This window comes from Sphingomonas sp. PSPC2-2 (genome assembly GCF_049897725.1).
In the GTDB taxonomy this organism is placed as follows: domain Bacteria; phylum Pseudomonadota; class Alphaproteobacteria; order Sphingomonadales; family Sphingomonadaceae; genus Sphingomonas.
Genome location: NZ_JAFCWU010000015.1, coordinates 1 through 55,941, shown reverse-complemented (window position 1 = coordinate 55,941; position 55,941 = coordinate 1). Strand labels below are relative to the sequence as shown.

54 protein-coding genes and 5 pseudogenes (1 of these 59 only partly in view) are annotated in these 55,941 nt (G+C 63.9%); 39 read left to right on the top strand and 20 right to left on the bottom strand.

Features of this window, described 5'->3' with window-relative positions; genetic code table 11:
• The 19 genes from traC to ACP7BY_RS19605 all read left to right on the top strand — a co-directional run.
• Positions 1 to 2,072, top strand: partial view of a type IV secretion system protein TraC gene (gene traC / locus ACP7BY_RS19695; RefSeq protein WP_007406319.1) — the 3' portion only. The gene continues 493 nt to the left of window position 1, outside the view; 2,072 of the gene's 2,565 nt are visible here — the last part of the coding sequence; its start codon lies off the left edge, out of view; it ends in the stop codon at positions 2,070 to 2,072.
• Positions 2,069 to 2,443: a hypothetical protein gene (locus tag ACP7BY_RS19690; RefSeq protein WP_024310622.1), complete on the top strand. Its 375-nt coding sequence runs from the start codon at positions 2,069 to 2,071 to the stop codon at positions 2,441 to 2,443. The genes traC and ACP7BY_RS19690 overlap by 4 nt, the downstream gene beginning before the upstream one ends.
• The gene (locus tag ACP7BY_RS19685; RefSeq protein ID WP_024310621.1) at positions 2,436 to 3,116 is read left to right on the top strand and encodes a TrbI F-type domain-containing protein; all 681 of its coding nucleotides are present in this window, start codon (positions 2,436 to 2,438) and stop codon (positions 3,114 to 3,116) included. The genes ACP7BY_RS19690 and ACP7BY_RS19685 overlap by 8 nt, the downstream gene beginning before the upstream one ends.
• Complete coding sequence (locus ACP7BY_RS19680; protein WP_024310620.1) at positions 3,100 to 3,693, top strand: S26 family signal peptidase; 594 nt, start codon at positions 3,100 to 3,102, stop codon at positions 3,691 to 3,693. The genes ACP7BY_RS19685 and ACP7BY_RS19680 overlap by 17 nt, the downstream gene beginning before the upstream one ends.
• Positions 3,690 to 4,349, top strand: a complete 660-nt coding sequence (gene traW, locus ACP7BY_RS19675) for a type-F conjugative transfer system protein TraW (RefSeq protein ID WP_024310619.1) — start codon at positions 3,690 to 3,692, stop codon at positions 4,347 to 4,349. Before ACP7BY_RS19680 ends, traW begins: the two co-directional genes overlap by 4 nt.
• Entirely contained in the window at positions 4,346 to 4,633 is a 288-nt protein-coding gene (locus tag ACP7BY_RS19670; protein ID WP_007406328.1) for a hypothetical protein, read from the top strand. The genes traW and ACP7BY_RS19670 overlap by 4 nt, the downstream gene beginning before the upstream one ends.
• Positions 4,630 to 5,076, top strand: a complete 447-nt coding sequence (locus tag ACP7BY_RS19665; RefSeq protein WP_007406338.1) for a hypothetical protein — start codon at positions 4,630 to 4,632, stop codon at positions 5,074 to 5,076. The genes ACP7BY_RS19670 and ACP7BY_RS19665 overlap by 4 nt, the downstream gene beginning before the upstream one ends.
• Positions 5,073 to 6,086: a conjugal transfer pilus assembly protein TraU gene (traU, locus tag ACP7BY_RS19660; RefSeq protein ID WP_066282719.1), complete on the top strand. Its 1,014-nt coding sequence runs from the start codon at positions 5,073 to 5,075 to the stop codon at positions 6,084 to 6,086. The genes ACP7BY_RS19665 and traU overlap by 4 nt, the downstream gene beginning before the upstream one ends.
• Positions 6,087 to 6,095: 9 nt before the next feature.
• On the top strand, positions 6,096 to 6,839 hold the full coding sequence (gene trbC, locus ACP7BY_RS19655; protein WP_066674860.1) for a type-F conjugative transfer system pilin assembly protein TrbC: 744 nt from the start codon (positions 6,096 to 6,098) through the stop codon (positions 6,837 to 6,839).
• A 3-nt stretch (positions 6,840 to 6,842) separates the two neighbouring features.
• Positions 6,843 to 8,978: a conjugal transfer protein TraN gene (locus tag ACP7BY_RS19650; protein ID WP_426288308.1), complete on the top strand. Its 2,136-nt coding sequence runs from the start codon at positions 6,843 to 6,845 to the stop codon at positions 8,976 to 8,978.
• A complete protein-coding gene (locus tag ACP7BY_RS19645; RefSeq protein ID WP_007406345.1) occupies positions 8,975 to 9,382 on the top strand; it encodes a hypothetical protein in 408 nt (135 codons plus the stop codon). The genes ACP7BY_RS19650 and ACP7BY_RS19645 overlap by 4 nt, the downstream gene beginning before the upstream one ends.
• 1 nt (position 9,383) lies before the next feature.
• A complete protein-coding gene (gene traF / locus ACP7BY_RS19640; protein ID WP_066282994.1) occupies positions 9,384 to 10,292 on the top strand; it encodes a conjugal transfer protein TraF in 909 nt (302 codons plus the stop codon).
• A complete protein-coding gene (locus ACP7BY_RS19635; protein WP_007406347.1) occupies positions 10,292 to 11,734 on the top strand; it encodes a conjugal transfer protein TraH in 1,443 nt (480 codons plus the stop codon). Before traF ends, ACP7BY_RS19635 begins: the two co-directional genes overlap by 1 nt.
• A 24-nt stretch (positions 11,735 to 11,758) precedes the next feature.
• Positions 11,759 to 15,007: a conjugal transfer protein TraG N-terminal domain-containing protein gene (locus tag ACP7BY_RS19630; protein WP_007406358.1), complete on the top strand. Its 3,249-nt coding sequence runs from the start codon at positions 11,759 to 11,761 to the stop codon at positions 15,005 to 15,007.
• Positions 15,008 to 15,355: 348 nt separating this feature from the next.
• A complete protein-coding gene (locus ACP7BY_RS19625; protein WP_007406320.1) occupies positions 15,356 to 15,712 on the top strand; it encodes a hypothetical protein in 357 nt (118 codons plus the stop codon).
• A 27-nt stretch (positions 15,713 to 15,739) separates the two neighbouring features.
• Entirely contained in the window at positions 15,740 to 16,405 is a 666-nt protein-coding gene (locus ACP7BY_RS19620) for an SOS response-associated peptidase family protein (protein WP_283214574.1), read from the top strand.
• Positions 16,406 to 16,449: 44 nt separating this feature from the next.
• Entirely contained in the window at positions 16,450 to 16,731 is a 282-nt protein-coding gene (locus ACP7BY_RS19615) for an HU family DNA-binding protein (RefSeq protein ID WP_010409234.1), read from the top strand.
• Positions 16,732 to 16,778: 47 nt separating this feature from the next.
• Complete coding sequence (locus ACP7BY_RS19610; RefSeq protein WP_007406311.1) at positions 16,779 to 16,931, top strand: hypothetical protein; 153 nt, start codon at positions 16,779 to 16,781, stop codon at positions 16,929 to 16,931.
• Complete coding sequence (locus ACP7BY_RS19605; RefSeq protein ID WP_007406362.1) at positions 16,906 to 17,100, top strand: hypothetical protein; 195 nt, start codon at positions 16,906 to 16,908, stop codon at positions 17,098 to 17,100. The genes ACP7BY_RS19610 and ACP7BY_RS19605 overlap by 26 nt, the downstream gene beginning before the upstream one ends.
• A gap of 229 nt (positions 17,101 to 17,329) precedes the next feature.
• Here ACP7BY_RS19605 and ACP7BY_RS19600 read toward each other — a convergent pair whose 3' ends face one another.
• On the bottom strand, positions 17,330 to 17,728 hold the full coding sequence (locus ACP7BY_RS19600; RefSeq protein WP_206378521.1) for a hypothetical protein: 399 nt from the start codon (positions 17,726 to 17,728) through the stop codon (positions 17,330 to 17,332).
• 91 nt (positions 17,729 to 17,819) lie between these two features.
• Here ACP7BY_RS19600 and istA (ACP7BY_RS19595) point away from each other — a divergent pair, with 91 nt between their 5' ends.
• Both istA (ACP7BY_RS19595) and istB (ACP7BY_RS19590) read left to right on the top strand, forming a co-directional pair.
• Positions 17,820 to 19,313, top strand: a complete 1,494-nt coding sequence (gene istA / locus ACP7BY_RS19595) for an IS21 family transposase (RefSeq protein ID WP_170170676.1) — start codon at positions 17,820 to 17,822, stop codon at positions 19,311 to 19,313.
• A complete protein-coding gene (istB, locus tag ACP7BY_RS19590) occupies positions 19,310 to 20,077 on the top strand; it encodes an IS21-like element ISSsp5 family helper ATPase IstB (RefSeq protein WP_170170677.1) in 768 nt (255 codons plus the stop codon). Before istA (ACP7BY_RS19595) ends, istB (ACP7BY_RS19590) begins: the two co-directional genes overlap by 4 nt.
• A 201-nt stretch (positions 20,078 to 20,278) precedes the next feature.
• Here the strand turns inward: istB (ACP7BY_RS19590) and ACP7BY_RS19585 are convergent, their stop codons facing one another.
• From ACP7BY_RS19585 to ACP7BY_RS19575, 3 genes are all read right to left on the bottom strand, one after another.
• Positions 20,279 to 21,544, bottom strand: coding sequence for an MFS transporter (locus ACP7BY_RS19585; protein ID WP_170170678.1), 1,266 nt, complete (start codon positions 21,542 to 21,544; stop codon positions 20,279 to 20,281).
• Positions 21,545 to 21,664: 120 nt separating this feature from the next.
• Entirely contained in the window at positions 21,665 to 22,819 is a 1,155-nt protein-coding gene (locus ACP7BY_RS19580) for an acyl-CoA dehydrogenase family protein (protein ID WP_170170679.1), read from the bottom strand.
• Positions 22,820 to 22,876: 57 nt separating this feature from the next.
• Complete coding sequence (locus ACP7BY_RS19575) at positions 22,877 to 23,944, bottom strand: IclR family transcriptional regulator (RefSeq protein WP_426288303.1); 1,068 nt, start codon at positions 23,942 to 23,944, stop codon at positions 22,877 to 22,879.
• Between ACP7BY_RS19575 and ACP7BY_RS19570 the strand changes: the two genes are divergently transcribed.
• From ACP7BY_RS19570 to ACP7BY_RS19515, 12 genes and pseudogenes are all read left to right on the top strand, one after another.
• Positions 23,943 to 24,758: an enoyl-CoA hydratase gene (locus ACP7BY_RS19570; RefSeq protein ID WP_206378523.1), complete on the top strand. Its 816-nt coding sequence runs from the start codon at positions 23,943 to 23,945 to the stop codon at positions 24,756 to 24,758. The genes ACP7BY_RS19575 and ACP7BY_RS19570 overlap by 2 nt on opposite strands.
• A gap of 2 nt (positions 24,759 to 24,760) precedes the next feature.
• The gene (locus ACP7BY_RS19565; RefSeq protein WP_170170680.1) at positions 24,761 to 26,284 is read left to right on the top strand and encodes a 3-hydroxyacyl-CoA dehydrogenase; all 1,524 of its coding nucleotides are present in this window, start codon (positions 24,761 to 24,763) and stop codon (positions 26,282 to 26,284) included.
• A 15-nt stretch (positions 26,285 to 26,299) separates the two neighbouring features.
• On the top strand, positions 26,300 to 27,538 hold the full coding sequence (locus tag ACP7BY_RS19560; RefSeq protein ID WP_426288301.1) for a CaiB/BaiF CoA transferase family protein: 1,239 nt from the start codon (positions 26,300 to 26,302) through the stop codon (positions 27,536 to 27,538).
• Positions 27,447 to 27,929, top strand: a pseudogene (locus tag ACP7BY_RS19555) (hypothetical protein); the annotation flags it as partial. The gene ACP7BY_RS19560 and the pseudogene ACP7BY_RS19555, both read left to right, overlap by 92 nt.
• A 102-nt stretch (positions 27,930 to 28,031) precedes the next feature.
• On the top strand, positions 28,032 to 28,796 hold the full coding sequence (locus ACP7BY_RS19550) for an IS6 family transposase (RefSeq protein WP_026109285.1): 765 nt from the start codon (positions 28,032 to 28,034) through the stop codon (positions 28,794 to 28,796).
• A gap of 16 nt (positions 28,797 to 28,812) precedes the next feature.
• Positions 28,813 to 29,172, top strand: a complete 360-nt coding sequence (locus ACP7BY_RS19545) for a hypothetical protein (RefSeq protein WP_426288299.1) — start codon at positions 28,813 to 28,815, stop codon at positions 29,170 to 29,172.
• Positions 29,169 to 30,050, top strand: coding sequence for a hypothetical protein (locus ACP7BY_RS19540; RefSeq protein WP_426288297.1), 882 nt, complete (start codon positions 29,169 to 29,171; stop codon positions 30,048 to 30,050). Before ACP7BY_RS19545 ends, ACP7BY_RS19540 begins: the two co-directional genes overlap by 4 nt.
• On the top strand, positions 29,998 to 30,774 hold the full coding sequence (locus ACP7BY_RS19535) for a hypothetical protein (protein WP_426288295.1): 777 nt from the start codon (positions 29,998 to 30,000) through the stop codon (positions 30,772 to 30,774). Before ACP7BY_RS19540 ends, ACP7BY_RS19535 begins: the two co-directional genes overlap by 53 nt.
• 76 nt (positions 30,775 to 30,850) lie before the next feature.
• On the top strand, positions 30,851 to 32,362 hold the full coding sequence (istA, locus tag ACP7BY_RS19530) for an IS21 family transposase (protein WP_083199003.1): 1,512 nt from the start codon (positions 30,851 to 30,853) through the stop codon (positions 32,360 to 32,362).
• Entirely contained in the window at positions 32,349 to 33,077 is a 729-nt protein-coding gene (gene istB, locus ACP7BY_RS19525; protein ID WP_065846282.1) for an IS21-like element helper ATPase IstB, read from the top strand. Before istA (ACP7BY_RS19530) ends, istB (ACP7BY_RS19525) begins: the two co-directional genes overlap by 14 nt.
• 337 nt (positions 33,078 to 33,414) lie before the next feature.
• Complete coding sequence (locus ACP7BY_RS19520; RefSeq protein ID WP_426288292.1) at positions 33,415 to 34,860, top strand: hypothetical protein; 1,446 nt, start codon at positions 33,415 to 33,417, stop codon at positions 34,858 to 34,860.
• Positions 34,861 to 35,226: 366 nt separating this feature from the next.
• A complete protein-coding gene (locus ACP7BY_RS19515; RefSeq protein WP_231565356.1) occupies positions 35,227 to 35,394 on the top strand; it encodes a hypothetical protein in 168 nt (55 codons plus the stop codon).
• A 109-nt stretch (positions 35,395 to 35,503) separates the two neighbouring features.
• On the opposite strand, the pseudogene ACP7BY_RS19510 reads toward ACP7BY_RS19515, so the two are convergent.
• From ACP7BY_RS19510 to ACP7BY_RS19465, 10 genes and pseudogenes are all read right to left on the bottom strand, one after another.
• Positions 35,504 to 35,942: pseudogene (locus ACP7BY_RS19510) on the bottom strand (hypothetical protein); the annotation flags it as partial.
• Positions 35,870 to 36,259 (bottom strand): hypothetical protein, encoded by a 390-nt coding sequence (locus tag ACP7BY_RS19505; protein WP_426288291.1) that lies wholly within the window; start codon positions 36,257 to 36,259, stop codon positions 35,870 to 35,872. The pseudogene ACP7BY_RS19510 and the gene ACP7BY_RS19505, both read right to left, overlap by 73 nt.
• Before the next feature lie 125 nt (positions 36,260 to 36,384).
• Entirely contained in the window at positions 36,385 to 37,698 is a 1,314-nt protein-coding gene (gene gabT, locus ACP7BY_RS19500; RefSeq protein WP_033967260.1) for a 4-aminobutyrate--2-oxoglutarate transaminase, read from the bottom strand.
• Positions 37,698 to 39,155: an NAD-dependent succinate-semialdehyde dehydrogenase gene (locus tag ACP7BY_RS19495; RefSeq protein ID WP_052192551.1), complete on the bottom strand. Its 1,458-nt coding sequence runs from the start codon at positions 39,153 to 39,155 to the stop codon at positions 37,698 to 37,700. The genes gabT and ACP7BY_RS19495 overlap by 1 nt, the downstream gene beginning before the upstream one ends.
• Before the next feature lie 7 nt (positions 39,156 to 39,162).
• Positions 39,163 to 40,539: an aspartate aminotransferase family protein gene (locus ACP7BY_RS19490; RefSeq protein WP_033967262.1), complete on the bottom strand. Its 1,377-nt coding sequence runs from the start codon at positions 40,537 to 40,539 to the stop codon at positions 39,163 to 39,165.
• Positions 40,532 to 41,446 (bottom strand): serine hydrolase domain-containing protein, encoded by a 915-nt coding sequence (locus ACP7BY_RS19485; RefSeq protein WP_425262598.1) that lies wholly within the window; start codon positions 41,444 to 41,446, stop codon positions 40,532 to 40,534. Before ACP7BY_RS19485 ends, ACP7BY_RS19490 begins: the two co-directional genes overlap by 8 nt.
• Positions 41,447 to 41,868: 422 nt before the next feature.
• Entirely contained in the window at positions 41,869 to 42,927 is a 1,059-nt protein-coding gene (locus ACP7BY_RS19480) for a LysR substrate-binding domain-containing protein (protein WP_052192550.1), read from the bottom strand.
• On the bottom strand, positions 42,866 to 44,299 hold the full coding sequence (locus ACP7BY_RS19475; protein ID WP_081988852.1) for a peptide MFS transporter: 1,434 nt from the start codon (positions 44,297 to 44,299) through the stop codon (positions 42,866 to 42,868). Before ACP7BY_RS19475 ends, ACP7BY_RS19480 begins: the two co-directional genes overlap by 62 nt.
• A gap of 63 nt (positions 44,300 to 44,362) precedes the next feature.
• Positions 44,363 to 46,504, bottom strand: a complete 2,142-nt coding sequence (locus tag ACP7BY_RS19470) for a TonB-dependent receptor (protein ID WP_426288289.1) — start codon at positions 46,502 to 46,504, stop codon at positions 44,363 to 44,365.
• A gap of 122 nt (positions 46,505 to 46,626) precedes the next feature.
• The gene (locus ACP7BY_RS19465; RefSeq protein WP_033967264.1) at positions 46,627 to 48,027 is read right to left on the bottom strand and encodes a P1 family peptidase; all 1,401 of its coding nucleotides are present in this window, start codon (positions 48,025 to 48,027) and stop codon (positions 46,627 to 46,629) included.
• 212 nt (positions 48,028 to 48,239) lie between these two features.
• Between ACP7BY_RS19465 and ACP7BY_RS19460 the strand changes: the two genes are divergently transcribed.
• Both ACP7BY_RS19460 and ACP7BY_RS19455 read left to right on the top strand, forming a co-directional pair.
• The gene (locus ACP7BY_RS19460) at positions 48,240 to 48,491 is read left to right on the top strand and encodes an FMN-binding negative transcriptional regulator (RefSeq protein ID WP_033967265.1); all 252 of its coding nucleotides are present in this window, start codon (positions 48,240 to 48,242) and stop codon (positions 48,489 to 48,491) included.
• Between the two features lie 44 nt (positions 48,492 to 48,535).
• Complete coding sequence (locus ACP7BY_RS19455; protein ID WP_026109285.1) at positions 48,536 to 49,300, top strand: IS6 family transposase; 765 nt, start codon at positions 48,536 to 48,538, stop codon at positions 49,298 to 49,300.
• On the opposite strand, the gene ACP7BY_RS19450 is transcribed toward ACP7BY_RS19455, so the two are convergent.
• The 4 genes from ACP7BY_RS19450 to ACP7BY_RS19435 are packed head-to-tail and all read right to left on the bottom strand — an operon-like array spanning position 49,284 to position 52,136.
• On the bottom strand, positions 49,284 to 49,544 hold the full coding sequence (locus ACP7BY_RS19450; protein WP_426288287.1) for a hypothetical protein: 261 nt from the start codon (positions 49,542 to 49,544) through the stop codon (positions 49,284 to 49,286). The two genes, ACP7BY_RS19455 and ACP7BY_RS19450, sit on opposite strands and share 17 nt — an antisense overlap.
• Complete coding sequence (locus ACP7BY_RS19445) at positions 49,541 to 50,194, bottom strand: PIG-L deacetylase family protein (RefSeq protein ID WP_084401577.1); 654 nt, start codon at positions 50,192 to 50,194, stop codon at positions 49,541 to 49,543. Before ACP7BY_RS19445 ends, ACP7BY_RS19450 begins: the two co-directional genes overlap by 4 nt.
• Positions 50,191 to 51,177 carry an acyl-CoA dehydrogenase gene (locus tag ACP7BY_RS19440; RefSeq protein WP_170170547.1) on the bottom strand — a complete coding sequence of 329 codons (987 nt, stop codon included), beginning with the start codon at positions 51,175 to 51,177 and terminating at the stop codon, positions 50,191 to 50,193. Before ACP7BY_RS19440 ends, ACP7BY_RS19445 begins: the two co-directional genes overlap by 4 nt.
• On the bottom strand, positions 51,174 to 52,136 hold the full coding sequence (locus ACP7BY_RS19435; protein ID WP_206378455.1) for a glycosyltransferase: 963 nt from the start codon (positions 52,134 to 52,136) through the stop codon (positions 51,174 to 51,176). The genes ACP7BY_RS19440 and ACP7BY_RS19435 overlap by 4 nt, the downstream gene beginning before the upstream one ends.
• A 248-nt stretch (positions 52,137 to 52,384) precedes the next feature.
• Between ACP7BY_RS19435 and ACP7BY_RS19430 the strand changes: the two are divergent.
• The 4 genes and pseudogenes from ACP7BY_RS19430 to ACP7BY_RS19415 all read left to right on the top strand — a co-directional run.
• Positions 52,385 to 52,510: pseudogene (locus ACP7BY_RS19430) on the top strand (hydroxyisourate hydrolase); the annotation flags it as partial.
• Positions 52,511 to 52,630: 120 nt separating this feature from the next.
• Positions 52,631 to 52,789 (top strand): annotated as a pseudogene (locus ACP7BY_RS19425) (IS3 family transposase); the annotation flags it as partial.
• Between the two features lie 67 nt (positions 52,790 to 52,856).
• A complete protein-coding gene (locus ACP7BY_RS19420) occupies positions 52,857 to 53,885 on the top strand; it encodes an IS110 family transposase (RefSeq protein WP_020493465.1) in 1,029 nt (342 codons plus the stop codon).
• Between the two features lie 204 nt (positions 53,886 to 54,089).
• Positions 54,090 to 54,755 (top strand): annotated as a pseudogene (locus ACP7BY_RS19415) (IS3 family transposase); the annotation flags it as partial.
• Between the two features lie 126 nt (positions 54,756 to 54,881).
• On the opposite strand, the gene ACP7BY_RS19410 reads toward ACP7BY_RS19415, so the two are convergent.
• Complete coding sequence (locus tag ACP7BY_RS19410; protein WP_018250464.1) at positions 54,882 to 55,253, bottom strand: response regulator; 372 nt, start codon at positions 55,251 to 55,253, stop codon at positions 54,882 to 54,884.
• On the bottom strand, positions 55,253 to 55,941 hold a 689-nt coding region (locus ACP7BY_RS19405; protein ID WP_426288286.1), incomplete at its 5' end, for a sensor histidine kinase. The genes ACP7BY_RS19405 and ACP7BY_RS19410, both read right to left, overlap by 1 nt.

Genomic DNA, 55,941 nt, shown 5'->3' with positions numbered 1-55,941 from the left:
GCGACAGCATCGTCTCGACGCTGCAGTCGATCGACATGCCGGCAACCCGGCTGAAGCCGGTCGATCTGATCGCGCTGATCGACGACATCACCGCGCCGGCGTTCGACGTCTCCGACCACGTCTCGGAATATTCAGAACTCGATCCGATCGCCGACCAATGCGTGCGGCGCGACGTCCAGACCGTCGTCCAGGCCGACCGCCTGCTGGTATCGGTCGAGCCGCTGCGCGCGGTGACGAACCTGTCGGGCGAGACGCAGTATCAGGAGATCCGGCCCGACACGTTCGACTATCGCTTCTTCTCGGTCAGGAACCTGCCGAACCGCTGGGCGCCGTGGGACGTGCAGAAGCTGATCGGCGACATGTTCTCCGACAAGCTGCGCCCGGGGTGCCCGACTCTCACGTCGCTATGCCTGTGCTACCAGGACGAACAGGCCGCCTCGTCTAAGGCCGGTTACAAGTTCATGCGTACGTCGAGCCTGGCGGACTCGAAGTCGGCGCGGCTGCTCCCGCAGCTGAAGGACCAGAGCCGCGAATGGGAGCATGTCACCCAGGAGCTGCGTCTCGGCAAGAAGCTGGTGCAGGCCTATTATGCGGTAGGCATCATCAGCCCGAAGGGGCAGGGGGACGCTAACGAGCGCACCGTCAAGTCGATGTACAAGGCGGCCGGGTGGGACCTGCTCGACGAGCGGTTCCTCCAGATCATGGCGTTCATGTCGTGTCTGCCGATGACGCTCGGCAACGGGCTCGACAGCGACCTGAAGCGCATGAAGCGGCTGCGCACGATGCTGACCTCGACCGCGGCGAATATGCTGCCGATCCAGGGCGAGTATCTCGGCGGGCATCTGCCGCACCTGATGTTCATCGGGCGGCGCGGCCAGCCCTTCTTCTGGTCGCCGTTCGAGAACAAGGCCGGCAACCACAATGTCGCGGTGTTCGGCAAGTCCGGCTCGGGCAAGTCGGTCGCGCTGCAAGAGCTGTGCGCGGCGTTCGCCGGCGTGGGCGCCAAGATCATCGTGATCGATGACGGCCGCTCGTTCGAGCATATGGCCAAGAGCCTGGGCGGCAACTTCGTCGAGTTTCGCCTGCGCGACGGGTTCAGCCTCAATCCGTTCTCGATGATCGACGAGACGCTGGTGGCGCAGGACGAGGATTATCTCGTCGACGCGCTGGCGATGCTCAAGTCGATCATCGGGCAGATGGGCCGTCACATCGACAAGCTCAACGACACCGAGCGCGGTCTGATCGATCGTGCGGTCAACCAGGTGTGGGAGGCCAAGGGCAGGGGAGGGTGCGTCGACGACGTGATCGAGGCGCTCGGCTCCGACGGCTCTGTGCAGGGGACGGATCTCGCGATCGCGATGTTCCCGTTCTCGGGAAAGGGCACCTACGGCAGCTTCTTCACCGGTGAGGCGTCGGTGGACATGTCGAACGCGCTAACGGTGTTCGAACTCTCGGACCTGTCGAGCCGCGAGGAACTGCGCTCGGTCGTGCTGACCGCGATCATGTTCATGTCGTCGCAGACGATGCGCCGGATGGACCGCCAGATCCCCAAGGCGCTGCTGATCGACGAGGCGTGGCAGATGCTGCGCGGTGGGTCGATGGCCGATTTCGTCGAGACCTACAGCCGAACCTGCCGCAAATATGGCGCCTCGCTCATCACCGCGACGCAGAGCCTCAACGACTATTACAAGTCGGAAGGGAGCCTCGCGGCGCTGGAGAACTCCGACTGGTCGGTCATCCTGATGCAGAAGCCCGACACGATCTCGGACTTCCAGAAGCACGGCCGCTTCGACATGGACCCCTACACCGAAAGCCTGCTGCGTTCGCTGAAGCGCAACGGCGCGGAATATTCCGACATCCTCATCAAGGGGCCGGAATCGATGGCGGTCGGGCGGCTCGTCCTCGATAAATATTCGGCGACGCTCTATTCCTCCAGCCCGCAGACCTTCGCCGATATCGAGCATCTGATCGACCTCGGCTGTTCGATGGACGAGGCGATCGAACGCGTCGCCTTCCCCGAGGAATATCGCGACAATCCTCCGGGCGAGCCCTGGGTGGAGGCGGCGGAATGAACGCCTTCACGCACGAGCGCGACTGGCGTACGCCGACCGCGACCGACTGGAAACGCACGGGCACGCGCGCGATCGGCGACGCCTGCTACATCCTGTTGCGGGTGTCGGGCTGGATGGCGATGACGCTGCTCGCGACCTTCGGCGTCGCGATCCTGTTCTTCCTGATGCTAGGCGACTTCACCGCGCTCGGCTTCTTCTCGCAGGTCGCCAACCTCGGCACGCGCTTCGTCGCGGCCGACCAGGCACGCCGCGCGGCGTTCGGCGACCAGCTGTTCGTCGTGTGGCTGGTCGCGTTCGGCATCGTCGCCGTGACCCGCGTGCGCCTGCTCGGCGCGATCATCACTTCCACGAAAGGCCCCCGTCATGGTTGATGTTCTCGATCGTCCCGAGGTCGCGTCCGCGGCGGTGCAACCGTCCGCTCCGGCCCCGGCACCCCGTGATGACGCTGCCGGTGCGGCACCGCGCCGTCCGGTCGCGGACAAGGTGGATCGCCGCAAGCCGCAGGGCCTGCCCGTCATCGCCTATGTCGCGGTCGCGCTGGCGGTCGCGGTACTGCTCTGGGGGGCGTGGGTGACCAAGCATCTCCTTGCCCCGCCCGCGACCGTGCCGATGGCGAGCGTCCGGCTCGAAGGCATCGTCTCGGAATATGTCCAGGCGCAGAGCCACAGTAACGGCCAGCCCCAACAGGTGGCCGCGCAGACCCAGGCCTTCATGTCCGCGCTCGACGACGAGATGAAGAAGGTCGGCGCGAGCGGCACCACCGTCCTCGTCGGCGAGGCGGTCCTCTCGAAGAACGTCCCCGATATCACCGACCAGATCCGCCGCGCGGTCTTCGCGCGCGTGCCGCTCCCCGCGGCCGCGCCGAACACCCCGGCCGGTCCCGCGGTCGGTGCGATGCTTCCCCAAGCCTCCGGGAACGTCGCGCCGGCCGCGCCAGGGGCGGCGGTCCCGACCGCTTCGCCGTTCGGGCCTGCGCCGGTCTCGCCGGTCGAGGCGACGGTCACCCAGTCCGCGCCGGGAGGGGTCGATGGCAGCGGCAACTGAGGCGCTGGCGCGGGTCGGTCATGCGGCTCCCACGGCGGTTGACGTCGCCGGGGACCGCGCGGCCCGCAAGGCGCTGATCGTCAAGCGGGTCCGCCAGTGGAGCGCGGTCGCGCTGCTCGGGATCGTGTGGGGCGGCTACAACTCGATCGCCGCGTGGCGCGAGACGCACGCCTTCATGATAAACGCGAGCGAGAGCCTCCCCAACTGGGCGTTCTTCATCCAGCGCGGCCGCGTGCCCGCCAAGGGCGACTATGTGTTCTTCGCGCCGCCCGAGGGCGAGCTGGTGCGCCGCCACTTCGGACCGGATTCGGGACCGTTCGGCAAGCGCGTGATCGGCGAGGCCGGGGCGCTGGTCGAGCATCGCGGGAAATGGGTCTATGTCGACGGCGTCCGCGTCGCGCACATGAAGCCGCGCTCGCGCTTCGGCGAGGTGCTGACGCCGGGACCGGTCGGGCGCGTTCCCGAGGGCTGCTATTATGTCGGCACCGCACACCCCGACGGGTTCGACAGCCGCTACGGCGAGATCGGCTTTGCCTGCGCGAAGCAGATCATCGGCACCGGGACGCCGATCCTGTGATCCGGCGCGCGGGCCTTTTCGGCGGAACCCTGGGCGTGGCGCTGGTCGCCTCGTCGTCCTGGCCGATCGTGCAGGGCGCGCTCGCAAAGGATCACGGCGTGATGGGCCAGACCTGGGCGATCGCCGAGCCGGATCTGCTGGCGACGATCGATACCCGGCTGAAGACGCTGCAGGCCAATGGCGGCATCGAGCGCATGCAGACGGCGCTGCGTGAAAAAACCGAGGAACGTGTCCGCAACCCGATCCCCGTCGCCGGCATCGGCGCGGTGCGCGAGAGCCGCAGCTGGACGTTCGACCCGACGATCGTGCTCGATCAGGACATCCAGGACCAGAAGGGCCGGCTCGTCGCGCGCGCCGGGCAGCGGGTCAATCCGCTGTCGTTCGTCGCGATGAAGACCGACCTCGTGTTTATCGACGGCCGCGACGATGCGCAGGTCGACTGGGCGCTGAAGCGGTGGACCGCGCAGAATGCCAAGATCATCTTCGTCGCCGGCTCGCCGTTCAACCGCATGGGCGAGAAGAAGCGCCGCTTCTTCTTCGACCAGCAGGGCAAGCTCACCAGCCATTTCGGGATCGCGCGCGTCCCCGCCGTGGTCGAACCGGCGGGCCAGGTGCTCAAGATCAGCGAGATCGAGATGTCGGGAGCGGGCGCATGATGTGGCTCGATATTCTCAGGACGCCGATGGCCGCGCCCGAGACGCCGGCCCTCAAGGCGATGCGGCTCGCGATCCTGTGGTCGGCGATCGGGCTGGCGATCGCCATCTGCGCGTTGCAGCCGCTGCGCGCGGTGCTCGGCGCCGGGGCAGGGGGCGCGCTTGCCGGACTGGTGCTGGCGCTGGTCGTGCTGGTGCCGGTGTATGTGATCGCCAAGAACCGGGCCGATAACGCTTTCCTTGACGCAAGCCTCGCGGCGCAGCCGGACGGGGAGGGCAGGGCATGACGACTGAGCGCATCAGCCTGATCGCGCGCTACGCGCTTCTGTGTGTCGCGGCAGTCGGCTTCGGGTGGACATATGTTCTCGCCATATTCGCGCTGTTCCCGGCCTGGATGTTCTTTCCCGTCGTCGCCTTGTCGATGGTCGTATCGATCGCGACCGTGGCGTTGCTCTCGAGCGTCCCTGCGCTGCTGTTCCTGTCCCGCGTGCATTGCGAGATCGAGTCCCTCGTACGAAGGCTTCTCGGGGGCCGTGCCGATCCGGTGACCGCCGCGTCGATCGGAAACGAAATCGATGTCGTCCTTGCCGAAAGCGGGCGGACGATATCGGTTGGCAAACGCCGTGCGCTGGTGCGCGCGCTGGCCGATCAGTCGATAAGCTTCGATGGACGCGACCGCGCCCGGATGGTGCCCCTGGTCATCGCTTTCTCCGAGGAGCCCGGCGCATGATCCGCCGCCTGCTCACCCTGCTCGGCATGATCGCCGCGTTCGCGCTGCTGCCGGCGCCGGCGAGCGCGCTCCCGGCCAACTGCACCGGCAAGTTCGTCAACCCGATCACCGACGTCTGCTGGTCGTGCCTGTTCCCGCTGTCGGTGGGCGGCGCGCACATCTGGCCGGGGAGCCGACCCGATACCAAGAACCCAAGCCTGCCGGTCTGTGCGTGCGGTTCGCCGATCCCGCGCATCGGCATCTCGATCGGCTTCTGGGAACCGGCGCGGCTCGTCGATGTGACCACCAAGCCGTGGTGCTTCCCGAATCTCGGCGGACTTCGCCTCAATCCGGGGCTCGATATCGGGCAGGGCCAGTATACCGGGCCGAAGATCGCGGGCGGTACGACCCAGAACAGCGCCAACTGGCAGGCGCATTATTACGTCTACCCGCTGCTCTACTGGATGGAGATCCTGACCGACTTCCTGTGTTTCGAGCAAGCCTCGTTCGACGTCGCCTATATGACCGAGATCGATCCGCTCTGGAACGACGACGTGCTGACCACGCTCATCAATCCCGAGGTCGCGCTGTTCAACAATCCGATCGCGGTCGCCGCCTGCGCGGCCGACTGCGTCGCGGCGAGCGCGAAGCTGCCGATCGACCCGATGTTCTGGTGCTCGGGCTGCAACGGCTCGATGTTCCCGATGAACGGCAATATCGCGGCGCATAATTCGCCGGTCCAGTCCTCGCGCCTCGCGGCCGAGCGGCTCCTGTTCAAGATGCACCGGCAGGGGCTGGCCTGGGGCACCGCTGGATCGAAGGCGCTCTGCAACAAGTACGTCATGCCGATCCTGAAGAAGTCGCAATACCGCATCCAGATGACCAACCCGACGCCCACGGTGAGCGGCAAATATGCCTGCTCGCCGATCGGCGCGACGACGCTCCCGCCCGACGCGGGCCGGGCCTTCCCCGTCAAGGGCGAGGACTTCGGCTACCTGCTCTGGCGCAAGCGCAACTGCTGCATGCTGTGAGGACCTGACATGAAGAAGCTCCTCCTTTCCGCGCTGGCCATCGCCTCGATCGGCACCGGCTGCGCCGTTCTCGCCCAGACCGTCGAGGGGCTCGATCTCGACGCGATCCGCGCGCGATCGGCCAAGTCCGAACAGGACGCGACCGCGCTAGTGAACGAGGTGGAGCGGCGCGGCGACGCGTTCCGCAAGGATGCGCAGACCGTGCAGGCGGTCGCGCTGGAGCAGATGCGCACGATCGACAAGGCGAGCCTGCCCAGGGGGCCGGCGGGTGCGGTCGACTTCGACGAGATGATCCACGCCGCGTCCGCCAACCTCAAGGAGAACCAGGGCACTGCGCCGCAGTTCATGGTGTTCGTGTCCACCTCGATGCCCGAACAGGCGCTGAAGCGGATCATCGCCGATACCTCGGCCGCTGGCGGTGTCGTGGTGTTCCGGGGCTTCCCCGGTAATTCGGGGAAGGCGTTCATCGCCGCGCTCTCCAGGGTGGTCGAGAAGGACCAGCAGTTCGCCTCGATCGGGATCGACCCGCGCCTGTTCCGCGCGTTCGACGTGACCGCGGTCCCGACGATGGTGGTCTCGTCGAGCGATTTCACGCCGTGCGACGGCCTCACATGCAAGACGACGCCGCCTCCGTTCGATCGCATCGAGGGCAATGTCACGGTGCGCTACGCGCTGGAGACGTTCGCGGGCGAGAACGGTCCCGGCGCGCTGGTCGCGCGGACCGCGCTCGCCAACCTCGGCCGGAATCCCTGAACCATGCGGGGGGGCCGCATCCTGATCGGTCTTCTGGCGCCGGTTCTGGCAGCGCAGGCGCTCGCCCAGGTCCAGTCCACCCAGCAGGCCCAGCAGGGCGTCGGCGACTTCTACGGCCTGGGCGATTACACCTACTTCAGCGACACGACCCCCAAGCCCACCCCGACCCCCACACCCACATCCGCGCCGGTCGCCAAGACGACGGTGACCAGCGTCCCCGAGCCGAGCGCGGCTGTCGCGCGGACAACCGCCAGCTCGGCCCGCACGGCGCAGCCCGCGGCATCGAGCAATGCGGCAGCGGCCGAGCCGAGCGCGCAGTCGAGCAGTTCAACCTACACTTACCCCAAGGGGGATATGGCGGGTGCACGCGCCGAGGCGAAGGCCCTCGCGACGCCGGCGCGTCAGGCTTCGGGCGGCATCATCTCCTCGACCGATTTGCCCTCCACCATCCCGGGCTTCAGCAGCGGCCCGCAGCCCGGCGAAGCCTATGCCGACGATCCCGATGCGCTGATCGCCGCGGGCGGGTCGGCTGCAGGCGCGAACGAGGCGTGGCAGCTCGTCACCGATCCGGGCCGCAAAGTCGTGACTGTGCCTGCCGGCGATCTCACGCGCGCGCAGGACGTCGAGAAGGACCCGAACAGCTATCTCGCCGGTCAGTCGGTGGGCGGCACGGAAAGCAGCTGCAAGCCGCTGCCACCCAATGGCACCACCGATTATTACGAGGCGACCTGCAACAAAGGCGCGAAGCTCGAGGAAACCCCGGCGACCTGCACGGGCAGGATGGACCCGGTAATCGTCGATACATTGCGGTACTTCTACTACGGCGTGCGCGACCAGAACGAGGGCAACGGGTTCGCCCGCAACAGCGTGATGCAGGCCAAGGTCAGTGCCGGCATTTGCCGGGTCGAGGCGGGGACGCCGCATATCTGCGATGCGCAGATCGAATTGGGGGCGGGCGGCGGCAACGTCGAAGACTATCGTCGCTGGTGCAAGAGCCTGTCCTCAATGCGCACCACCGCGCAGCTTTATTCGTGCTCGGCCGAAATCCCCCAGGCGGAGATCCCGGCGCACCAGAATTACGCGACCGGCACAGTGTATCTCAGGAAGGAAGGTACGCGCGAGATCACGCTAAAGCGCAACGAGGGAAGCTGTCCGGCGCTGGTGGCCGACACCGCCTGCACCGCGACGGGACCGGAGGTCTGCTCCGAGGGGCCTGAGACGCGGATCATTGACGGTGTGTCGGTCACGGCATCGTGCTGGGCGTGGTCGCGCCCGTTCACCTGCCAGCGCATCACCCAGGCGTCCGATTGCAGCGATCTGGAGAACGGCGGAAAATGCACGTTCCTGCGTGACGAGTGCCTCGACGATCCGCAGGTTGGTGCGTGCCAGGTAACCACGAAGGTCTACAAATGTCCGGTTCCGTCGCCTCCGACGAACGATCCAAAGCAATATATCTGTGGTGACGACGTCTACTGCATCGACGGTGAGTGTGAGCCGGTCGAGCGCGAGGCATCGACCGAGTTCAAGGACGCCGTGGTCGGGCTGCACGCGCTGGGCCAGGCCAATGCCGAATTCGACCCTGATACGCTGACGCTGTTTTCGGGCAAGCGGCAGACCTGCCACAAGCCGGTGTTCGGGCTGGTCAACTGCTGCGCTGGCAAGGCGTCGGGCCTCATCACCACGGCTGCCGGCGCGGCCGCGATCGCGGGCGGGCCGGTGGCGATCGCCGCGCTCGCGACGCCATTCCTCACCATGTTTATGTGCTCGAACGACGAGAAGCTTCTCGACGTGCAGGACCGCATGGGGATGTGCCACAAGCTGGGCGACTATTGCTCGGACAAGGTGCTGGGCATCTGCACATCGAAATCGACGGCCTATTGCTGCTTCGAAAGCAAGCTGTCGCGCATCCTGCAGGAACAGGGACGCCCGCAGATCAACAAGCCGTGGGGCAGCGCCAAGAAGGAAACCTGCAAGGGGTTCACGCTCGACGAATTCTCGCGGCTCGACCTGTCGGTGATGGATTTCACCGAGGTCTATGCCGAGTTCGTCGACGCCGCGAAGCTGCCCGACGAGATCGAAACCTCGCGCCAGATCCAGGAGCGGATCAAGGCCTATTACGACGCGAAGAAGAGCAAATGACCGGCGTGACGCAACTGTCGGACCATCGTCCCTTTCCCGACCTGTCGGTCGCGGAATTTGCGGTCCTGATCGCGCTCCTGCGCGCCGGACCGCACCCGGCCGGGTTCCTTATCCCGACGCTCGACAGCTGGTTCGATACGAAGCTGTGCGTGGCCGATCTCGAACCGACGATCGCGCGGCTGATCCGCGCCAACCTCATCCTGCGCCGGGGCGAGACGCTCTACCCGCGCCGGCACGCCCGCAACCTCATCATCGGGGTGTACGGCAACCTGTTCCGCATCCTCGCAGACGACATGGCGCAGCTCGTGTCGCTTCAGGAGCCGTCGCTCCTCGGGACGCTCAAATCCTACCTCACCCGCCGCGAACAGGAAGATCGCGAAAAGCAGAAACAGAAGGACGACTGACATGCGCAAGGCCCTGACCCTCGCTCTCATCCTCTCGGTCGCGTCGCCCGTGCTGACGCCGGCGACGGCGCAGGACCTGACGCCGCTGCCGGATTCGGTGTCCTCCACCCGCGATGCCGGTGACGACGGCCGCGATGGCGGCCAGGACAGCTATGGCAGCGCGGACGATCTGGGATCGGCCGACCGCGTCGCGGCGCAGACCGGGGACGACTTCTACTGCCGCGAGCGGCGGCTCGGCACCTGGTTCTATTGCGACAAGCCGAAGGCCAGGCCCGCCGAGCAGCGATCGGCGCAGCCCGCGCGGTCCTCGGCCGAGCAGCTTGCGGCGATCTCGAAGCAGCTGGAGGAGCTGAAGGCGCGGGCGATCCTCGAGCCGACGCCCGAGAACATCAGCCATTATATCGCTTTCCAGCGCGAGCAGCTTGATCGTGCCTCCTCTTTCGCGGACATGTGGCAGCGTACGATCTGGCAGAACCCGGACCTCGACTACACGCTCCAGCGCCCGGTCAACCAGCTGGGCAAGCGGACCTGGCTCGATAGCCGTAATGCGGATCGAGAGCGCGTGCTGTCGCGGATCTCGCAGCGGTACGGCGTGTTCTATTTCTACTCGTCGGCCTGTGCTGCGTGCGAAACCTTCGGGCCGATCATGCGCAGTGTGTCGGATCGCTTCGGCCTGACCGTCATGGCAATCTCGCTCGATGGCGGGCCGACCCGCGCCTTCCCGAACTATACGGTCGACACCGGCCAGTACAAGGCGATGGGCATGCGCGGCCAGCAGGTGCCCGCGCTTGTGCTGTTCGACACTGTCACCAAGCAGCCCATGCCGATCGGCTACGGCGTGATGGCGGCCGACGAAGTGATGAACCGCATCTTCACACTGACCAGCGTCAAGCCCGGGAGTGACTTCTGATGGTCCGCTCGATCGTCCGCTTCTGCGCCGCGGTTCTCGCGCAGGCCAGCATGATCCTCGCGATTGGAGGTCTCGTCGCTACGCCGGCGATGGCCGACGTCCAGGGCGAGATGAACAGCTATTTCAACAAGTCGGGCGCGGCCGCGAACGTGACCGGCCCGACCGCTTTCCAGGGTCAGTCGGCGGGCTATTATTCGGGTGGTTCGCTGTGGAGCCGCTTTCCGCAGAAGTCGATCAACCCGGTCAGCGTCGCGCTTCCCAGCGCGCGTGGCGGCTGTGGCGGCATCGACCTGTTCGCGGGGTCGTTCTCGTTCATCAACGCCGATGAGATCGTGGCGATGCTGAAGGCGACCGCCAACAACGCGATCGGCTTCGCGTTCCAGCTCGCGATCGACAGCATCTCCGCGCAGATCGGCGGGGTGATGAAGGACATGAGCCAGCGCGTGCAGCAGCTGAACGCGTTCAACATGTCCTCTTGCGAGGCGGCGCAGCAGGCGATCGGCTCGCTGTGGCCGGCGATGGACGGGGCGTCCTCGACGATCTGTCAGCAGGTCGGCGGGGCGAAGGGCTTCTTCTCCGACGCGGCCGCGGCGCGTCACGGCTGCACCAACAAGGGCGAGCGGGAGTCGACGATCGCCAAGGCCGGTGACGATGCCGAGCTGGTCCAGTCGAAGAACTACACCTGGTATGCGCTGAACGCCAAGAGCGCGACCAAGCCGTCCCGCGAATATGCCGAGTTCCTCATGACGATGGTCGGTACGATCATCTACGATGCGACCAAGGCCAAGGACAGCATGGGCGCGTTCCAGTTCATCGCGCCGGCCAGCTGGGACACCTATCAGGCGCTGCTCGACGGCACCGCCTCGGCGCCGACTGACGTGTGGCAGTGCGACACCACTGACGACAAGGGGTGTCTGAAGCCCACGCCTACCAAGCTGAGCATCTCGACCAACGAGGCGCTGCGTACGCGCGTCCTCAAGGCGATGGACAGCATGTCGGGCAAGATCCGGTCAAATGCCGCGCTGTCGGGCGATGAGATCGCGCTGTTGGGCATGACCTCGATCCCGCTCTACAAGATCCTTGTCGTCAACGAGGCGGCGCACATGGGCCTGTCGGGCGGCGATCGCGCGACGCTCGCCGAGATGGTCGCGATCGACATGCTGATGTCGATGCTCGACCGGATGCTGGACACGATCTCGCAGGCGCAGGCGGGCGCGAAGTTCGTCTCGACCGACGAATTCAAGGCGTGGCGCGCCCAGGTCGACAGCGTGAAGACCGAGCTGTCGCGGCGCAGCGAGAAGATGGCCGGGCAGATCTCCAATACCTACCGGGTGATCCAATACACCCAGTTCATGGAATCCACCCTCAAGAACACCATGAGCCCGCAGCTGTCGGCATCGCTCCGGTTCGGACGCGGGCTCAGCGCTCAGGGCTTGCGGTAACGCGGCGGCAAGGGAGCGACGGCGATGCTCGAAGTCTTCACGATCGGCGGGGGCGAATATATCGTCAACGTCTTCAACGCGGTCGCGGCATGGACCGGGGGCGGGGGCTATCGCTCGATGCTCCAGGTTGTGATGGTGATGGGCTTCATCTACTCGCTGTTCGTCGTCGCCTTCTCGCTCGACTGGCGGGCGTGGTTCAACTGGTTCCTGCAGTCGACGCTCATCTACATGATGCTGATGGTCCCGACCGTCACGGTGAAGGTGACCGACCGGATCAACCCCGCGCTCGCGCCGGCGGTGGTGGACAATGTGCCGCTGGGTCTGGGAGTGATGGCCTCCTTCACCAGCCAGGTCGGCGACTGGATGACGCGCTCGGCCGAGACCGTGTTCGTGATGCCGAACGCGCTCGCGCTGACCAACAACGGCATGATCTACGGCGCGCGGTTGATGGACAAGGCGCGCACGTTCCAGATTACCGACAGCGTGTTCCGCGCGAACCTCGACGAGCACCTGAAGCAGTGCACTTTCTATGATGTGCTGCTCGGCTTCAAGGCGATGGACGATCTCACCAAGACGAACAATCTGTGGCAATCGATCGGACCTGGGTCGCCGGCGCGCAGCCAGCGGTGGATTACCTCGACCGGTCCGGGCACCACCGAAAACTCGATCATCCCGTGCAACGAAGCCTATTCGCGGATGGATGGTCAGTGGCAGGCTGCCTACGACAAGGATCTGCTGCCGTTCGCGAAGAGTGCATATCCCGGGATCGCCGATACGGTCGCGGCCCAGCGCATCCGCGATGACCTGCCGATCGTGGCGGCGCAGATGCACGGGTCGCCGACCGACGCCTATTCCTACCTGAAGCAGATCTCGATGATCGACGCGTTCCTGGCCGCGCGCGAGAGTTTCTCGGATGCCGGTTGGGATGCCTATGCGTCGCAGCGCGCGGACGCACAGGCCAAGAACACCTACACCTCGATCGCGACGCAGGCGATGACCTGGGTGCCGCTCCTCGGCATCGTCCTGACGGTCGTGTTCTACGCGATGTTCCCGGTGCTGTTTCCGCTGTTCCTGTTCCCCAGGACGGGCCTGCAGACGCTCAAGGGCTATGCGACCGGGTTCTTCTACCTCGCGTCGTGGGGGCCGCTCTACGTGATCCTGCACATGTTCGTGATGAGCAGGGCGGCGAGCCTCTATCATGCAGCATCGCCGACCGGGCCGACGCTGCTGGTCTCCGACGGAATGGCGAGCGTCAATGAATCGATCTCGACGCTCGCCGGCTTCCTGATGATGAGCGTGCCGTTCATCGCGGGCGGCATGGCGCGCGGGGCGATGGCGATCGCGGGGCATGCGACCTCGATGCTGCAACCGGCGCACAGCGCGGCCGAGCAGGCGGCGACCGAGCGCACCACCGGCAACTATTCGTATGGCAACACCTCGTTCCAGAACCTCACGTCGGGCATGACCCAGGCGAACAAGTTCGACGATCAGCCCAAGTTCAATTCGGGCTATTCGGTCGGCACGTTCACCAACGCCGACGGTGGCGTGACCTACGGTTTCGCGGACGGGACCAATGCGTTCGACACGCGCCAGGGCATCTCGAACCTCGCGTTCACGCCGACGCGCACCGCAGGGTTCGACAGCAGCATGAGCCGCGCGCTCTCGGACGGGCAGACGCACACTCAGTCGCTTCGTAGCGCCGCCTCGCAGTCGTGGAACGCGACGGCGACGACGGCGACGGATCTGCTGTCGGCCGCTGAGCATCGTCGGGGAAGTTCGACCGAGACGGGGTCTGGGTTCAATAACAGTGTCGCTCGAATGACTGATCTATCGAGGAGTCTTTCGCACGGCCTTACGAGCCGCTTTGGTTTTAGTGAGGCCGATAGCCAGCAAGTGGCGCGGATATCGCAAACCACAGGCGACGGTCATGCAGGAATCGATTATCTGATCAAAAAGTGGGGACTGTCTGGCAAGGCTGGTCTGGGACTGAAGCTTTCGTCCATGTCAGCTGAAAATACTGGCAGAACAGTTTCTAGCGACCAAGCGTTGGGCGAATTGCAAGAGTATCTTACCAAAGAAACGAATACGACGCAGGCTCGTTCAGCTCGCGATGAATTCATGCGCGAAACCAGCACGAGCGGAGATAGCGAGGTTCGGTCGCTGTCGCAGAAGCTGGGCGTAAGCGTCGGGGAATCGCGGTCGGCGTCGTTGGAAGCAACTCGAGCCGAAGAGACGTTCCAGCGCGTCAGCAATGATGTCAGGGAGGCCTCGGCGCGGGGTTGGTCGCTCAACCGGAACGAGAGCCAGGAGTTTGTAGTGTACGCTCAGGAGCGGTTGCTAGGCGACGATACGCTGTCGCAGTTCGGGTGGACGCCGGGGATGGTGATGCCCCGCACCCCGCAACAGGAACAGGTGCGCGATATCCTGCTTGGTGAGTTCATGGAGCGCCGCGTTGCATCGGTCCGCGACGAATTGGGTGTAAGCGTGCCTGAGCGCCTGTCCGGGCAGCTGCATGGCCCTGCATCGGCGACACCGGGTGCAGTACAACAATGGGGTAATGAGCGCGCCGCCGGCGTCAGGGCGCAAGGGCCGGATGTATCGATCCGCGAGAGTTCGCGCGATCTCGATCTGGCCGGCAATGTCGCTGACGCGATTCCGAACGCATCAGCGCGCATCACGCGCGGCGCGTTCGAGGTCGGCAACGGCGTCGACGACGCGAGAGGGACGGCGGGTCAGCTCGGTGACCATGTCCGGGAGCGCAACGACGCGTGGATCACGACGACACTTCCCGGTGTCGAGGGCGCGCGCAACTGGGTCCGTGACAACCTCGGTATAGGCGCTGGCACCAGCCATGTATACGAAGTCCCCCGCGGTGAGCGGGCAATGTTGCCGATCTCTGGGCGGCTGAGTTCAGGAATGGGTGGTCGGATTGACCCGGTCACCGGCGAGCCGGGACGGCATCACCGTGGCGTGGATATTGCAGCACCAGCAGGGACAGAAATCCGTGCGCCAGCCTCGGGTCAGGTCATACGAAACGACTTCCAGGCCAACGGCGCCGGCAATTATGTAGTCCTGCAGCATGGCGACGGCTCACAGAGCAAATACTTCCACATGCAGGATCGGTCGGCTTTTCAGGTTGGAAGTACCGTCCAGGCTGGGGCGGTGATCGGGCGTGTTGGCAGCACCGGAAAATCGACCGGGTCGCATCTTCACTACGAACTGTGGAAAGATGGCGCTCCGGTCGACCCGCGTAGATTTCAGCTTAGGAACTGAAAGGTGAGAGAAAAAATCCGCAGATAATAAGCGCCGCGATCAAGAACAAAGGCCACGCAGGACCGTCAGCATTGGGGAAAGATATATCGTCGCTGTCAGTGCTGGTAGAACCCTCGGTGATTAGCTCCCGCCCACGGTGCGTCATTGGATCGAGTAAATTATCAGGGTTGAAGTATAGCGAATGGTTGGCAGTGCTGCCCCAGTCCATCTGGCCAGTTTCGTGGTTCAACATGGCCGCTCCTTCCTCAATCCGTGGCTGACCGTGATGGTCAGAATTAGGCTTGCAAAGTCTAGCATATCGGATTGAGTTTGGCGAGGATTTTCACCCGTACTGACGGAGTGGGCACGGTGGAGCAGGACGGCGAAAACCCGCGCACGATCGAACGCTACGAGGCGCTGCTGCGCGAGCATCTGCTGTTCTACGATGCGCTGCGTTTGCGCGAGCGTCGGCCGAGGAGCGCGGCGCAGCGCCAGTTCCAGGACGTGGCGTGGGGGAAGGCCGCGCCGGTCACCGATCACGAGCTCGCCTATGTCTGGCACTTGAAGGCGCGTAGGATCGCGCCGTTCAACATTCCGGTGCCGGCACCGCATATCGACGACGTGATGGCCGGATTCGACGTCGGCGCGCGGCCGGTGAGTGGCGACGTTGGCACGAAATGGGATAATGCCTGGCGCGAGTATCGCGGTGGCCGGGAGTTCTTCTAGCCTGGGCACGATGAAGGAGCCGGACCGATCTGCAACCGATATCGGCTGAGCGCCAAACAGGCCGCGGTGACGCGGGCGGTCGGTTTCGAGCCGCCTTATCCCGAGGACGAGACCTACCCGGTGCCGCGCGAGATCTTCCCGACGGGCAAGAAGACAGCGCGCTACGGACTGGTCGTCAGGCGGGCAGGGGAGGGTAACCGCCCGCTTGAGCCGATCGCGATGGAATGGGGCTTCCCGACCAAGGTAGCGAGCAAGCGCGACCCGGCGGTCAAGCTGGACAAGTTCGTCACCAATGCGCGGTATCTCTCATCGTCGATGTGGAAGCCGTCGATCGCCAATCCCGATCGGCGCTGCCTGGTCCCGTTCACGCACTTCGCCGAGCCGCATCCCGAGGGCGGGAAGGGCGACGATGGCAAACCCCGCCAGATGTGGTTTTCGCTGCCCGACCAGCCCATCGCCTTCTTCGCCGGTCTGTGGCGGCCGACCGAGCGCGGCGATGCCTATGCCTTCTGCACCACCTCTCCCAACGCCACCGTCGATCCCTGGCATCCCAAGGCAATGCCGGCGATCCTTCACCCTCGCGATTTCACGGCATGGCTCGACGGCAGCTATGAAGACGCCCTGAAGCTCGTCCGCCCCTATGAGGGCGAGATGAGCGCGCAGGAGGCAACTCCCGATGGCGGCGCGACGTGAACCGGGCTAAGGCCGGTCCAATCATTCACCACCGGGACGTGTTCATGACGACGACATCCGATCTGGCCGAACAGCTCTCCAATACCCATGGCCTCGCAAAGGCGGACGCCAGGAAGGTCATCGATGCGATCCTTGCGAACATCACCGCGGCTGTCGCGACCGGCGAGGAAGTCAGCCTCAACGGGTTCGGCAAGTTCAAGCTGAAGGACACCCCAGAGCGCCAGGGGCGCAACCCGTCGACGGGCGAGGCGATCACGATCGCGGCGTCACGCAAGCTGACGTTCGCGCCGGCGAAGGCGGTCCGCGATCGGATGAACGGCAAGTGATAAACGGGCCAGGGTTTTAGAACGCTGGCCTAAACTGAGGGGACTTCATGGCCGATACCGCAGCCGACTACCGCGCGAGGGCAGCGGCCGATCTTGCCGAGGCGCAGCAGCTCGTTCTCCCCCATGCTCGGGACCGTATGCTGCATTCGGCCGATCGCTGGTCGAAGATGGCTGATGCGGCCGATCGCCGTGTCCGGTAAGGAAAGCACGACGGTCGCGCTCGACGTGGCTAACTGGTCAGCGGTCCAGGCAATGGTCGAGCGTCTCGACGACAGGGCTGTGATAGCGATCTACGAGCTGGCCGAAGGCGCTGGTCCGGTCGCGGACCTCGCGGCCGCACAGATGGAAAAACGCAACCTCGACTATTGAGCCAAGTTAAGAGTTCGGCCGCTGGTTAAGCCGCTGTTGCCGACCCGGCACAAGCCACGTTCCTGTTGTTGCTGCCACTTAGAGAAGACACATTCGTCGCCAGATAGAACTGACACACCGTTGGTAGCAGCGGGGGCAGCGTGGAGCCATCCACAAGCGCAGCGCTGACCCCGCTGATGCGGTGAGTTCTGAGAGGGCTACGGACCCGCTGCGCCAGCAGCGGGCCCGGTCACGCTAGAACAGCAGGCAGTGAGGCAGGTTCCTGAGGCGGCGTGTTCCGATCTCGGCCCGCGTATTCGGCCAGTCCACGCGCGACGAGTTCCGTGTTGGGAAGGCGCGGTCCACGCTTCAGCTTGGGCGTGCAGAGCGTGCGGCGATCCACCTTCGATGCAGTCGGAGCAGCCGAGGCGGCGAACATACCGCCAGTCTGGGCGGTCCGCGCCGGCTCGTTGTTGTTCCGCTTGCGGTGGTGTGGTGCCGTTTCCTGCAGGAGCCGCGCCATCGCCAGCGCCGCGTCGAGATGCTTGTTGTCGACCACCGCTGCCTGGTTCACCCGCTGCATCTTGTCGAACACGCGATAGGGCAAGGCCTGCCCGTCGTTGAGAACGGCGGTGGAATAGTCGGCCACGGTAGCGGCGGGATAGGTCCGCTGCGGGCGGCGTAAAAGTCGTCCACCTTGAAGCCTTTCTGCTTGGCAGGGAGGACTGGGGATTTTCAGCGTGGAACTCTATCTGAAGGTACGTCTGGCTTGCGCGGAAGGGCTGAGCCAGCGGAGCGCGGCGAAGCGTTTCAATGTGTCGCGCGACACGGTTCGCAAGATGCTGTCGTTTTCAGCGCCGCCCGGTTACCGGCGCCAGGCAGCGCCTTGCCGTCCGAAGCTGGACGGGTTTGTAGCGATCATCGATGGCTGGCTTGACGGGGACCGGGGCGTTCCGCGCAAGCAGCGCCATACGGCGAAGCGAGTGTTCGACCGGCTTCGCAAAGAGCATGGTTTCACGGGCGGCTATACGATCATCAAGGATTACATCCGGGAGCGAGAGCAGCGCAGCCGGGAGATGTTCGTGCCGCTGGCGCACCCGGCGGGAGATGCGCAGGCCGATTTCGGGGAGGCGCTGGTGGAGATTGGCGGGGTGGAGCAGAAGGCCTACTTCTTCGCGCTCGATCTGCCGCACAGTGACGCTTGCTATGTGCGGGCCTATCCGGCGGCGGTGGCGGAAGCCTGGGTGGACGGACACGTCCATGCCTTCGCGTTCTTCGGCGCGGTGCCGCGCTCTATCGTCTACGACAACGATCGCTGTCTTGTTGCGAAGATCCTGCCCGACGGCACGCGGCAGCGTGCAACGCTGTTCAGTGGCTTCCTGTCGCATTACGTGATCCGCGACCGCTATGCCCGCCCGGGCAAGGGGAACGAGAAAGGCAATGTGGAAGGGCTGGTAGGCTATTGCCGGCGCAACTTCATGGTTCCGATCCCGAAGTTTCCGACATGGGAGGCGTTCAACCTTTGGCTCGAGGACCAGTGCCGCAAGCGCCAGCAGGACAAGGTGCGCGGGGAGAGCGAGACGATCGGCGAGCGGCTGCAGCGAGATCTCGCGGCCATGCAGCCTCTGCCCGCCACCCCCTTCGAGGCCTGCGATCAGACGAGCGGACGGGTCTCTTCGCAATCTCTGGTCCGCTACAAAACCAACGATTACTCGGTTCCGGTGGCCTGGGGCCATCAGGAGGCCTGGATCAGGGCTTATGTCGATGAGGTGGTGATCGGATGCCGCAGCGAGGTCATCGCCCGTCATCCTCGTTGCTATGCGCGCGAGGAGGTCATCTTCGACCCGCTCCATTATCTCCCGCTGATCGAGCAGAAGATCAACGCATTCGACCAGGCCGCCCCTTTGCAGGGCTGGAACCTGCCTGAAGCGTTCGGGACGCTGCAGCGGTTGATGGAAGGACGCATGCACAAACATGGCAGGCGCGAATATGTACAGGTGCTGCGCCTGCTGGAAACGTTCACCATCGCGGATCTCCAGGCGGCAGTGGAACAGGCCATCGAACTTGGCGCCATCGGCTTCGATGCCGTCAAGCACCTCGTCCTGTGCCGGGTCGAACGCGTGCCGCCCAGGCTGGACCTGGACGTCTATCCCTTCCTGCCACGCACCACGGTCGAGAAGACCGTTGCCAGAGCCTATATGAGCCTGCTGTCCGACAGGCAGGAGGCCGCATGAGCGATCAGGCCCCGGAGATCCTTCTCGCTCACCATCTCAAGGCACTCAAGCTGCCTACGTGCCTGCGAGAGCATCACAAGCTCGCCCGGCAATGTGCCGCTGAAGGCGTCGATCATATCCGCTTCCTCGCCCGTCTCGTCGAGATGGAGATGATCGACAGGGAGCGTCGCATGGTCGAGCGGCGCATCAAGGCCGCGCGCTTCCCCGCCGTCAAAAGCCTCGACAGCTTCGACTTCGCCGCCATCCCCAGGCTCAACAAGATGCAGGTGCTCGAGATGGCGCGGTGCGAGTGGATCGAGCGGCGTGAGAACGCCATCGCTCTGGGGCCATCGGGCACCGGAAAGACGCACGTAGCTCTGGGGCTCGGACTTGCAGCATGCCAGAAAGGACTGTCGGTCGGCTTCACTACCGCGGCGGCGCTGGTCAGCGAGATGATGGAAGCGCGCGACGAGCGGCGTCTCCTGCGCTTCCAGAAGCAGATGGCCGGATACAAGCTGCTCATCATCGACGAACTGGGCTTCGTGCCGCTCTCAAAGACTGGTGCCGAACTGCTGTTCGAGCTGATCTCCCAGCGTTACGAACGCGGCTCCACCTTCATTACCAGCAACCTGCCCTTCGACGAATGGACCGAAACCTTCGGATCCGAACGTCTCACCGGCGCGCTCCTCGACCGGCTGACCCATCACGTCAGCATCCTGGAGATGAATGGCGAAAGCTACCGTCTCGTCCATAGCCGCGCGCGCAAGTCCAAAACCAACCCCTGAAAATCGAGCCAACGCCCGGGGGAGTGGCCCTCGGGCTACGCCCTCACGCCACTCCCCCGGGCGCGCGCCACACTGGCCTGGTTTTACTCCGCCCCGTGGCCGACTTTTGCGCCGCCGTTGACATTATTGTTTGTGGAGCAATCTGCATCGCACAAGCTTCAGGGGCCGGCATTAGACCCCTGAAGGAAGAGCAAAAATACTTTACTGTTTTTCCGGATCAAATTGCTTTTCACGAATGAACAGCGCGGGAATGACGCCGCAGATGAAATAGGCACCGCCCATTACGAGAAAGCCCAGACCGATCGATGACTGGCTCGCGAAGAACCCGACTGCTATTGGTGCAATGGCAGCACCGATACGACCGATATTGTATGCGCCCCCGACAGCTGTACCACGATATCTCGCCTCGAAACTCTCCGTCATATAGGTCGCGTTGACGCCATAAGGGATGCCATACAGGAAGCCGAAGACAATAAGCATCCAGAGGATCGTATCCGGGCTATGGTAAAGTACGATAACCGGGAGGAAGACTGCGGTTCCCAGTGCACCCAATGCGAAGACCGCTCGACGTCCCAGCCAGTCAGCAGCGATGCCCGCGAGGATCTTGCCAAGGATCATTGCCGTGTAGCTGCCAACCATATAGGCCGTCATGGATTTGAATTGCATTCCCATTTCGGTTTCAAGGTACGAGGGAAGCCAGTTGTTCACACCGTAGTAGCCGAACTGGAGGAAGCCGGCGGTTAGAGCCCATAGAAAAAACATGCTGCGGGCTTGAGGACTGTTGAATATGGCCTTGAACGCCCCCTCCTGCCTGACCGCTTGCGGCTGGGCCGACGCGGAATCAGATCGTTCACGCATGGCCTTCGCTTTGACCCAGCTTTCAGGCTCCGGCACCGCTTTGTGCATGATTAAGGCAATAATCACCGGAATGATCGCGACGTAAAAGAGATACCTCCAGCCATAGGTCGGCAATAGCCAACCGGCAAGTAGCGTCGCAACGATGTATCCGACTGACCACCCAGCCTGAAGCGTGCCGAGGGCTGTAGTTCGATATTTCGTCGGCACATATTCGGCCATAAGGGTGTTGCAAGCAACGTAGAGTGCTCCGAGACCCAGAGATGAGATAAAGCGTGCGGCGGCAAATTGCAGATAGCTGTGCGTCATGCCCAGTACGGCCGTACCTACAGAAAAAACAACAATCGTCCAGGAGACGGTTTTTACGCGCCCGAACCGATCACAGGCCCAACCGCCATAGATGCCACCGATCGCCATGCCTGCGAGTGTAATACTGCCGAGGCTACCAGCCTCGACGCTTGTGAGGCCAAACTCGGCCTTGATGCTGGTCAGGCTGTAGGACAGCAGCATCAGATCAGCCCCATCAATCATCAACCCGAGAAAGCTGAAGATGAAAACAAGAATCCAGATCTTGCCTTGTTCAGTTTCCGCAGCCTTTACCGTATTATCCATGTCGCTCTTCCCGTTTTCTGTCGCGCTGTCGCGCGTATTCTCCTCAAGGCAAGCCTCCGCCAAGCGGGCTAACGCGTCTTGGTTAGCCCGGCGGAAAACGAATTTTGATGAATGAAAAATTCAGCGCATTGCTTCGCGTATCATGTTGCGAGCGATGACAATCTGCTGGATCTGTGTCGTCCCCTCGTAGATTCGGAATAACCGGACGTCGCGGTAGAAGCGCTCGATCGCGTACTCGCTCACATATCCGGCGCCGCCGTGAATTTGCACACAGCGATCGGCGACGCGACCGCACATCTCGGTCGCGAACATCTTGGCGCAAGACGCTTCAGTGCTGACATTCAAGCCTTCATCACGCTTGCGCGCGGCGTCGAGAACCATACATTTCGCGGCATAGATTTCCGCCTTGCTGTCGGCGAGCATCGCCTGGATGAGCTGGAAATCAGCGATTGGCTTGCCGAACTGCTTGCGTTCCAGAGCGTAAGCCAGGGCATCGGCGAGCATGCGTTCTGATGCTCCGACGCTCAGGGCAGCGATGTGCAGTCTGCCCTTGTCCAGTACCTTCATCGCGGTTTTGAACCCGACACCCTCGACGCCGCCGATTAACTGGCCTGCGGGAACGCGGACATTATCGAGGATGACATCGCAAGTCAGCGCGCCTTTCTGGCCCATCTTGTGATCGGGTTTGCCAAATGAAAGTCCGGCGGTGCCACGTTCGACAACAAATGCGCTGATACCGCTGGCACCCTTGATGTCGGTGGAGGTGCGCGCCATGACCGTGAAAACACTGGCCAGTGGTGCATTGGTGATGAAGCGTTTGGTGCCGTTCAGCACATAGTCATCGCCGTCGCGGATCGCCGTGGTCTTGAGCGAGGCGGCGTCGGAACCGGCGTCGGGTTCGGTGAGGCAGAACGAACTGAGAAGCTCGCCGCTTGCGAGCCGCGGCAGATAGCTATCTTTCTGCGCTTCGGTGCCGTCGATCAATATGCCGATCGAGCCGATGCCGTTATTCGTGCCGATATGAGAGCGGAAGGCCGGCGAAGTCCGTCCGAGTTCGAACACGACGTTCACCTCCTCCTCCATAGTGAGGCCAAGTCCGCCGTATTGTTCGGGAATCGTCAGTCCGAAGAAACCGAGTTCCTTCATCTGTTGAATGATGTCGACGGGGATCGCATCCGTTTCAGCGACTTCATTTTCCCGCGGGATAAGGGTTTCCGAAACAAACTGGCGAACGGTATCTACCAGCATCTGAAGGGTTTCCGGCTCGCGGATCATGCACTCTCCTAGCGGCAGGGTTGCCCCGCCATGTCGAGGCCCTGCCGCCCGGAAAGATTACGGGACGGCAGAACCGATGTTGTGAACCATAGTAATCAGCCGGGGACCGATATCGTCCTCCAGCTTTTCTTGCGGCAGCTGAAAGCTCCGGCCTCCGCAATTGAACGCAACGACCCCGTATTGCTTGTGAACCAGCGGCACCGCCACCGAGTTGACGTCCTTGTGCCATTCTCCGATCGACAGGCAGTAGCCATAGTCCTCATAATCGCGAAACGCCCGCTCAAGCCCGCGGCGCACCAAAGGCCAGGCTTCCGGGTCGCGATTGCGGATATGTTCCATGAGGAACGCCCGCTCGCTCTCTGGCATGGCAGCAAGACATGCGCGGCCAACCGAACTTTGTGCCAAAGGCAGGTAGCTGCCCACCTGACGGCGCATAGTCATGTTTCCGCCTCCTTGCACCACGTCGACATAGACCATTTGAAGTCGATCGCGTGCCGCCAGGGCAACGGCTGCCTTGGCATAGTCAGCCAGGTCCATCATCAATGGCGCGGCAACCGTGCGGATTGTCATGTTCGAAAGCATTGCATAACCGAGCCCCAAAACACCGACGTCCAGCTGGTATCGTCCCGAACCCGTATCCTGTTTCAGGTAACCAAGGCGCGTTAGCGTATGAGTCAGGCGTGAAACGGTCGGCTTCGGCAGACTCGTCTTGCGGGCGATCTCCTGATTTCCGAGCGTGTTGTCTTTAGGCGTGAAACAGCGCAGGATTTCCAGCCCTCGGGCCAGCGCTGTTACGAACTGACGATCCTCCTCCTCATTCTCCACGCTCAAGGGAGCCGGCGCAGACTTTTCCATCTCCCGACCTCCGCCTTGCGGTTCTCCCTGTCGGTAGCGTTCAAGTTCGTCTTGATGCGTGACATTAGAAATCTGCCTTTCGGGTTTGTCAATACGCGAAATCATATTTCGCATAGCGAAACTATGAAGGAAGCGGAACAGGAAGACAAGACCGAAATTCGCTTTTATGTTCTGAATGTTGATGGATTTTTCAAGCCCTGGTTGGCAACCGGCTTTACAATCGATGTTTTGGCCTTCTATTATAAAAATAACGAAATTGAGTTTCGCCATGCGGAATTTCAGTTCTGGGAGGATAAAATTGACAGCCCCGCAAGACAGCTTCGTTTCTGTCGAACGCCACGATAACGGCGTCGCGACAGTGCGCATCAATCGCCCTGAGGCACGGAACGCCCTAAGCATGGCTATCCGTCGCGATCTGGCTGATATGTTCAATCGCCTATCCGTCGATGCGGGGGTCCGTGCCATCATACTCACAGGTGGGGAAACCTGCTTCGTTGCCGGAGCAGATATCCGGGAATTCGCCGGAGCAGGCCCGGTCGAAATGTATCTGCGGCATACGGAAGTTCTCTGGGATGCGATAGGCCGGTGCCCAAAGCCAGTGATTGCGGCAGTCAACGGATTTGCCCTGGGCGGAGGCTGCGAACTGGCGATGCACTGCGATATCATCGTTGCCGGAGAGAGTGCCAAGTTCGCGCAACCCGAAATCAAGCTCGGCCTGATGCCCGGGGCTGGCGGAACACAACGGCTTGTTCGCGCAGTAGGCAAGTTCCAGGCCATGCGCATCGCCCTGACAGGCTGCACGGTTCGCGCATCTGAGGCACTTGCAATGGGCCTCGCCAGCGAAGTGGTGCCGGATGATCGGACGATTGCACGGGCACAGGAACTCGCCGCCGAGATCGCAGCCTTGCCGCCCATCGCAGTGGCGCAGATCAAAGAGGTCATCCTGGCCGGTGCCGATTTGCCGCTCGATAGCGCGTTGATGCTGGAGCGCAAGGCGTTCCAGCTCCTGTTCGATAGCAAGGATCAGAAGGAAGGGGCTGTCGCGTTTTTCGAGAAGCGGTCCCCGGTTTTCGAGGGTAAGTGATAATGGCCCGATCAATCGACTGCATGGGTGTCGTCGGCACAGGTGTAATGGGAAGCGGTATTGCGCAGATCGCAGCGCAGGCCGGTCTTTCAGTGATACTTTTTGACGCCCGCGACGGAGCGGCTGCCCTGGCGAAGGACAACCTCGCCGCGACATTCGCAAAGCTGGCCGACAAGGGCAAGATCAGCGCTGACGCCGCTCAGGCTGCCTTGTCACGCCTGACGGTTGCAGATCGCCTCGACGATCTTGCGCAATGCGATCTGGTCGTAGAAGCCATCGTCGAGAGGATCGAGGCAAAGCAGGAGCTTTTGGGCAAGCTGGAAGGCATCGTTGCAGCCGATTGCATTTTGGCGACCAACACCTCCTCTCTTTCGGTGACGGCCATAGCAAGCGCCAGCGATCATCCCGAACGGGTCGCCGGATTCCACTTCTTCAACCCCGTGCCTCTCATGAAGGTCGTCGAGGTGATCGACGGGCTTGCCGGCGATCCTGCTGTGGGCGATGCGCTGCTGGCACTTGCCGCGCGGATGGGGCATCGCGGGGTCCGCACCAAGGATACTCCGGGTTTCATCGTCAACCATGCCGGGCGTGCCTATGGCACGGAAGCGCTCAAGATCTTGAACGAATGCGTGGCGCCTGTCGGCGAAATCGACACGATCCTGCGCGAGACCTGCGGCTTCCGTATGGGACCGCTCGAACTCTTCGACCTGACGGGACTCGATGTCTCTCATCCCGTCATGGAATCCATCTACAACCAGTTCTACCAGGAGCCGCGCTACCGTCCCTCCGCCCTCACGCGCCTCATGTTGGCCGGTGGCCGTATCGGGCGCAAGGCGGGCGAAGGATTTTACCGATACCGCGCCGGCCAAAAGATCGATCCGCCGTCGCCCCGACCGGTGCCCGATGTTGTCAAGCTACCGCCGGTCTGGATCGGCGCGGAGCAGGATGAAGATCGCAACACGCTCGTCGCGCTCATGAAGAAACTTGGCGCGCAGGTCGAAGCCGGTGCAACGCCAACCAATGATGCCCTGTGCCTGCTTGCGCCTTACGGCTACGACACGACGATGGCGTGCGAACTGGCAGGGACACCGCCGCAAAGGACAGTCTGCATCGATATGTTCGCGGGTATCGCCCGTCATCGGACACTGATGACGTGCCCCGCCACGGACGCGGCCTATCGCGATGCCGCGCATGCGCTTTTTGCCCGCGACGGTGTCGGCGTTACTCTCATTCGTGACAGCGTCGGTTTCGTCGCTCAGCGAACCCTGGCCGCCATCGTCAATCTGGCCTGCGACATTGCCCAGCAAGGTATCGCCAGTGTCGACGATATCGACGATGCCGTTCGGCTTGGTCTCGGCTACCCGCAGGGACCGCTTGCCTGGGGCGACGCGCTTGGCCCGGCAAAACTCGCGCTGATCCTGTCCCGCATGTTGGAGGTAACAGGCGACCCGCGCTACCGGCCCAGTCCGTGGTTGCGCCGCAGGGCGGCGCTTGGACTGTCATTGCGCCAGCCGGAAAACGCCTGATCAGAGGAAGAAGAAATGGGTGCTTTAACTGGATACCGCGTGCTCGATATGAGCCGCGTCCTGGCCGGACCGTGGTGCAGTCAGGTTCTCGCCGATCTCGGAGCGGAAGTCATCAAGATCGAACGTCCGCGCAGCGGTGACGACACGCGGGACTGGGGGCCGCCGTGGATGAAGGACGATGAGGGCAATCCCACCCGTGAGGCGTCCTATTACCAGTCCGCAAATCGGGGAAAATTTTCCGTCGCGCTCAACATCGCCTCTCCGGAAGGGCAGGATCTACTGCGCCGGATGGTCGCCGAATGTGATATTCTCATCGAGAACTACAAGGCGGGCTCGCTCGCCAAATACGGACTCGACTACGAGACGCTTTCTGCCATCAATCCCGGTCTTGTCTATTGTTCGATCACCGGCTTCGGACAAACCGGTCCCCGCGCGGCCGAACCCGGTTATGATTTCATCATTCAGGGTATCGGCGGATTGATGAGTATCACCGGCGAAAAGGACGACAAGCCGGGTGGTGGCCCGCAGAAGGTGGGCGTTGCCGTTGCTGACCTGATGACCGGCCTTTATTCGACGATCGCCATCGAAGCAGCGCTGCTCAGCCGGGCAAAGACCGGCAAGGGACAGTACATCGACATGGCGCTGCTCGACGTTCAGGTCGCAACCCTTTGCAACCAGACCCAGAACTATCTCGCATCTGGCAAGCCTCCGGGGCGCTTTGGCAATGCCCATGCCAATATCGTGCCCTATCAGGTGTTCCGGGCAAGCGATCGCGAGTTCATCATCGCCTGTGGCAATGACTCGCAATTCGCTTCGCTATGCGCGGCGATCGGCCTTCCTGATTTGCCGAAGGATCCCCGGTTCACACGCAATTCGGACCGGGTGGTTCATCGTGATGAAATCGGCGCTATTCTATCCGCACATTTCTTGACCGGTACAACGGATGAATGGATCAGCAAGATCCATCCGAGCGGCGTACCCGTCGGCGCGATCAACGATATTGCCCATGCGCTCGACGAGCCGCAGGTCAGAGCGCGCAACATGCTGGTAAACATACCACACGCTCTAAACCGCGACTTCATGACGGTCGGAAGTCCGATTAATCTGTCGGACACGCCGGTGGAATATCCACGCGCCGCGCCCATGCTCGGCGAGCATACGGATGATTTGCTCAGGCGGCTGGCCGGCATGGACGATGCCGCGCTCGACGCGCTCAAGGCCCGCGGAATTGTCGAACAACACGAGCAGGGTTGAGCGAACCCGGGAAGGGCAATCTGTCCCTCCCCAAGCTGCTCTGCACATTCCTTTGACCTTCACGGAGATTGTCATGACCGAAGTCTTCATTTGCGATTACATTCGCACGCCTGTCGGCCGCTACGGCGGCTCGCTTTCCTCCGTGCGTGCCGATGATCTCGGCGCCATCCCGCTCAAGGCGCTCGTCCAACGTAACAGTGCGGTTGACTGGGAAGCCGTCGATGACGTGGTCTTCGGCTGTGCAAACCAGGCTGGAGAGGATAACCGCAACGTCGCGCGCATGTCGCTGCTTCTGGCCGGGCTCCCTGTCTCGATCTCCGGCACAACCATCAACCGCCTGTGTGGTTCCGGCATGGATGCCGTCATCACGGCTGCCCGCGCCATCAAGTCCGGCGAAGCGGAACTGATGATCGCCGGAGGCGTCGAAAGGGCTCTGTTGCAAACTCTGATGCGGTTGCCAACGTTGGGCCTTGTCTTGGTAAGGTCGGTTGTGATGGACGATTTCAAAGGGCGGCATTTTACCGGAGAAGTCATCCTATGGGCGGTCCGCTGGTACTGCCGGTACGGTATCAGCTACCGTGATCTCGAGGAAATGCTGGCGGAACGTGGCATCGATGTCGATCACACGACCATCTATCGCTGGGTGCAGCGCTACGCGCCGGAGATGGAGAAGCGGTTGCGCTGGTTCTGGCGGCGCGGCTTTGATCCGAGCTGGCGTCTCGATGAGACTTACGTGAAGGTGCGGGGCAAATGGACCTACCTCTACCGGGCGGTCGACAAACGGGGCGACACGATTGATTTCTACCTGTCGCCGACCCGCGGCGCCAAAGCTGCGAAGCGCTTTCTTGGCAAAACCCTTCGCGGTCTGAAGGACTGGGAAAAGCCGACGAAACTCAACACCGACAAGGCGCCAAGCTACGGCGCCGCAATCGCCGAGTTGAAACGAGAAGGAAAGCTCGCCCCAGAAACCGAACACCGGCAGGTGAAATACCTGAACAACGTGCTCGAGGCCGACCACGGCAAGCTCAAGATGCTGATCAAGCCCGTGCGTGGTTTCAAATCGATGCCGACAGCCTACGCCACGATCAAGGGCTTCGAGGTGATGCGCGCCCTGCGCAAAGGGCAGGCCCGGGCATGGTGCCTGCAGCCAGGGATCAGGGGAGAGGTGCGTCTGATCGAAAGATCATTTGGCATTGGCCCCTCGGCCATGACCGAGGCCATGGCCATGCTCAATCAGCATTTCAACAAAGCGGCCTGATCCCAACAAAGGCGCGGTGCCGCTCGGCGGTCCCGAATGTTTGCAACAGAGCCGGTTCGACAACCCCTTATACAAACATCATACCGCGCCGGAGCGCCTCCTCGAGGCGTGTGGCTCGACCGCCGACCTGAACAAAGTCCGGGCGCACCCGTCCAGCTTCCCGGACATCGAAGGCGGCCCGGAAATCGTGTCGCGGGGCGTGGTCTTCCATCCCGACCAGTTCATGTGCGAATATATCGGCGCCGCGCCCGAGATCGGTTACGATCTCTACGATGCTCCGTTTCATGCACTGTTGCTTCAAGCCGGGCGCACGATCGACTGGGTCATAGAGCGCGTGATTCAAATGTTACGTCCGCCAGGGGTGGCAACGTCATGAGCTTTGCCATCAAGGGCGTTCCAGACGCCGACAACCTGCTGATGAGCCTTCGTCCGACGGAGGTGCTGAGTTGGCTCCGTGAGGGGTTTGCCCATCTCGAGAGCGACGATGTGCAAAAGCGTCGCGATGCGTTTCCGCCTCTGGAACTGGCACCTGATCGAGACTTGCTGGCGCAACTTGCGACGGCGCTCCGCGAAGCAGAGCAGCACAGGCTGAAATGCACCAAGCGCGTGCGAAGCATCCTGCGCGAACGCCTGAAGATGCCTACTGTGTGGATGCGAGAGACAGCTGAGTGCCTGATCGATTTTTGGCGGCTGCTCGGCGGTATCAACTGCCCGGCTGATATTTTCGCGGACGCTCGAGGGTTCCTGAAGGAACTACTGCACCATCAGGCTTCATCGGCAGCGCTTGGCGAGGATGAACTGCGCTCGCTGGTTGACGCCGTCGTCGCCTGCGTTCTCGCATCGAAGCCGGCATCGTCGGCGCAGGTTAGCTTCATGCGTTTCCTGCGAAGCGAGCGTCAGTTGTGGTCGGATCGCTTCGTCGATTCGTTCATCGACTGCGCTTTCTCCGAGCTCGACGGGCGCCGGATCTCCTCTGACGTGATCGATGATCGACGTATGGAAACCTGGTGCAACACGCGCGAGGCGCTCGGCGCCGACCTCGAGCTACGCGCCGACCCGACGTCTCCCACTGGCCGTGCCCTAATCAGAAGCGTGGCGCGCTATCTCGGCGTGCCGGCTTCTCATGCCACCAGCGTCGAGGAGGTGATCGTCCTTCGCGACAAGGTGTGGGGAATGGAGTGTCCGACCGGTTACCCAACCGATGACTTTTCGCGCAAGGAGACCTTGGGGGAGCTTCTCGATGAGTGGGCCTAGCCACAGCGACTATTTTCGCGCTGCCCGCGATCTGCGCGACGCGCTCAGGCAGAATCGCGAAGACTCCGAATTCGGTCGGATCGTCTATCTGGTCGACACAAACATCGCGGTGACATTTCTCACGGGAAAGCAGCGCGGCAAGATTTCGTCGGTGCGTAGCCTCATGAGCCGCGACGCTGTCGAGCTGAGCGAAGCCCTCACCTATCAATACATCTTTTCCGGTGGCCTGCCGGGCATGGCCGTCGGAGATACCGCGCTTATCAGCCAGCCCCACTGGGACGAACTGATCAAGGTCATTCGTCGCACGGCGAGCGAAATAGAAGCCGATCTCAAGGCTCTTCCGCGCCTGACCGATGCCCAGCGAGACGAGCTTCGGGCGGTCCGGAATCACCCCGACCAGTTGATGGATCGGGCAACCGACATCGGCATCGATCGGATCATCGGGCAATTCAAAGCGGCGACGCGATACCGGAAAAGGGTTTCGGCGATCCTGTCCGGTCCCACGCGCCGGATGGTCCCCCTGGACGAGAGCGACCTTTGGAAGCGTATCGACGGTTGCGTGTCGAACAATGATTTTCGCGACTGGTCGGACCTGATCACGGAGGCGAAGCCGGCCGAGGAGAAGGATGACACCGACAATATCGAGGCGGATGCAAAGACGCTCGCAGCGATCGAGGCGCTATATGTGGATCGGCGTGGAAAAGGGACCCCGGTAGCGGGGTGATCGGCGTCGAAAAAGGACCCCTCATCCCGGTGGTCTAGGCTGCTCGCTTGGCGGTGTGTCAGGCGGCGAGATCGGGATGCTGGTATTGGAGACGGTGTTGAGGATCCGGCGCGAGCACGCGTCGGGGAAGGCCATCAAGGCGATAGCGCGGGACCTGCACCTGTCGCGCAAGGTGGTGCGCAAGGCGATCCGGGCGCCGGAGGCGGACATGGGCTACCGGCGGGAGGTGCAGCCGCTGCCGAAGCTGGGGCCGTTTCAGACGCGACTGGATGCGTTGCTGGAGGAAGACGAGGCACGGCCGCGGCGCGAGAAGCTGCGCCTCACGCGTATCCACGACCTGCTGCTGCGCGAGGGGTTCGACGGCTCGTACGACGCGGTGCGCCGCTATGCGGCTCGCTGGCGGCAGGCGCGGCGTCGCGATGTGATGAATGCGCCGGCCTTCATCCCGCTGCTGTTCCGGCCGGGCGAGGCTTACCAGTTCGACTGGAGCCACGAGGACGTCGAGATCTCGGGCAAGCCGATGCGCGTGAAGGTCGCGCATGTGCGGCTGTGCGCGTCGCGGGCCATGTATGTGCGAGCCTATCCGCGCGAGACACAGGAGATGGTGTTCGACGCCCATGCGCGGGCGTTCGCCTTCTTCGGGGGCGTGCCGACGCGCGGCATCTACGACAACATGAAGACGGCGGTGACGAGCGTGTTCACCGGCAAGGAGCGGGTCTTCAACCGGCGCTTCCTGGTGATGGCGAACCACTACATGGTCGAGCCGACGGCCTGCTCGCCGGCGTCGGGCTGGGAGAAGGGGCAGGTCGAGAACCAGGTGCAGACCGCGCGTGGCCGCTTCTTCCAGCCGCGGCTGCGCTTTGCCAGCATCGAGGAGTTGAACGGCTGGCTGGAGGCGGAGTGTCGCCGCTGGGCCGACATGCACCAGCATCCCGAGCAGAAGGAGCTGACGGTCGCGCAGGCATGGGCTGCCGAGCGCGGTGTGCTCCAGCCGGTTGTCGCCCCCTTCGACGGCTTCCACGAGAGCGAGCACGCGGTGAGCGGCACGTGCCTCATCAGCTTCGACCGCAACCGCTATTCCGTCTCCGCCAGGGTGGTGCGGCGTACCGTCCAGGTCCGTGCCTATGCCGACCGCATCGTCGTGCGCTGCGACGGCCAGGTCGTCGCCGACCACCCCCGGTTCTTCGGGCGCGACCGGACCATCTACGACCCGTGGCATTACCTGCCGGTGCTGGTGACCAAGCCGGGCGCCCTGCGCAATGGCGCGCCGTTCCAGGGCTGGGAGCTGCCGCCTGCGCTGTCACGACTGCGGCGCAAGCTCGGCGCCGGGGATGATGCCGACCGGCGGTTCGTGCGCGTGCTGGCAGCGGTGCTCGACGACGGGCTGGAGGCGGTCGAAGCGGCCGTACGCGAAGCGCTGCTGGCCGGCACCGCCAGCGACGACGTCATCGTCAACATCCTGGCCCGCCGACGCGAGCCGCCCCGGCCGCTAGCCATCGTCACGCCCGAGGACCTGGCGCTGCGCCACCCGCCGCGTGCCGACTGCACCCGCTATGACAGCCTGCGAGGCCTCCATGCAGCGGCATGAGATGATGACGGCCATGGCGGACCTTGGCCTCAAGGGCATGGCTGGCGCCTTCGACGAGGCCGTCACCACCGGGCTGCAGCGCAAGCGCACGACCATGGAGGTCCTGACCGACCTGCTGCGTGCCGAGGCGACGCACCGTCATGCGGCGTCCGTCCGCTACCGGATGTCGGCCGCCAGGCTGCCTGCGGTGAAGGACCTCGACGCCTTCGTCTTCAACGACACCCCCATCAACGAAGGGCTGGTGCGCTCCCTGCACAGCGGCTCGTTCCTCCCCGGCCGGCGCAACGTCGTGCTGGTCGGTGGAACGGGCACCGGCAAGACGCACCTTGCCACCGCCATTACCGCCAACGTGGTGCGGGCCGGCGCCCGCGGGCGCTACTTCAACACAGTCGATCTGGTGAACCGGCTCGAGGAGGAAACGCGCCTCGGCAAGGCCGGCACGCTGGCGGCCCAGCTCTCCCGGCTCGACCTCGTGGTGCTCGATGAGCTCGGCTACCTGCCCTTTGCCCGCTCGGGCGGTCAGCTGCTCTTCCACCTCGTCAGCAAGCTCTATGAGCAGACCTCCGTCATCGTCACGACGAACCTCGCCTTTGGTGAGTGGCCGACGGTCTTTGGCGACCCCAAGATGACCACCGCGCTGCTCGACCGCATTACCCACCATTGCGACATCGTCGAAACCGGCAACGACAGCTGGCGCTTCAAACACCGAAGCTGACGCCCGGGGCACCCGCAGAGAACGCTTCGCGCTGGTTGCGCCTCCGGTCGGGCTACGCCCGCCCTACGCCGCAACCAGCGCGAACGGTGCGACCCCCATACCCGTCACGCTGCTTGACGAAGGGGGTCCCTTTTGCACGCCGATAGGGGGTCCTTTTTGGACGCCGATTGACACGCTATATCGAGAAAGCGACAATGCGATCGGTGACAATGCGAGCATCCGCTACATTTTCATCACCTCCGACTCTGCCATCCTGAAGGCATATGGAGAGCGGCGGAAGGAGCTCGCACAGCTCGGTATTCCTGACTTTATCCGCCACCCTCTCGTGTACCACCCTTTGCTGAACTTCTCGTCGATGCACCGCGCGTCGACCTCGTTCGACAAGGTGGGCGGTGAAATCCGGCGCGTATTCCTTGACGTGGAGAATGCGGTCGAAGCACTCTTTCCGCAGGACGATCAGATTGGCGGGAGCGAGACCTCCGATCTGCGGTGGGCCCGACATTGGAACCTTAGAGACAATATCGACCGATGGTCCAACGCTGCGGAGCGTATCGCGATCGCGAACGTCAGCATGTTCGGGAAGGAAGCCGATCTCGAACCTTCCGATGAGGAGATCGCACGATATTTCGAAAGCGATGACCTGGCTCTGGCCGTGTACAAGACGGTCCATCGCACAATCAGCGGTATCGAGGAGGATCACGCCCGGCATATCGCCATTCAGAGCTTCGATCGGCTGGTCGAGATGCTGCAAAATGGCGGAATAGGTCGCGAGCGAAGGGCGCCATTGAGCTTCCCGCCCGGATTGGATGTGCTTCAGCGAGTCCGTCGCCGAGATGCCCAGTATTTTCGTCAGATCCAAACCTTGGACGACCTCCTCGATCATCTCGGGCGGGTGAACGGCACAGCCTCTCCGGTGGCCAAGCGCATATCCGAGGCGCTCCGGGAGGACTGGAAAGAACCGAGCACCCAGCTCTTGGCCGCGGTTATCTATATGGTCATGGGCTCATGGGAGTTGGCGATCTCGTGCGCGCAAATCTGCATCCGGACCGCAACTCGCAAGGACCCTCGATCCGAGGTCGCTCGCGAAGCTCGCTACTGCAAGGCAGTCTGCCTTCGCATGCAGCTTCGATCCGAGCGAGAAATCGCCATCGCTCGCGATGAGCTCAACGCAAATCTGGCCTATCGGCACCGCGACAGCCTTATCCTCGAGCGGGACTCTATCGAGCGTGCGACGCTTATTCTGTCCGCGTGCATCGTCCAGATGGTCGATCAGTTCAGCATCGTCGCGTCGACCCGCAAAAGTCGCCGCCGCAAACCGCTGGTTCCCGAGGACGACGTCAAGAGTGCCTTTGACAGCCAGACTCAAGAGCTCGACGCCAGCCTGGAAGTCCTGATCAACAACTATCTGAGCAGTGGCGAGGTCCAGCCGCTCGTCGCCGCGATTGCAGGTCAGGCAGCGATCAACCGCCTGGGTGCAGAACTTTTCAGGCACTATTTCGAGGAGGAGGTCTCGGACTCTCCGCCGCGCCTCGCCGAGGTGTTCGACCGCGTTTCCGATGTCCTGGGGGATATCCGCGAGAGCTATCAGTTGCCTTTGATGGGCCGGATTTATGAAGGCGTTGCAAAGGTGGAATTGGGCCGGGGCGGCGACGCGCAGTCTGTGATCGACGAAATCGACCGTCGGCACGAGATTACGAAACTGGCGCGCGGAGACGACCACGAATACGACTATCTTCGCGCCCAGATGGCCTCGCACGCGAGCGCGGAGAATCGCGCCGCTTGATCCACGCATAGGCGTTAGCTCAATCCAACCGCCCGCTCTGGTCGAGGCGATAGCTGATGTCAGATCGTCCGAGTTCGCTCGGCTGGCGGCACATCGACCGGGAGGCCGGGCCAAACGAACGAACAAATGCTGTAGATCTCGATCAGTATCTCGCGCGCCGACCGACGGGCATTGGCTGCCCTCGTGCGTTCGAGGCGCGGTGCGGAGGCGCTCCTCCCTATCCACATCATCACATCATCGACAAAGCGGATTTGACCGACTCAAGCCGGCGGCGCCCGGTCCCGGCACCCCCATTTCTGGGAATACCGCGAGCATCCCCTACTGTGGACTGCGGATGCTTGGCCTCAATCTTTTGAAAGAGGCACGATGATCGGTTTGTTCGATAGTATGGCGTCCGCGCCCTGTGACACGGCGTTCAGGAACATGTTCGCGGCGCGAAAAGAGGTGTTCGTCGATCTGCTCGGCTGGGATGTCCCGGTCCTGGAGATGCTCGATCCGGGCAGCCACCTCGCTGCCCGACACCACGCCACGTAGCGTCGTGGCCACGTTCCTGTGCGTGGCGCATCCAGTGTTTGACCTTGGCGAACAGTTGCTCGATCGGATTGAGGTCAGGGCTATAGGGCGGCAGGAAGATCAGATGTGCGCCGCGCGCGGACGGCGGTCCTGGCTGGCTTGCCTTTGTGCGAGCCGAGATTGTCGAGCACCACGATATCGCCTGGTGCCAGCGTTGGCGCGAGGAACTGCTCGACATAGGCCGTGAAGAGCATGCCGTTGATCGGTCCGTCGATCACGCAAGGTGCATCGACCCGATCATGGCGCAGGCCTGCGATGAACGTCAGCGTTTGCCAACGCCCGTACGGCGCCTTGGCGCAAAGTCGCTGCCTTTTTTGGTGCCCAGCCTCTGAGCGGCGCCATGTTGGTCTTGACCCATGTCTCGTCGATGAAGACGAGGCGCCTGGGGTCGATCCTGCCCTGATGAGCCTTCCAGCGCTGGCGCAGCCTCGCAACGTCAGGCCGATCCTGCTCGGCCGGAAGCACTGTTTTTTTTGAAGCTCAGCCCCCCTGTGTGGAGGAACGTCCATACCGCCCGACGATCCGTCTTGATCCCCCGCGCGACAAGCTCGGCTGTCAACTGGCGCGTGGTGAACGGACCCGCCTTGGTCCGCTCTCGAAGCCACTGTGCCGTATCCCCGCTCAGCGTCCGCTTCTTGTGGCCGTTCATCTTCCCCGGCTTGAGCGCGCCTGTCTCACGGCGGAGCTTGCGCCATTTCGACAAGCACGACGGCGCTATCTGAAGCGCCTCGGCAATCGACCGGTCCGCCTCACCCGCGTCCGAACGCGCCAGCGCACGCTTCCGCAAATCTTCCGAATAAGGTCGTGTCATCCGCGCCTCCAGCACGGACGTTGAATCATATCAGTCCAAACAAGGGAATCCCGATTCCACCAAACAACAGCATGCTCTAGGCCGGTCTTCTTGTCCAAGCCGCGTGTCCTTGTCAGTGGCCACGGCTGCGTCGGCGCGGATCAGTGCACAGCCAGCGCCTGTTCAAGCCGGTCCAACCCTTCCAGCAGCACGTCGTCCGAAACGGTCAAGGGCATCAACAGCCGCACAGTCTCGCCATGGATGCCACAGGATATAACCACCAGGCCAAGCTGGAATGCCCGGGCGACCACGTTGCGCGCCGCCTCCGGGTCCGGCGCATCGGATCCACGGGCCTTGACGAGGTCGAACGCCATCATCGCGCCGAGCCCCCGCACATGGCCGATCGGCATCAGGTCTTCTCGGCCAGTCCATGCCTCGAAACGCGCGCGCAGCTTTCCGCCGATCGCGTTGGCACGCTCGATCAGCCCTTCCTCCTCGATGACATCGAGCACGGCGAGAGCGGCCGCGCAGCTGGTCGGCGCACCGCCGAACGTCGAACCGAGCCCACCGCCGTGCACGCTGTCCATCAGGTCCGCCCGGCCGGTAACCGCCGCGATCGGGAAGCCGCCGCCCAGCGCCTTGGCCATGGTCACGATATCCGGCGCGATACCGCTATGCTCGACCGCGAACAGCTTGCCTGTACGGGCGAAGCCAGTCTGCACCTCGTCGCAGATCAGCAGGATGCCATGCTCGGAGCAGATCGCGCGTAGCGCCCGCAGCAGTTCGGGCGGCGTGACGTGGAAGCCGCCTTCCCCCTGCACCGGCTCGATGATGATCGCGGCAATCGAGCCAGGATCGGCATCGGTGCGAAACAGGGTGTGGAGGGCATCGAGGCTGTCCTGCACGGAAACGCCATAGTGAGCGATCGGGAATGGGACCCGCCAGACATCTCCGGGCAGGGTGCCGAAGCCGCGCTTGTAGGGCATCGCCTTGCCGGTGAGCGCCGTCGTCATCAGCGTGCGGCCGTGAAACGCGCCGGCAAAGGCCACTACGCCGCTACGGGCGGTGGCGTGGCGGGCGATCTTGACGGCATTCTCAACTGCCTCCGCGCCGCTGTTGAAAAAGAGGGTCTTCGCCGCTCCGTCGATCGGCACCAGCGCGTTCAGCCGTTCGGCGAGCGCGACATAGGGCGCATAGGGCAGCACCTGGAAGGAGGTGTGGGTGAAGCGCTCCAGCTGGTCCTGCACAGCGGCGATCACCCTGGGATGGCAGTGGCCGGTGCTGCACACGGCGATGCCGGCGACGAAATCGATATAGCGATTGCCGTCGACGTCCCAGACTTCGGCATTGCGCGCGCGGGCGGCATAGGCCGGCGTTGCGCTGACGATACCGTTCGGCACCGCAGCAGCCCGCCGGACCGCGAGACCGGCATTGTCGGACGCAAGCTCCGAGGCATGGAGAGATGCGGTCGCCATCAGATGCCTCCCAGGGCAAGATATTTGATTTCCACGAAATCCTCGAGGCCGTAGCGCGAGCCTTCGCGGCCCAGGCCGGATTCCTTGACCCCGCCGAACGGAGTCGCCGGGTTCGAGGTCAGCGTCTCGTTGACCGCCACCATGCCATATTCGAGCGCCTCGCCGACACGGAAGACGCGGCCGATGTCGCGGGTCCAGAGGAATGCCGCCAGGCCGTAAGGCGTGTCGTTCGCCGCGGCGATCACCTCGGCCTCGGTCTCGAAGCCATAGACGGCGGCGACCGGGCCGAAGATCTCCGTGCTGGCGATCGCCATGTCCGCCCGCACGTCGACGAGCAGGGTCGGCGCGAAGAACAGGCCGCCGCGCGGATGCGGCGTGCCGCCGAGCACCGCCTCGGCCCCCTTGCCGAGCGCATCCCCGACCAGTTCCTGGACCTTGGCAACCGCCGCCGGGTTGATCAGCGGGCCGATCCTGGTGTCGGCTTCCAGCCCGGGCCCGACCGGCAGATCCTCCATCGCCGCCCGGAGCTTCTCGACGAAGGCGGCGCGCACGCCGGACTGCACATAGATGCGGTTGGTGGCGACGCAGGCCTGGCCGGCGTTGCGGAACTTGGTCGCCATCGCGCCCGCCACCGCCGCATCGAGATCGGCATCGTCGAACACGATGAACGGCGAATTCCCGCCCAGTTCGAGCGACAGCTTCTTCACCGTATCCGCACATTGCCGCATCAGGATCTTGCCGACCCGGGTCGAGCCGGTGAAGGAAAGCTTTCGCACGTCCGGGCTCGCGGTGAGCACTCCGGCAACGGCTTCGGCGCGCTTCGCGGTGACGATGTTCATCACGCCTTCCGGGAAACCCGCCTCCTCGGCCAGCAGCTGAAGCGCGATCGCCGAAAGCGGTGTGTCCTCGGCCGGCTTGACGACGATCGTGCAGCCCGCCGCGAGCGCGGGCGAGACCTTGCGCGTGATCATCGAACTCGGGAAGTTCCACGGGGTGATCGCGCCGACGACGCCGATCGGCTGCTTGAGCACCAGGCAGCGCTTGTCCGGCGCATGGGTGGGCACGATGTCGCCATAGAGGCGCTTGCCCTCTTCGGCGAACCATTCGATGAAATTGGCGCCGAACACGATCTCGCCCAGCGCCTCAGCGCGCGGCTTGCCCTGTTCGAGCGTCAGGATCTCCGCCAGCGCCTCCTGGTTCTCCAGGATCAGCCGGAACCACGCGCGCAATATGTCCGCGCGCTCGCGTGCCGTCCGCGCCGCCCAGGCCGGGAATGCCGCCTTGGCCGCGTCGATCGCCCGCTGGGTCTCCGGGGCGCCCATATCGGCCACGTCGCCGATGAAGCTCCCGTCAGCGGGATTGTGGACCGCGAAGGTGGCGGCGACATCGGCCCGCTTGCCATAGGCCAGGGTGCGGGCGAGCAGCGCGTTGCCCGCGGGAGAAAGATCGGGGTGCATCGTCATCTCACATCAACCCCAGCGTCCGCGCCGTGCCGTCGAGTGCGCGCGTGAGGATTTCCATCAGTTCGTCCACTTCGCCGCGGGTGATCACCAAAGGCGGGCTCAACACCATCGACTGGCCGACCGCCCGGGCGATCAGCCCATCGGCGTAACAGGCCTCGCGCGTCAGGATCGCGGCATTGTCTTCCATCGTGCAGACGGTGCGTGTCGCCTTGTCGCGGACGAGCTGTAGTGCAGCCATCAGCCCCACCCCGCGCCGCTCGCCGACCAGCGGATGCCGATCGGCCAGCGCCTGAAGGCTCGCCTGGAAATAGGGCCCGATATCGTCGCGCACCCGCTCGACCAGCCCTTCGCCGGCGATGATCTCGATATTGGCGAGCGCCACGGCGCAGGAGACCGGATGCCCCGAATAGGTATAGCCGTGCGGCCATAGGCCGCCCTTGGCGATCACGTCGAAGATTCGGTCGTGCAGCGCCACCGCCGCAATCGGCAGGTAACCGGAGGAAATGCCCTTCGCCATCGGCATGAAGTCGGGCTCGATGCCGAAGGTCTGCGAACCGAACCAGGCGCCGGTACGTCCGAAGCCACAGATCACTTCGTCGGCGATCAGCAGCACGTCGTACGCGCGGCAGATACGCTGCACTTCGGGCCAATAGGTCTCGGGCGGCACGATCACGCCGCCTGCGCCCTGCACGGGCTCCGCGATGAACGCGGCGACATTGTCCGGCCCGAGTTCGAGGATCTTCTCCTCGATCGCGCGGGCCGCCTTGAGGCCATAGTCGGCGGGCGCGAGATCCCCGCCGTTCACATACCAGTGGGGATGCTCGACATGCGCGAATTCGGGCAAGGTGCCGTTGTCCATGCCGTGCATCGCCGGCATACCGCCCAGGCTGACGCCCGCGACGGTGGAGCCGTGATAGGCGAGCGTGCGGCTGATGATCGTGCGCTTGCCCGGCTTGCCCAGCAGCTTCCAATAGTAACGCGCGAGACGGACGATCACGTCATTCGCCTCGGAGCCCGAATTGGCGAAGGTGAAATGATCGAGCCCCGCCGGGGTGAGGCCGGCCAGCCGCTCGGCCAGCTCGATCATCGCCGGCACCGCGCTCTGGAAGTGATTGTTGTAATAGGGAAGCCTGTCCATCTGCGCCTTGGCGGCGTCGGACAGTTCGGTGCGGCCATAGCCGATGTTGACGCACCACAGCCCGGCCATGCCGTCCAGGATCTTGCGGCCGTCGCTGTCCCAGACATGCGAGCCCTCGCCCCGCACGATGATGCGCGAGCCCTGTTCGAGGATCAGCCCGGGATCGGTGAAGGAGTGAAGGTGATGGCGGGCATCGCGTGCCTGCCATTGCGCCGTGCTGTTCATCTTGATCTCAGTCATGGGCGGTCAGGGCCTCCACCGCGGAATTGAAGAAGTCGTTGTCGAGGATCACCTCGGATCCGCGCGGCTTGGCGCGCGAGCTCAGCACGGCGATCAGCAGGTCGCGCTTCGGATTGATGTACACATACTGGCCGAAGATGCCGCGCGCGGAGAAGGCGCCGTCGGCGAGCGAGCCCGACGCATCGGGTACGATCCACCACATATAGCCATAATCGCGCCGTTCGCCGCCGACGATGCGCGCGCTACCCGCTTCGGCCATCCAGCCCTCGGGAAGGATGCGTTCCCCCGCGATCGTGCCGTCTCCCATCGCGAACCGCCCGAAGCGGGCGTAGTCGCGCAGCGTCGCGCTGATACCGCTGCCGGCGACTTCGAGTCCGCCGGGGGATTCGAGCCACCAGCAGGCATCCTGCTCCATGCCGAGACGGGACCAGAGTCGTTCGGAAAGATAGTCCGACAGCCACTTGCCCGTCGCCGCGCGAACGAGCGCGCCGACGACATGGGTTTCTCCCGTCGAATAATTCCAGCGGGTGCCAGGCTCGGCAACGCGCGGCAGCCCGGCCATGTAGCGCAGGATCGCGCCCGGCTGCTGGGCGATCTGCAGCTTCAGCATGTGCCGCCGCTCGGACTGGGGATCGACATGCTCGTCGTCCCAGCGGACCCCCGAGGTCATCTGCAGCAGGTGGCGGATCGAGACGCCGTCATAGCCGCCGCCCTTCAACTCGGGCAGGTAATCGGTCAGCATGTCCTCCACGCCGCCGATATGCCCGTCCTGGATTGCGGCCCCGACAAGCGTGGTCGCGATCGACTTGGCCATCGACATCGACACCCAGCGCGTATCGGGCTGCAATCCGAGTTCGTAGCGCTCGTGAATCACTTCACCGCGCCGCTGGATGAACAGGCCGGCCACCCGGTTGCGGAAGACATAATCATAGAGATCATATTCGCGGCCATTGGCCCGGATCGTGAAATCCTCGACCGGCGCCTGCGCATAGACGAAGGGCGCGACCGTATCGCCGCGACGGATGGTCCGCACCGGAAACGCGCGGTGCGTGTTGCGCAACGCTTCTACCTGCGCGCCGGGCATCAGCTTGCCCGCATAGAGCGGCGTCATGCGGTCCGCATAGCCGCTCGAACCGGCGAACCCCGACGTCAGGCCCAGCGGCTCTGCAGCCGGTGCATCAGAGACGTTCAACCAAGCCCCCTAACCCTTTTGTTGTTCGGCCAAAGAGCTAATCCGCCACGGCGCGCCAGCTAAGGTGCCAAGGATGGGAGGGGTGTTGCGCCTCGCGCACCAGCCCCGCGCCGATCGGAAATATCCTTTGCGATCGGCTATTTGCCGGCAAGGAGGACGCGACCCGCGACGTGCGGCTTCGCCACGTCGCGCGCGAGTTCGGCGGTAAACCAGCGCAGGTAGCGGCGCACCAGCGGGGTATCCTTCCGGTCGGCACCGACCAGTACATAATATTTGCCGAAACTATAGGGCTGGAACGCCGGTTCGCCTCGCCCGATCTCGACCAGCTCGCCCGAATCGAGAAAGGCCTGTCCGACCAGCCCGTTGACCAGCGCAACCCCGCGTCCGTGCAGCGCGGCATCAAGGGTCAGGTGGCCCTGCGACAGCCGCGGCCCGGTCAGGTCGAGATCGTCATAGACGCCGTGCACCGCCAGCCAATGCGCCCAGCCATCGAAATCATGCTCGTGCAGCAGCCGCTGGCCGATCAGGTCGCCGGGGGTCCGGATCGGTGCAGCATCGGCGAGATAGGCCGGGCTGGCGACGGCGACGACCGCGACGCTCGCCACTTCCTCGCAATGCACCCCCGCGGGGACCTTCATGCTGGTACGGTAGGCCGGGACGAAGCGGATCTCGATATCCGATTCATAGGGGGCCACCGAGATGTTGCGGTCGAGCGAGCGCAGCTCGATCTCGACATCGGGGTGCAGCTTCTCGAACAGCCCCACCCGCCGGGACATCCAGTGCAGCGCGAAGCCCGGCGCGCAGGAAACGTAGAGGTGATTGTGATAGCCGCGCCGCATCAGATCGATGGTGGAAGCGGCGATTGCGTCCATCGCGGCGGCGATCTCGCGGTGATAGCGCCGCGCGTCCTTGGTCAGCGCCACGCCGCGCGCCGTTCGCTCGATCAGCCGGGCTCCGGTCCATTGCTCGAGCGTCTTCAAGTGGCGGCTGATCACCGCATGATCGCGCCCGAGGCTGCGCGCCGCCTGGCGGACGCCGCCAAGCCGGGCCACCGCATCGAAGGCACGCAACGCTTCGAACGGCGGAATCGTCTTGCGCGAAGGCGGATTATAGGCGGCGACAGGGCGATCTTCGTCAGGCGTTTCCAAGTCGAGCGGCTCCCGCAACGGCACGGGCCGCCGCTTCGGGATGGGCATCGCCGAACCGCCGGCTGAAGGGGCGATACAGCAGCCCGATACAGATCGTGCCACCAACGCCTATGCCGGCATGTAACAACCAGAAGGCGGGCGGTTGCAAGGGCTCGTAGAAGCGGCCCAGCCATCCCGCGAATATCCCGGCGATGAACAGGCCGATATAATAGCCGCCGACCATCATCGAACGGACCTGCACCGGCGCCACCCGGGCGACCAGTGCGAGCGCCACCGGCGCGTAGAGCAGGTAGCCCAGCCCGATCACGAAATGGAACAGGACGGGCCAGACGATCGCCACCCTGCCCGCGCCTGCGCTCCACTGCCCGAGGCTGAGCAGCACGCAGCCCAAACCGAAGATCGAGCAGCCAAGCGCCAGCTTGGCGAGTTCGCCGGGCTCTCCACCCCGCCTGGCGCGGACACGCCAATAGCGCATCAGCACGGGTGCCAGCACCAGAACCGTGACGGCATCGAGCGACTGGAACCAGGTGACCGGTACGTGCAAGCCGAAGCCGATCCCAAGATCGACATGATCGCGCACCCAGACCGGATAGGTGTTCCAAATCTGCGATTGAACCGTCCAGAAACTCGCGGTGATGAGGATCAGCACCGAAAGCGCCAGCACGGTGCGCCATTCGTCCGCGGTGAGCGGCACCGTGGCCACGCCGCCGCGATCGCCGGCCGGCTCGCGGAGATAGCGCATTCCGCGAAGATAGATGGCGATGCCCAACAGCATGCCGAAGCCGGCGGCCGTGAAGCCATAGTGCCAGCCATAGAGCTCGCCCAGCGTGCCGCACACCAGCGGCGCGAGGAAGGCGCCGACCGCCACCGAAGTGACGTAGAGCGTGTAGCCGTCATCGTGCCGCCGGTCGCCTTCGGCATAGAGCGCCCCGACCTGCGCGGCGAGATTGCCCTTGAGCAGCCCCGCCCCGGCGATGATCGCGCCGAGCGCCGGCAGGAAAGCCTGTTCGATCGCCATCAGGAAGTGCCCGCAGGCGAGCAATCCGCCGCCCAGCAGCACGGCGCGGGTCCGTCCGGTCACCCGGTCGCCGATCAGCCCGCCGACGATCGGGCCGAAATAGACCAGCGCGACATAGATGCCGAACAGCTGCGCGGCGAGCGCCTGGCTCGTGAGCGGGCCGGTCACCGCCTCCAGCCCGGCGCGCAGCCCAGCAAAACCCCAGACATGTTCGACGACGCCGGGCTGGAGCAGATGCCCGGTCATGTAGAGCATGAGCAGCGCCTGCATGCCGTAGAAGGAAAAGCGCTCCCACATTTCGGTGGCGGCGATATAGGTTAGGCCGCGCGGATGGCCGAACAGGTCGGTGCCGGCAACGGGCAGCGCGGCCCCCGTCTCGGCAGTTTCAAATGCTGGGGCCATCCGGATGCTCCGACAGAGAAAAGGCCCGCCCCGGAGTGGAGGCGGGCCTGACAGAAAAGAACCTCAGAAGTCGTGTGACAAGGCGATGCCGACCGTTCGCGGCTTCGTCCGCGAGGATTGCTGCCACGCCTGGTACGGATCGACCTGCCGGTTCTCATTGGTGAGGTTGGTGGCATAGAGCTCCACCTTCACCCGGGAGAAAGTCGCGCCGATGCGGGCGTTGAGGAGCGGTACGGTGTCCGAACACTGAATGCGCGGGACCAGAACCGAGCTGTCCGAGGCGCAGGTCTTGTCCCGGTAGCTGAAATCGGCATGGGCGAAGCCGGCGATGTTCGATGCGAGGGCGACATCATAGTCGGCCGCAACGCTGAACGTGACCTCCGGGGCGTAGTCGCCGGGGTCGCCGACTTCGACATTGGTGGATTCGCCGCTCTGGATCGCCAGCTTGGTCACTTCGCTGTGCGTCAGCGCGGCCATGCCGCTGAGATGGAAGTTCGGCGTCACCGCCCAGGTCGCGCTAGCCTCCAGACCGTATATCTCCAAGTCGCCGATATTGCGGGTGAGCGAGACGTATCCGCCGCCCCCGTCGAAGTTGAAGAACTGCCCGGTTCGCAGGGCGTCGTCATATTTGGAATAGAAGGCGTCGATGTCGAATTGCAGCGCGCCGCCCGCGGTCACGCCCTTGGTGCCCAGCTCGTAATTGGTCAGCTTCTCCGGCCTGTAGGGCGGTAGCCCCGCCGTGTTGAAACCGCCCGAGCGGAAGCCACGCGAGACGTTGCCGTACAGGTTCCATTTCGGGCCGAGGGCGTAGGTGAAATAGACGCGCGGGTCGGTCGACTTGAAGTTCGCCTTCTGGGTCGTGGTGCCGCCGTTCCACTGGGTCACGTCGTCGCTGAAGGTGCGGACGCCGGCGCCCAGCGTCAGCCGCTGCGTGAGCCGGTAGGACAGGTCGGCGAAGCCCGACCAGGACTTGGAGGTGTCGAGATCCTCATAGACGAACGGATAGGTGCCGCCGGCATAATAGGAGATGCCGGTGTCGTAGAGGTCCGAGCGGGCGTCGCGGTAATAGACGCCGACCGTATATTGCAGCGGACCGCTTCCCGCCGAGGTCAACCGCAGTTCCTGGGTGAACTGGCGGGCGCGGTCGTGGATGCCGTCAAAGCCCTCGTTCTGCACCGTATAGGGAGTGCCAGGCCCGGCTATATAGGTGCTGTAATAGTCGCGGTTGAGCCGGACATAGCTGCTCGAACTGGTGAGCGTGGCGAAATCGAAGTGATAGTTGGCGGTGAGATTGTAGATCCAGGCCCGGTCCTTGCGGCTGGGGAGGAGATCATAGTCGGGGCTCACGGGCACCGGGCGGGTGCGATCCGGATTCTCATAGTCCAGACCGAAACGACTGCTCATCCGATACAGGCCGATCGTCCCGGTCAGGTCGAAGTCGCTGCTCGGCTTGAACAGGATCTTGCCGCGGAAATTGCGGATGTTCTGGTTGTTGCCGTCCTTGATCCCGGTCCCTGGCTGGTCGATCCAACCGCCACCGTCCTCGAGGTTGCCGGCGACGCGGATGGCAAGCACGTCGGTAACGACGGGCAGGCTCAACGCGCCCGACAGGCGCAGATTGTCGCTGCCCTGGTCGATCAGCGAATAATCCGCCCTGGCGAAGCCATGAATCTCCGTGAGATCCGGGTTCTTGGTGACGAAGCGCACGGTGCCCGTCATCGCGCCCTGGCCGTAGAGCGTGCCCTGAGGCCCCTTCAGCACTTCGATACGGTCGATATCGAGCATGCGCAGATCGACCTGGCGGAACCCGCCGGTCAGCGTCACCGGCACTTCGTCCATATAGGTCGCGACCATCGCGTCGGAGCCGCGGATGTTCGCCGCGCCGCGCAGGAACACCTGGCTCGAACCGGGGCCTTCATAGCGCAGGACCAGCCCGGGCACGGCATAGGAGAATTGCTGCAGATCGGTGATCCCGCGATCGGCGATGGCGTCTCCGCTCATCGTGTTGATCGCGACCGGCACGTCGATCAGCCGCTGCTTGCGCTTCTGCGCGGTGACCACGATTTCATTGTCGATATTGCTCCGGCCGGCATCCGTTGCAGAAGCCTGGCTATTCGCCTCCTGGGCGAAGGCCGGGGCCGCGGCGATCGCCAACGCAAGGCTGGACACGGTACAAAGGCGGCGACCCAGATTGTTCAGTCTCATCGCAAATCCCCCAAGCTCTGTTGCAGTACGGAGACTGTTGCGCGCTCCGGAAGGTGAAAAGGCGCGTAGAGGGTCCGCCGTGGTGCGCGGGACGCACCATGGCGGACGGCGGCGTCGCGCGATCAGCGTCCGGCCTGTTTGATGCCGGTCTGCGCCCACTCCCCGGGGTTGATCACCAGCTTGCCCTTCGTCGCAAAGTCGAGGACCATCGGGTAGCGCCCCGGCACGGCGAACCGGCCGCCATCATAGGGAAGCAGCTCGACCGGCTTGTCCATCGGCACGTTGAAAGCGTTGCGCCCGACCGCCTGGCCGAACAGCTTGCCGTCCTGCGCGGTGATGTTCACCGTCACGAAATTCGAGAAGCGATACTTGCCTGCATAGGATGCCAGCGTTCTGGCGGGCACCGCCGGCTGCGGCGACATCACCGGCAAGGCCGGCTGCGGCGGCACAGATGCGAGCACCGCGTCCCAGGCCAGTTCGCTGGCGATCGAGCCGATCTCGACGCCGTTGAGCGCGCCCGGCGTGCTCGGATCGGGCGCATCGATTTCGCCGGTGGTGATGGCATAGAGCGTATCGCCGTCCGATGCCGTGGCGAAAGGCTGGATACTGCGCCCCATCGCGGTATGGACCTGGATCGCCAGCCGCTGGAGTTCGGCCGGCTCCATCTTCTGGTTGATTGCGACCAGCGTGACCGTGGTGTTGCGCATCCTGCCGCTCTCGGCGCCCCAGCCGGCCTTGCGGCTGTCGGGAAGGTTGCGCAGCAGATCGTCGACGCGAACATCCTTGGGCCAGCTCGGATCACGGTAACAGGCGGCGGGGCGGCCTTCCCGATCGGTCACCAGCCCATAGGCGTTGACCACCGAGAAGACGGCGATCTTGAGCGCGCCGATCTGCTTGAACGCGCCGCCCTGGCCCGAATGCGCCTTGCAGCCGAAGAAATCGCCGGTGCGGGTCATGCTCCCGGCTCCGGCGGCGCCATTGCGGAACACGCCCGGGATCCGAGCGCGATAGGCCGCCTGGGCGAGCTTCTTGTCGGGGTATATCTCGTTCAGTCGGCGATCGCCATAATCGAAGATGACCGCCCCGACCGCCACCGCGATCGAATCCCATCGCCCGGTATTGCGGCCATCGTCCTTGAGCGCGGTCGCGACGGCGGTCGTCGCTTCGAGCCCATAGGCCGCGCCGCCCGCGAACACGACGGTGTCGATGTCGTAGCTCGAATATCCGAGGCGGACGAGGTCGGTATTGATGGTGGCCGGCGCCCCGCCGCGCACGTCCACCGCCGCCAGCACCTTCTTGTCGAAGCTGAAGACCGTCACCCCGGTGGGGCCCTCACGATAGGAGGCGCTGCCGATCTTGAGCGCGGGCCAATCGAAGCGCAACTCGCTGCCGCCGCCATTGAGCACCGGAACGAGGTCCGCCTGTGAATCCGGCGGGCTGGGCGCCGCCGTTTGGGCCGATCCGGCCGAGGCACCCATCAGCAGGCAAGTGACAAGGGCGGCGACGCCGGTGCGATGCTTCATATGTTTCGACCCTTTCCGTTGATCTCCGACCCGGCAGTATGCGTCAGAAATCGCGGTGCCACATATGCAAAAAATGTTCTCGCTGGTGCGCCGGCCGCACCATGCACCCGGACGGCAAAGCTGGTGCAACCCGAACACCAGCGGCAGCGATATTGGCACTTTTGGACGCCCCCGCGGATGCTAGGCTTCTGCGCTCCGGACCGATCGAGGACATGATGGCCGATACCCCAGCGCCGGCAGCGCCCACCCTATACCGCCCCGATGCCTATGCCGCACTCGAGCCGGAGCGGATCGTGGACGACTATCCGTTCGCCACGCTGCTTTCGCCCGAGCTTCATGCGACGACCACGCCGATGCTGTTCGAGCGGAGCGATCGGGCCACGCTCATCGGTCACCTCGCGCGGCGGGGCAGCCATGCCCAGGCGATGCGGACGGGCGACCGGGGGCTCTGTTGCAAACTCTGATGCGGTTGCCAACGTTGGGCCTTGTCTTGGTAAGGTCGGTTGTGATGGACGATTTCAAAGGGCGGCATTTTACCGGAGAAGTCATCCTATGGGCGGTCCGCTGGTACTGCCGGTACGGTATCAGCTACCGTGATCTCGAGGAAATGCTGGCGGAACGTGGCATCGATGTCGATCACACGACCATCTATCGCTGGGTGCAGCGCTACGCGCCGGAGATGGAGAAGCGGTTGCGCTGGTTCTGGCGGCGCGGCTTTGATCCGAGCTGGCGTCTCGATGAGACTTACGTGAAGGTGCGGGGCAAATGGACCTACCTCTACCGGGCGGTCGACAAACGGGGCGACACGATTGATTTCTACCTGTCGCCGACCCGCGGCGCCAAAGCTGCGAAGCGCTTTCTTGGCAAAACCCTTCGCGGTCTGAAGGACTGGGAAAAGCCGACGAAACTCAACACCGACAAGGCGCCAAGCTACGGCGCCGCAATCGCCGAGTTGAAACGAGAAGGAAAGCTCGCCCCAGAAACCGAACACCGGCAGGTGAAATACCTGAACAACGTGCTCGAGGCCGACCACGGCAAGCTCAAGATGCTGATCAAGCCCGTGCGTGGTTTCAAATCGATGCCGACAGCCTACGCCACGATCAAGGGCTTCGAGGTGATGCGCGCCCTGCGCAAAGGGCAGGCCCGGGCATGGTGCCTGCAGCCAGGGATCAGGGGAGAGGTGCGTCTGATCGAAAGATCATTTGGCATTGGCCCCTCGGCCATGACCGAGGCCATGGCCATGCTCAATCAGCATTTCAACAAAGCGGCCTGATCCCAACAAAGGCGCGGTGCCGCTCGGCGGTCCCGAATGTTTGCAACAGAGCCCTCGCGATCGCGGCACTGTTGGATCCGTTGCCGCTGGCCAGCTCCAGCACCCGTCCGACCGGTCGGTGACCTATCGCGTGCAGGATCGCGGCACGCTTCACCGCCTCGTCACGGGCGGTGAAGGTGCGCCAGGGATCGTCGTCGCCGGCGAACTTGGCGGCGAACCCGGCAAGATCGATCGGGCTCGTCACTTCGAACCCGGCCGGTAGCGCTCGACCGGACGAGCAAAGGCCGCAAGCTCGTGTCTCGCGATCGTGAAGCCTGCTGGGTCATCGGAAACGGCGCCGAGCTGCGTCCGGTAGACGCGGATCAGGGACCGTTTCACCGAAACTCCCCCGGGCACAGCGATGCGCCATGCCGGTCCGGACCTGTCCGGGCGAGGCGGCCACACGCGGTAGGTCAGCCGACTGGCGCCACCCGGGCATCCGGCTACGGCCGCGGCTACGGCGCGGTGATCGGGATGGTCGTCATCGCAGGCCGGTCCGACGATGAGATCGAGATCCCGGCATCGTGCGACCTGGCGGCGCAGCGCGCGATAACAGCGCCCCGGGATCGAGGGCAACTGGCCATCGGGCAAATTGAGGAACGAGACGTCGCCAGCAACGATGCCGAGACGACGTAGCGCATGAAGGCTCTCACGCTGGCGAGCCGCGACCAGTCGCGTCCTCGGCCATTTTCGGCTGCCCCGGTGAGATGCGGCACCATCGGTCACGACCGCAACCCGGACCCGAGCTCCATGGCGGCGAAGCCGCGCAATGAGGCCGGCCGCGCCGATGACCTCGTCATCCGGGTGCGGGGCGATCACCAGCGCGACACGCACGTTTCGCAGCGCGATCCTCACAGGATGGGGTCGAGGATGTGCTCGGCGACAGCCTGGCCGACGCGAAGGCGATGCGCATCGGGCGCAGGCTGGCGCAGGTACACCATGAGATCGGCGATCTTTGCCGCGAGCGGATGCGACAGGAACAACCCCTGCAGCCCCACCGCCTCCTGCGCGATCGTCAGGGCGCGCTCGGCAAAACCGGCGATCGATAGCCGCGCAGCGGACACCCGGGCGAGGCGTTCCGCATCCGTCCCGCTGAACCAGGCGCCCGCCGTGTCGCGGATGCTCGCCGCTGCACCCTGGGCAAGCAGGAACAGGTCGGCGAGGCGCGATGCCTGGAACGGATCGGAAGCGCGCTCGTGGGTGGTCAGGTGGTCACGCACTGCATCGAGCAGGCCGGCGATGCCCCCGGCATGAACCGCGGCGAAGCGCAGCGCGCCTCCGCTGAAGAACGGCTCCCGCGCATAGCTGCCGGGCTCGCCGATACGGCCGTCTTCACGGATCACAGAGCCGGACCAGCGCACCAGATGTGTCTCCGAGCGCTGCATGCCGATCGTCTGCCACCACTCCCGATCGATGGCAGGCGGATCGGCATCCAGGTCGAGCAGGAGCAGCTGCGGCCCGCGTTCGCTATCCGCGGTTACCAGCGCGTGAGTCAGTATCCCCGCCCCCGATGCATAGCCCTTGCCGCCGGTCAGCCGTCCGCCGGTAAGCACCAGCGACTCACCCGGCAGGCCCGCATTCCACACACCCAGCATCGCTCCCGCAGCGATCCGCGCCCGCAACGCAGCGACCTGGGACGACGTGCCGTATCGAAACACGATTTGCACCGCATCGACATGCCCCTCCAGCAGGCGCCCGATGGGGAGATCCCGGCGTCCCGCAGCGTAAAGAGGGCGGAGCAGGTCCAGATATGCCTCGGGCGTCGTCGGATCGCCGGCGGGGTCGGTCACCCACCCTGCCGCGACGATCGCATGGCGCAGAGCTTTGGTCGTCGTCATACCGCCTGCTCGCAAAGCTGGTGCTCGAGCGTTGCCAGGGCATGCTCGGCCTCGGCGAGGGTGACGTCGGGTATATCGGGCAGCGCCGGCACGACACGCATGGCGAACGCCTCTGCGTTGGGGCAGTCGCGCGCGACGCCGATCACATGGTCACCGGTCAATCCGATACGGTCGCCGAAGCGAGCTGCGACAAAGGAATCGGGGAGCCCGGCCCAAATGCGGCGCGCCTCCGCCTGCTGTCGGTATTGCCATGCCGCCCCTCGGGGATGCGGCATTGAGGGTGCCCCGTGATGGTCGATGGCACTGAGCGCAGCCGCCATGCCGCCCGGCGCCCGGCCGAGCCGCCGTGAGGAGGTCGCAACCACCATGCCGGGATCGCGGCGCACGCGAAACCCGGCGCGCCCGGCATCGTCGAGCAGGGCGGCGTCCTCGCCGCATGGCACCGGCTGGAAGCCACCCAGCGCCTGATAGGCTCCGGGTCGGAAGGCCATGTTGGCGCCTCCCGAGCAGTGGGAGCCGGTCGGACTGTCCCACGGAACGGGGTCGACCGATCGTCGGTAGGCGTGAAGCCGATCGAGGTAGCGCTCGACCCTCCCCTGCACCGGATCCCGCTCCGCTGCGATCCGGACGATTCGCCCGGCGACAAGGTCGGCCGAGGCCAGGCCCTGCAGTGCCGCCCTGACCCAATCGGCACGGGGCTGGCTGTCGGCGTCGGTCGTCAGGAGAATACCGTGGGGCGTGCTCGCCGCATGATGCAGGCCGAGGGCGATGGCGGCCCGGCGTGCACGACCGGCATTGGCATCAGGGGACGGGTCTCCCTGAGCCACCGTGAACGGAAGGGCCATGCGACCAGCATGCTCGAGTATTACCTGCTCGCTCGCATCCGAGCAATTATCAAGGAGGAAGAACACGGCAGCCTCGACGTCGCCCAGGTCCAGTCGCTCGATCGCCTCCAGCAACTTCGGTAACGCAGTCTCCTCGTTGCGGACCGGAACACAGATCGCAGCTGACACAGGTCGCAACGGCACCCCCACCATCGGTTTCGCAGGACCGGCGACCCTGTCTTGCAGGACTGTAGGTGATAAACGCCGGTTTCGATAGCTGCTCGCGGTGATGCAAGATGCCAGATCGTCATGCAGGACTATAGGTTTGCCCGGTTTCAACCGAGATATCGGCGTCGGGTAGGTAGCCGTCGAAGTTCGCGCCGCGCACCTACAAGCTGCTGTTCGACATGGCAGGCTACCCGGATGCGAAGGCGGTGCCATTCTTCCCCGAGATCGATCCCGTGTTCCGCGTCACCGACCCTGCCGCGCACTACCATGTGCCGGTCTGAGCTGCCCCCTTCTGAGTGGTCCATCGACTATTACAGTCTGGACCAAGGAAGGGACGACGAATGCCTGCGAAGAAGCACAAGCCCGAGGAGATTATCGGGAAGCTACGTGAGGTTGAGATCATGCTGGGTCAGCACCGGTCGACGCAGCGCAAGGTGCCGTTCGGGGCAGATGACGAAGAGGCGCTGACCGAGGATATCATCGCCCTTGCCAGGCAGTACGGGCGCTACGGCTATCGCCGGGTGACGGCGCTGCTGCATGCGGCGGGTTGGTCGGTGAACCACATGGCGTAATCAGGAGCGGTGCTCGTTGGGATAGCCTGTCGTCCCCTGAAGAGGAGGACGGAAGATGACCTGCTATGTTGGCCTAGATGTGTCGATGAAGGAGACCGCGATCTGCGTCGTGGACGAAACGGGCGATCGCATATGGGACGGTAAGTCGCGAACGGACCCGGACGCTATTGCGGCCGTGCTGGCGCGGAGGGCCGCAGGAGCCGTGAGGATCGGTATCGAGACGGGCCCGATGACCGTGTGGTTGTGGCACGCATTGACCGAGCGAGAGCTGCCGGTGGTGTGTCTTCATGCCAGGCATGCTGCGGCAGCGCTGAAGCTGCAGATGAACAAGACGGACCGCAACGACGCGTTTGGGTTGGCACGGCTGGTCCGCTCGGGCTGGTACCGGCCGGTCGCTGTTCGCTCGATGGATACGCACCGGTTGCGTGCGCTCCTGATCACGCGAGACCAGCTGGTCGGCATGAGCACCGCGCTCATCAACAAGATACGCGGCCTGGCGAAGACTTTCGGCATTCTGGTCGGACCCGGGAAGGGTGGCACCTTCGAACGTCAGGTCCGGGCAACGCTGCCGGACGATCCGGTGGTCGCCGCACTGTTCGAGAGCCTACTGGCGATGCTGAGCACATTGCGGGAGCAACAGCTTGCCATTGCCAAGCAGCTCGCCCGGGTTGCCCGGCAAAGCGGCGCCTGCCGCTTGATGATGACGATGCCCGGCGTCGGACCGCTGACGGCCGTCAGCTTTATGACCACCATCGAGGATCCTCACCGGTTCCGACGCTCGCAGGATGTCGGCGCCTATCTCGGTCTCACTCCGCGTCGCTACCAGTCGGGCGAGGTCGACATCAACGGCCGCATCTCCAAGTGCGGAGATCGTCTCACCCGCAAGCTGCTGTTCGAAGCGGCCAATGTCATGCTGTCGCGGACCTCGCAGGCGTCGGCGCTGAAGGACTGGGCTGCCGCCATCGGCCGGAGATCGGGCTTCTGGAAGGCGCGCGTTGCGCTGGCCCGCAAGCTGGCGGTGATCCTCCACCGGATGTGGATCGACGGGCGAGGCTTTGACCCAAAGGTGACTGCCATGGCCTGATATCTGCTTTCCGAGCTGCCGCCCCGCCAGGGTGCGGCCACGGCCATCTCGTGACCCGCTTCGTGACCATCTGGAACACGGGAACCACATCGAGAGGCCGGCGATCTGGCGCCATGCTGAGGCTGGACCCGTCCTGACCTCGAAGACGACAACGATGCGCAAAAGAAGATCGACTACGAGCACCTTGGCAAACGGCTTGACCGATTAGACGATAAACGGGTGGAACGGATCTGGCGACGCGAGGGGCTGAAGGTGCCGCAGCGCCAGCCGAAACGCGGCCGGTTATGGCTGAACGATGGCTCGTGCATCCGGTTGCGGCCGGAGTATCCGGGGCATGTCTGGGCTTACGACTTCGTCGAGGAACGCACCCATGACGGACGCAAGTTCCGCATCCTTACCATTATCGACGAGGCGAGCAGGGAGTGCCTGGCACTCGTCGTCGCGCGCCAGCTCAAACACGAAGACGTACTGGCAGCGCTGGCCGAGTTGTTCATCGAGCGTGGTCCGCCCGCGCATATCAGGTCGGACAATGGCAGCGAGTTCATCGCCGCCGCCGTCCAGACCTGGCTCAGGCAGATCGGCGTGAAGACGCTCTACATCGCCCCGGGCTCGCCATGGGAGAACGGCTACAACGAGAGCTTCAACGGCTCGCTGCGGGATGAGCTGCTGAACGGCGAGATCTTCTACACCCTCGCTGAAGCCAGGGTGCTGATCGAGGCGTGGCGGCGTCACTACAACACTGTCCGACCGCACAGCAGCCTCGGCTATCGACCACCCGCCCCGGAAGCGGCGACACCGCCATTGCCGGCCTCCGGTTCCGCTTCGCTCCACCTCCGACCGGCAATGGCGGCGGAGACGACAATGCACTAACTATCAACCCGGACCACCCGGTGGGGGCTGCTCATAATCACCACTCCTCGGCGGTCACCCCCTTTCCCTCAAACGATGGTATTCCGGGATAGGAGCGTTCTCCCAGGTACCCCTCGCCTGCGGAAATCAGGAACTAAGCCGATCAATCTCTGACAGCACGTATCGAGGGTCAAAAGGTTTGGCGACGAAGAAAGAGTGTTCCGGCAGGTCAGCTTGTGAAGGACGGACGTTACCGGAGACAACCGCGATCAGCATTGGCGGGTACCTATCACGAACGTAGCGTGCAAGTCGCAGACCATCCATCGATCCCTTCATCTGGATGTCTGTCAGGACAATTCCAATCTCGGGATGATCGGCTATGATCTTGATCGCTTCGTCGCCGTCCTCAGCTTCAAACGCAATAAAACCACGGTCGCTGAAAAAATCCATCAGATCGTGACGTATAAACACCTCATCTTCAACGATGAGGATTGCCCGTGGCGGAATTGCCTGACCCATTACGCGGTTACCAATTCGCCTGCACCGACTAACGGCGCTTTGATCCGAAATTCGACACCTTCAGGCGGGTAGCTCAACACCGTCTCGCCCCTGAAGTACGATCGCAGCGAACGTTCGATTAGCCGCGTTCCAAAGCCCCTGCGTGTGGGGGGCGAGACGGTCGGACCGTCGCGCTCCTGCCATAGCAAGGTGAACTCTGGGTTTGCGTCATATCCACTCACCTCCCACGTCAACGTCACGGTGCCGGTATGGTTGCTCAGGGCACCGTATTTCAGCGCGTTGGTGACCAGCTCGTGGATTGCGAGCGTGAGGGCGAGTGCCGACTGCGGATTGAGACGCACCGCGGGGCCATTGATCGCGATCCGGTCCCGCTTATCGGCAACGGCCGCCAAGCCGGCTTCCAAGACCGTATCAAGGTCCGACGCTTCCCACGATGTCGCGGTCAGCACATCCGTCGCCCGGCCCAAGGATGCCAGACGTGATGAGAAGGCAGCAGAGGCATCCTCCAGTGTCACCGCATCACGCAGCGTCTGGTTGGCAATCGACTGGATGATGGACAAGACGTTTTTGGCTCTGTTGCAAAAATCGTGAAGCTTGAGCATGCTTGGCGGAGATTGGACGGACGGAACGATGACGGATTTCAAGTGGCGCCATTTCCAGGGTGATGTGATCCTGTGGGCGGTGCGCT

Excerpts from the sequence above, each read along its gene's own strand:
- ACP7BY_RS19410 (WP_018250464.1), bottom strand. The coding sequence starts at position 55,253 with ATGGGTCAGGCAATTCCGCCACGGGCAATCCTCATCGTTGAAGATGAG.
- ACP7BY_RS19490 (WP_033967262.1), bottom strand. The coding sequence starts at position 40,539 with ATGACTGAGATCAAGATGAACAGCACGGCGCAATGGCAGGCACGCGAT.
- traU (WP_066282719.1), top strand. The coding sequence starts at position 5,073 with ATGATCCGCCGCCTGCTCACCCTGCTCGGCATGATCGCCGCGTTCGCG.
- istB (WP_170170677.1), top strand. The coding sequence starts at position 19,310 with ATGAGCGATCAGGCCCCGGAGATCCTTCTCGCTCACCATCTCAAGGCA.
- ACP7BY_RS19615 (WP_010409234.1), top strand. The coding sequence starts at position 16,450 with ATGACGACGACATCCGATCTGGCCGAACAGCTCTCCAATACCCATGGC.
- ACP7BY_RS19515 (WP_231565356.1), top strand. The coding sequence starts at position 35,227 with ATGATCGGTTTGTTCGATAGTATGGCGTCCGCGCCCTGTGACACGGCG.
- ACP7BY_RS19570 (WP_206378523.1), top strand. The coding sequence starts at position 23,943 with ATGCGGAATTTCAGTTCTGGGAGGATAAAATTGACAGCCCCGCAAGAC.
- traF (WP_066282994.1), top strand. The coding sequence starts at position 9,384 with ATGCGCAAGGCCCTGACCCTCGCTCTCATCCTCTCGGTCGCGTCGCCC.
- ACP7BY_RS19495 (WP_052192551.1), bottom strand. The coding sequence starts at position 39,155 with ATGCACCCCGATCTTTCTCCCGCGGGCAACGCGCTGCTCGCCCGCACC.
- ACP7BY_RS19680 (WP_024310620.1), top strand. The coding sequence starts at position 3,100 with ATGGCAGCGGCAACTGAGGCGCTGGCGCGGGTCGGTCATGCGGCTCCC.
- ACP7BY_RS19455 (WP_026109285.1), top strand. The coding sequence starts at position 48,536 with ATGGACGATTTCAAAGGGCGGCATTTTACCGGAGAAGTCATCCTATGG.
- ACP7BY_RS19440 (WP_170170547.1), bottom strand. The coding sequence starts at position 51,177 with ATGACGACGACCAAAGCTCTGCGCCATGCGATCGTCGCGGCAGGGTGG.
- ACP7BY_RS19630 (WP_007406358.1), top strand. The coding sequence starts at position 11,759 with ATGCTCGAAGTCTTCACGATCGGCGGGGGCGAATATATCGTCAACGTC.
- ACP7BY_RS19420 (WP_020493465.1), top strand. The coding sequence starts at position 52,857 with ATGACCTGCTATGTTGGCCTAGATGTGTCGATGAAGGAGACCGCGATC.
- trbC (WP_066674860.1), top strand. The coding sequence starts at position 6,096 with ATGAAGAAGCTCCTCCTTTCCGCGCTGGCCATCGCCTCGATCGGCACC.
- ACP7BY_RS19460 (WP_033967265.1), top strand. The coding sequence starts at position 48,240 with ATGATGGCCGATACCCCAGCGCCGGCAGCGCCCACCCTATACCGCCCC.
- ACP7BY_RS19670 (WP_007406328.1), top strand. The coding sequence starts at position 4,346 with ATGATGTGGCTCGATATTCTCAGGACGCCGATGGCCGCGCCCGAGACG.
- ACP7BY_RS19605 (WP_007406362.1), top strand. The coding sequence starts at position 16,906 with ATGCGGCCGATCGCCGTGTCCGGTAAGGAAAGCACGACGGTCGCGCTC.
- ACP7BY_RS19645 (WP_007406345.1), top strand. The coding sequence starts at position 8,975 with ATGACCGGCGTGACGCAACTGTCGGACCATCGTCCCTTTCCCGACCTG.
- ACP7BY_RS19475 (WP_081988852.1), bottom strand. The coding sequence starts at position 44,299 with ATGGCCCCAGCATTTGAAACTGCCGAGACGGGGGCCGCGCTGCCCGTT.
- ACP7BY_RS19575 (WP_426288303.1), bottom strand. The coding sequence starts at position 23,944 with ATGGCGAAACTCAATTTCGTTATTTTTATAATAGAAGGCCAAAACATC.
- ACP7BY_RS19650 (WP_426288308.1), top strand. The coding sequence starts at position 6,843 with ATGCGGGGGGGCCGCATCCTGATCGGTCTTCTGGCGCCGGTTCTGGCA.
- ACP7BY_RS19540 (WP_426288297.1), top strand. The coding sequence starts at position 29,169 with ATGAGCTTTGCCATCAAGGGCGTTCCAGACGCCGACAACCTGCTGATG.
- ACP7BY_RS19480 (WP_052192550.1), bottom strand. The coding sequence starts at position 42,927 with ATGCCCATCCCGAAGCGGCGGCCCGTGCCGTTGCGGGAGCCGCTCGAC.
- ACP7BY_RS19565 (WP_170170680.1), top strand. The coding sequence starts at position 24,761 with ATGGCCCGATCAATCGACTGCATGGGTGTCGTCGGCACAGGTGTAATG.
- ACP7BY_RS19665 (WP_007406338.1), top strand. The coding sequence starts at position 4,630 with ATGACGACTGAGCGCATCAGCCTGATCGCGCGCTACGCGCTTCTGTGT.
- ACP7BY_RS19610 (WP_007406311.1), top strand. The coding sequence starts at position 16,779 with ATGGCCGATACCGCAGCCGACTACCGCGCGAGGGCAGCGGCCGATCTT.
- istB (WP_065846282.1), top strand. The coding sequence starts at position 32,349 with ATGCAGCGGCATGAGATGATGACGGCCATGGCGGACCTTGGCCTCAAG.
- ACP7BY_RS19690 (WP_024310622.1), top strand. The coding sequence starts at position 2,069 with ATGAACGCCTTCACGCACGAGCGCGACTGGCGTACGCCGACCGCGACC.
- ACP7BY_RS19560 (WP_426288301.1), top strand. The coding sequence starts at position 26,300 with ATGGGTGCTTTAACTGGATACCGCGTGCTCGATATGAGCCGCGTCCTG.
- ACP7BY_RS19585 (WP_170170678.1), bottom strand. The coding sequence starts at position 21,544 with ATGGATAATACGGTAAAGGCTGCGGAAACTGAACAAGGCAAGATCTGG.
- ACP7BY_RS19685 (WP_024310621.1), top strand. The coding sequence starts at position 2,436 with ATGGTTGATGTTCTCGATCGTCCCGAGGTCGCGTCCGCGGCGGTGCAA.
- ACP7BY_RS19635 (WP_007406347.1), top strand. The coding sequence starts at position 10,292 with ATGGTCCGCTCGATCGTCCGCTTCTGCGCCGCGGTTCTCGCGCAGGCC.
- ACP7BY_RS19465 (WP_033967264.1), bottom strand. The coding sequence starts at position 48,027 with ATGAAGCATCGCACCGGCGTCGCCGCCCTTGTCACTTGCCTGCTGATG.
- ACP7BY_RS19580 (WP_170170679.1), bottom strand. The coding sequence starts at position 22,819 with ATGATCCGCGAGCCGGAAACCCTTCAGATGCTGGTAGATACCGTTCGC.
- istA (WP_083199003.1), top strand. The coding sequence starts at position 30,851 with ATGCTGGTATTGGAGACGGTGTTGAGGATCCGGCGCGAGCACGCGTCG.
- ACP7BY_RS19550 (WP_026109285.1), top strand. The coding sequence starts at position 28,032 with ATGGACGATTTCAAAGGGCGGCATTTTACCGGAGAAGTCATCCTATGG.
- gabT (WP_033967260.1), bottom strand. The coding sequence starts at position 37,698 with ATGGCGACCGCATCTCTCCATGCCTCGGAGCTTGCGTCCGACAATGCC.
- ACP7BY_RS19535 (WP_426288295.1), top strand. The coding sequence starts at position 29,998 with ATGACTTTTCGCGCAAGGAGACCTTGGGGGAGCTTCTCGATGAGTGGG.
- ACP7BY_RS19470 (WP_426288289.1), bottom strand. The coding sequence starts at position 46,504 with ATGAGACTGAACAATCTGGGTCGCCGCCTTTGTACCGTGTCCAGCCTT.